The following is a 57350-nucleotide window of genomic DNA, read 5'->3' as shown; positions in this document are numbered from 1 at the left end:
CCACTCGGGTTAAACGACATCTTCAACATCGGTGTGAGCCAGGACCTCGAACTCGGCGACAAGCGCCTTGGTTCGCACGGATGGAACGGTTTCTATTCGATCCCGTGGGGCTATTGGACCGCGACGTTATCGGCCTACACGAACACGTACTACCAGCAAATTGCTGGCGTGAATCAAACATTCGTTGCAAGCGGGAATTCCAAGACGATCGATTTCAAACTGGCACGAGTGCTTGCCCGTAGCCAGAACGACGTATTCGGCGGCTATGTCCGCTTGTCGCGCCGCTTCGGCCAGAGCTTCATCGAAGATACGGAAATCCCGCAGCAGCGGCGCAACAACACGTTCGTTGAATTCGGCCTGACCGACCGTCACTACTTCGATGGGGCGCAGTTCGACGGCACGCTGGCGTACCGACAGGGTGTCGGCGGCTTGGGTGCCCAGGACGACATTCCTTCTGCTGGTGACGGTTCGACTTACCGCTTCAAGATGGCGGTACTCGACGCGAATCTGTCGGTGCCGTTTGCGATCGCGCAGCAGCCGTTCCGGTACGTGACGAGCATCCACGGCCAATACACCGGGAACTCGCTGCACTACATCGACGACTTGACGATCGGAAGCCGCTATACGGTACGCGGTTTTGACGGCGAAACGATGCTGGCTGCGGCGCGCGGTTTGTACTGGCGCAACGAACTGCAGATGCCGATCGGACAGACCGGACAAGCGATTTATGCAGGGTTGGATTACGGCCGTGTATGGGGGGCGCAACCGGTTGCGCTGGTCGGCACGCAGTTGGCCGGAGCAGTGATTGGCATCAAGGGCAGTGTAGCGACACGTTTCGGCGGCTATGGGTACGACCTGTTCGCAGGAACCCCGATCTACAAGCCGTCCGGATTCCCGACAGCGCGCGTGACGGTCGGATTTCAGGTGACGGCTCAGTTTTGAGCGGGATCGTGAGGCCCGTTGTTGTATTTTGCATATTGGCACCAACCTCCACTTTCACCCGCCGCGATTTCCCCAAAAATCGCCTGGCATGAAACCGCCAATCCTCCCTATAATCCCGCCTGCATATTGCGTGCGCGAAATTGCGCACATTCGACGCGCGTTCGTTCGCGCCGAAAGCGATGAATCCCGTTGCCGCTCGTCACGCGCACAGCCGCGTCGCGCGGGCCGCTCGGGGGTATTCGGTGAAAGGCTCGATCCGTTTTTCCGGATTGTTCCGGAAAGGTCGGATAATCCGCAGCAATTCCAACCGGATTGACGCGGTATCCGTGTCGTTTCTTATTCGGAAATCGACAGCGGCGATTATTTCGTTTTCGGCTGCCACAATCGGCATGAACGGGCGCGCATGGTCATCGACACAATGACGGCGGCCCGCTCGCGGCTGCCAAGGAGACGGATTTGAAACAACCAGAAGACCAGCTGCACCGCGGGCTGGAAGAGCGGCACATCAACCTGATGGCGCTCGGCGCGACGATCGGCGTCGGCCTGTTCCTCGGCTCGGCCACCGCGATCCGCACGGCCGGGCCGGCCATCCTGCTGACCTACCTGCTGGGCGGCCTCGCGATCTTCCTGATCATGCGCGCGCTCGGCGAGATGGCGATCACCAACCCGGTCGCCGGCGCCTTCAGCCGCTATGCGCGCGACTACCTCGGCCCGCTCGCCGGTTACCTGACCGGCTGGACCTACTGGTTCGTGTGGATCGTCACCTGCATGGCGGAAATCACGGCGGTCGGCGTCTACATGCACATGTGGTTCCCCGGCGTGCCGAACTGGATCTGGGCGCTCGCGGCGCTGCTGGCGATGGGCTCGGTGAACTTCATTGCGGTCAAACTGTATGGCGAATTCGAATTCTGGTTCGCGCTGATCAAGATCGTCACGATCGTGCTGATGATCATCGGCGGCGGGCTGATGATCGCGTTCGGTATCGGCAACGGCGGGGTCGCGACCGGCATCTCGAACCTCTGGTCGCACGGCGGCTTCATGCCGAACGGGATCAACGGCGTGATCGCCGCGCTCCCGATCGTGATGTTCGCGTATCTCGGCGTCGAGATGCTCGGCCTCACGGCCGGCGAGGCGCGCAACCCGGAGAAGTCGCTGACGAAGGCGGTGAACTCGGTGTTCTGGCGCGTGCTGATTTTCTACATCGGTGCGCTGTTCGTGATCATGTCGCTCTATCCGTGGGACCAGATCGGCACGCAGGGCAGCCCGTTCGTGATGACGTTCTCGCGGCTCGGCATTCCGGCCGCCGCCGGCATCATCAACTTCGTCGTGCTGACCGCGGCGCTGTCGTCGTGCAACAGCGGCCTGTTCAGCACCGCGCGGATGCTCTACAACCTCGCGCAGCAGGGCCAGGCGCCGGCCGCGCTCGGTCGCGTGAACCGCAGCGGCGTGCCCGTGTACGGCGTGGCCGTGTCGGTCGCGTTGCTGCTGATCGGCGTGTTGCTCAACTATCTCGCGCCGCAGCACGTGTTCACGTGGCTCACGTCGGTGTCGACGTTCGGCGCGATCTGGACGTGGTGCGTGATCCTGATCGCGCAGATGCGGTTTCGCCGCACGCTGTCGGCCGACAAGATCGCGCGCCTGCCGATTCGCGTGCCGTTCTATCCGCTCGGTTCGTTCGTCGCGCTCGGCTTTCTCGTGCTGGTCGTCGTGTTGATGGCGTTCACGCCCGATACGCGCGTCGCGCTCGTGATCGGGCCGGTGTGGATCGTGCTGCTCGGCATCGCGTACGCGCTGTTCTACGCGAACCGTTCGACCGCGTCGATGCCGACGAAGTCGTAAACGGAGGGAGCGGGCAGGGTGCCGCACGATCGTTGATCGCGATCATGCATGCGCGGGCCGGACGGCCTATGCTGAACGAACGCATTGCTTGTCCGCGCTTCGCGTGGCATCCCCCGATCCCCGCGACCGCGGCGGCTGTCCGGCCGCCGCGCGCCGCTGCCGCGCGAAGCTTCCGTCGTCGCTCAGCGACGACGCGCACGCACGGAGATCTTCGCCATGCAGCCTGCCCAGTCCATTCCGACGCTCGCGCGGATCGCGCTGGCCGTCGACCCGACGCCCGAATCGCTGACCGCCGCGCGCTATGTGCGCACGCTGCTGCGTCCCGGCATGCGATTGCGCATCATTTGCGCGATCGACAATCCGCGCCTCGTGTTGCCGGACATTCCGCGCATCGACGCGCTGCTGACGTCCGCGCGCGAGGACATGATGCGCGAAGCGCAAGCCACTTGCACGCGGATCGCGGCGCTGTTCGCCGACAGCGGCAGCGAAGTCGAACAGGCGGTCGTCGATACGTCGGTCACGGGCGGCTCGGTCGCGGACGCACTGGTGAACGATACGTCGACGTGGCACGCGGACGTGCTGGCGATCGGCGCAAATCCGCATCACGGGCTGTTGCGGCTCGTCGAAGGCGCGATGTCGGACACGCTGACGAAACGCGCGCGCTGCGCGCTGCTGATCGTGCCCGGCACCTACGCACGGCCGACGGACGGCACGCTGCAGCGGCTGATGTTCGCGGTCGACGGCAGCGAGCCGTCGCTGCATGCGGTGCGCGTCGGCCTCGGCTTCGCCGCGCCGGGGACGTTGCTGTATGCGGCGTACGTGATCGACCGTGCGGTTCGTCTGACCGATGTCGTGCCGGTGCGCGCGCTCGAGGATGCGTATCGCGCGGAGGGCGAGGACGCGCTCGCGAAGATCGGCCCGTTGTTCCACGCGACGGGCAATCCGACCAAGCGCGGCATCGTCGAAACGCATCCGACCAGCGACGACGTGGCCCATGCGCTGATGCGCGATGCCGTGCACTGGCGGGCAGAGTTGCTGGTGGTCGGCACGCATGGCCGTCGCGGCATCGCCGCCTGGCTGATCGGCAGCGTCGCACGACGCGTGGCACACCTCGCGCAGGTGCCCGTGCTGCTGGTGCGTGGGGCGGAATGAATCGCGCGTCGTTGCGATCGATGCGGCTCAGGATTGACCTGCATCAGAAACGCGACGCGCATCGCGTGAGACAGTGATGGAACGTCCGGTGACGCGGCGGGTCTGTCGTGCTTGCACACGATCCCGCGCCTGCATGCGGGTAGCCATTTCCGCCGCATTCGCTTCCGTCACATCATTTCAGGAGCCGCGCCACGGTTTATACGGCGCGTCATCCGACCGGGAACTCTCTGGCACGAGGGTAGGCAACCGACGGTTGCCTTGGAGGACGGGCGGGGTGCAAGTCACCCCGTCCGCTTTCCGCCTGGCCCCCGTCGAATCCACTTCCCGCAGCAAAGGGTGTTGAATGCAGCCGCGTCGAGCGGCGCATCATCGCGCGCGTTCGCTTCGATATGGATCGAGACGAACGTGAACGCGTGCACGGCAGCCCGGCATGGCAGCCGCGCCGTGGCGCGCGCAGCCATTGCACGGCACCGCACCGTATGTCGCTGAAGTATGGAGATCAAAGGGTACGAAGAATCGATCGCAGATCGTGCCGACGGCCCGCGCCGCGTCGTACCCGCACATGCGGACGCACGGCATGCAGCGGCGCGCACGCGCTGCACGTGCGGCTACGCAGACGATTCGCATGCGGCCAGCCGGGGCGCGCCTTGCGACGCAGCTCCGATCCGGCCGGTGCATCGGCCGCGTGTCGCGCGCAGAGCGCCGCGGCGAACCGCTGCAACGCGAGGACGGACCCCGCGACGCTCTGGTATTTTTCGCGGCCGATCTGCCCGTCGAGCGTGACGAGCAACCCGGCCTCGCGTGCGAGCGCGAGCAGGGTGTCGAGATCGTCGGACGGACGGTTGCCGGCCGACGCGGCCCGGGCGGGCAGGGCGCGCGCGTTGCCCGACGCGCGCCGCTGGCCGTCCCGGCCCGGTAAGTTGCGATGTGCCATGGTTGGTCTCCTGCGCCGGACCCCGCGTGCCGGCTCGACGGCCGACTGAGCGATGTTCCGGTATGAACGCCTGGTTCATGTGATCAGTATCGTGTGGCGAGGGCGCGCTGCCAAGCGGCGCGCGCTGAAGTCGCTGTCAGGAAATTGCGCGACGCGTATCGGAATCCGCTGACACGCGCGGCGGCCGGCCGGTCCGGCGCGTTCGTCCCCCATGAATGAACGGCACGCGGCGGGCGCCGCTTGACGCGTGATTTCGGCCGGTCTAAGTTCGCTTCTGCATCGGCGTCGCCCGGCGTTCCACCCGCCGCCCGTCGCCAGTGCCGCGCCCGGGTGGCGTGGCAGGGCTTTCAGTTTCGTTCGCGGGCCATGTGCATCGCGAACCCCGCGCGGCCGGTTCGGCACGGCCAATTTGGCAACGAATCGGCGCGGCGGCACGCAATGTGCCGTTGATCGCGCGCAAACACGCGTCGGCGCATCGTACGCCGCCCGTCTATCCAGTCTTTAAGCTTCCAGTACCGTCATCTTTTCGTTCCTCGACCGTCAGGAGTTCGTCGATGTCCAAGGACAATTTGCTCGATTCACTCAAGGAAGCCGCCGAACAGCGCGCGATCGGCGCGGATCAGCTGCGTGCGATGCTCGACGACGAAGTGCGCGCGCTGTCGTCCGGTGCGCGTGTGCACGACTACATCCACGTGTTCGCGATCCGGAATCTGCGCGAGCGGATGCGCCGGAAGGACGACTTCGACCGCGACACCCGGGCCGACGCAGCGCCTGCGGACGACGATCCGCGTCCGAGCCATCGGTTGTAGCGGAGGGGGGCCGGGCGCCGAGACCGGCGGGCGGCACGTCCATCGAACCCGGCCATCCTGACGATTCGCCGACAGGCATCGACGCGTTTCGTCATACGTTTCATTGAATTGTCACAACGACCTCAAGTAAGCGGTGCGATTTGCCGTTTACCCGGTGAATTCGTCCACCGGACGTTCCCGCTCCCTTACCGAGTCGTTGCCATGTTCTCGTCCATTCGCGCCCGCATCCTCGCCGCGTGCGTCGCCATCGTCGTATTCGCGCTGGTCGCGTCGACCCTGATCAACTATTTCATCGCACGCTCGTACAACGACGACGCGATCGACCGCAACCTGACCTCGGTCGCCAGCGGCCACGTAGTCGGGATCGCCGACTGGGTCGCCACCCGCAGCCGGATGATCGCGTCGCTGCAGGATGCCGCGCTGACGCCCGATCCGCTGCCGGTATTCAAGCAGATGGCCGCGGCCGGCGGCTTCACGAACGTCTATGCGGGCTACGCCGACAAGGCGTTCCACTTCTCCGACCCGACCGGCATCCCGCCCGATTACGACCCGACCGGCCGCCCGTGGTACAAGCAGGCCGCGCAGGCCGGCAAGCCGGTCGTCACGCCGCCGTACGTCGATGCCGGCACGGGCAACCTCGTCGTCACGTTCGCGGTGCCGATCCTGCGCGACGGCGCGCTGAAGGGGGTGGTCGCCGCGGACCTGTCGATGGACAGCGTGATCGCCAACGTGAAGTCGATCCGCCCGACGCCGGCGAGCTTCGGGATGCTGGTCGACAGCAGCGGCCACGTCGTCGCGCACCCGGACGCCAAGCTCACGCTGAAGCCGGTCGCCGACGTGTCGCCCGAACTCGGCTCGCTGGGCGTGGCCTCGATCGCGGCGGCGAATGCGCCGGTCGAGGTCGGCGTCGGCGGCGACGCGAAGCTGGTGCGCGCGAAACCCGTGCCGGGCACCGACTGGTACGCGCTGGTGCTGCTCGACAAGACCGAAGCGACGGCCGGGATGCGTTCGCTGTTGACCGCATCGCTGATCACGCTGATCGTGATCGTCGGCGTGGCGTCGCTGATCATCGGCGCGATCACCGCGACCGCGTTCCGCCGCCTGTCGCAGGTGCGCCAGGCGATGGCCGCGATCGGCTCGGGCGCCGGCGACCTGACGCGGCGCCTGCCGGCCGACGGCCGCGACGAAGTCGCCGATATCGCGCGCTCGTTCAACAGTTTCATCGACAAGCTGAACGACGTGATGCGCCAGATCCGCGACGCCAGCGAATCGGTGCGCACGGCCGCGAACGAGATCGCGGCGGGCAACCAGGACCTGTCGTCGCGTACCGAGTCGGCGGCGGCGAGCCTCGAGGAGACGGCCGCGTCGATGGAAGAGATCACCGCGACCGTCGGTCAGTCGGCGGCGGCCGCCGGCCAGGCCGACGAACGCGCGGCGGCCGCGTCGCGGATCGCGTCGCACGGCGGCGTGGTCGTGTCGGACGTGGTCGCGACGATGGGGAAGATCGAGGAAGCGTCGGGCCGGATCGGCGACATCATCGGCGTGATCGACGGGATCGCGTTCCAGACCAACATCCTCGCGCTGAACGCGGCCGTGGAAGCGGCCCGCGCGGGCGAACAGGGGCGCGGCTTCGCGGTCGTCGCGCAGGAAGTGCGCAGCCTCGCGCAGCGCAGCGCGCAGGCTGCACGCGAAGTGAAGGTGCTGGTCGAATCGACGGTCGCGAGCGTGTCGGCCGGGTCCGGGCAGGTGCGCCAGGCCGGCGACACGATGCGCGAGATCGTGTCCAACGTGTCGAACGTGACGACCATCATCTCCGAGATCACGCACGCGGCGAATGAGCAGACGCGCGGTATCCAGGAAGTGAACCGCGCGGTCAGCCAGCTCGACGAAATGGTGCAGCAGAATGCAGCGCTCGTCGAACAGTCGACCGCGGCGGCCACCGCGCTGCAGTCGCAGGCGAACGCGCTGGCGACGACGGTCGGGCAGTTCAAGGTCGCCTGACGCAACTGGCTGCTGGCGACTGTCGGCCCGCGGCATGCGGGCCGCGCCGCTCACGAATCGTCCTGGTCGCGCATCAGCGCGAGCCGGTTGTAGAGGGTCTTCAGGCTGATGCCGAGCGCCTTGGCCGCGCGCGGCTTGTTACCGTCGAAGTGACGCAGCGTCTCCGCGATGAAGCGTTGCTGCGCATGGTGCAGCGTCGCACCGACCGGCAGCGCCATCGCGCCTTCCGACGTGCTCTCGGCTGCCGGCAGCGCCTGCTTCGGCAGCGCGACGTCGATGCCTTCGTCCGCCAGGATGTACGCGCGCTCGATCGTGTTGTGCAGTTCGCGCACGTTGCCGGGCCACGAATACGCGCGCAATGCGGCGATTGCCGCGTCGGTCAGCCGCTTGTGCGCGCGATGGCGCGCATTCAGCGTATCGACGAATTCCTGCGCGATCGTCTCGACGTCGCCGTCGCGCTGGCGCAGCGGCGGCACGTAGATCGCGAACGCGGCGAGCCGGTAGAACAGGTCCTCGCGCAGCCGGCCGTCGCGCACCGCCTCGGCGGGATTGTGGCGAGTGGCCGAGACGAACCGCACGTCGAGCGGAATCGGCTCGGTGCCGCCCACGCGCACGATCGTGTTCGACTCGATCGCCCGCAGCAGCTTCACCTGCAGCGCCGCCGGCATTTCCGCGATTTCGTCGAGCAGCAGCGTGCCGCCGCGCGCGGCTTCGAAGAAACCTTCACGCTGCGTGATCGCGCCGGTAAAGCTGCCTTTTTCGTGGCCGAACAGTTGCGCCTCCGCAAGCTCGGCCGGGATCGCGCCGCAGTTCATCGGCACGAACGGGCCGTCGCGCCGCTCGCTCAGATCGTGGAGCCGACGCGCGACGATATCCTTGCCGACCCCGCTTTCGCCGGCAATCATCACGCTCGCGCGGGTCGGCGCGATTTTCTCGATACGGCCGAGCAGCGTGCGCATCGCGGCGGACCGGCCGGACAGCCGGCGACCGTCTGCGCGCTGCTTCGTCCGGTTGGCGGATTCACCCATAGGCGTTCGCGGGCCGTTTTGAAAAACGGCATCACACGTCCCGTTGATTGCAATATTTATCATCGACAGCGAAACGACCGCGAAGGTGCCGCTGAATAGAAATTTCCAATGTGCGCGGCGTGAACGAAAGAAATGGGCGATCACTTTTTTGCAGGCCGTGCCGTGACGCCACGTCCGCGTCAGAACCGGCGCTTTTTTACAGAAACCCGATGAAAAAAGCGGCCGGCCACACATTACGACGGCGTGCGACGGGGCGGGGCGAGGGAGACGACCCACCACGCAGCCAGTGCGGGCGCAGCGCCCAGCCGCCATTGCCGCGACCGTGAGGTCCGAGCGCCACCAGGTACGTTGTTTGCTGGCGTTTTCACGCTCGCCCGGCGCGTTCGACGGCACGCCGCATGGCCGACAGGGGCATGCCTCCGCACGACGGCAGCCGGCGCGATCCAAGGATGCAATGACGACTCTGACCCGTGAGGTGTTCCGGCAAGGTGCATGGGTCGTACTGGCCGTCGGGCTCGCGACCGCGCTGCAAGCGTGGGCGATTCGGGCTGTCGGCGAGCACGCGCCCTTTGCGCCGCTGCCTTTTTACGCAGGTGTGGCGGCCGCCGCATGGCTGACGTCGTTCGGCGGCGGCCTCGCCGCGACCGCCGCGAGTGTCGGCGTGATTGGCGCATTGTTGTGGCGCGACGCGCCGCTGGCGACGCTGTTGGCGCAAGCCGGCGCGTTCGTCGCGATCGGCTTCGTCGAATGCGTGCTGGTGGCGGCCGTGAAGCCACTGCTCGCGAACGATCGGTTGCGGGAGATCAGCGACGACGATAGCGATCCGTACCCGCCGCACCGCGAGCCGTCGTCCGTCGTGAGCCTCTCCGACGACGGGCTGCTGCGCCGGGTGGTCGATGCGTCGCCCGATGCAATCGTCGGGACCGATGCCGCGCGCAGGATCACCAGCTGGAATCCGGCCGCCGCCAGCATCTTCGGCATCGATACGGCCCAGGCGAACGGCCGCGATATCGTCACGATGATCGCGCCGCGCTGGTTGCGCCGGCACGCGGTGCCCGCGTCGTTCGCGGACCTGCGCGCGCCGGTCGGGCCGCTCGACGTACTGTGCGTGCGCTCCAACGGCGGCCGTTTTCGCGCCACCTTCGCCGCGTCGCCGATCATCGACGCGCAGGGCCACTGCGCGGGCCTGTCATTGACGCTGCGCGACGCGGGCGAACGCCGCCGCAACGAACGCCACCACCTTCGCTCGCTGCGCGGCGCCCGCGACGCGCGCGTGCAGGCCGACGCGTCGAATCGGCTGAAGGACGAGCTGCTGGCGACGGTGTCGCACGAACTGCGCACGCCGCTGAACGTGATCTACGGCTGGGTCGAGGTACTGCGCAACGCCGACGGGCAGGGCTTCGCGCAGCAGGCGGTCGACGCGATCGATCGCAGCGCGCGGTCGCTGTCGCACATGGTCGCCGACCTGCTCGACGCCTCGTCCCTCGCGACCGGCCGGCTGCGTCTCGAACGCGTGCCGGTCGACCTCGTGCGGATCGTGCGCGACGCCGCACGTGAACTCGACGCGACCGCCCAGGCGAACGGGCTCGTGCTGTCGACGGAATACGCGATGCCGGCCTGCGTGATTCCGGCGGACGGCGAACGGCTGCGCCAGCTCCTGTCGAACCTGCTGTCGAACGCGATCAAGTTCACGCCGCCGGGCGGCCGCATCAACGTGTCGCTGACGCGCGCCGGCGAGCGCGTGCGGCTGTCCGTCTCCGACACCGGGCAAGGGATTGCGCCGGAGTACCTGCCGCACCTGTTCGACACGTTCAGTCGGCCGGAAGGCGCGTTCACGTCGCCGAAGCGCGGTTTAGGGCTCGGCCTGTCGATCGTGCGCAACATCGCGCAGCTGCACGGCGGCGAGGTGGTCGCGACGAGCGCGGGCGCCGGGCGCGGCATGACCGTCACGGTGACGCTGCCGGCCGGCTGGGACGCCGACGATCCGACGGAGCAGCCGTCGCGGACGAAGGGCGCGTCCGACACGGTCGCGCTCGACGGCCAGCGCGTGCTGGTGGTCGACGACGACGCAACGTCCCGGACCAGCCTCGCGGCAGCGCTCGAAACGATGGGCGCACAGGTATCGACCGCGCGGTCGGGGCACGATGCACTCGAAGCGGTGGAGCGGCAGCCGCCGAGCGTCGTGCTGTCGGATCTCGCGATGCCGGACGGCGACGGTTACTGGCTGCTGGACCGAATCCGGCGCTTGCCGAACGGCGGAGGACATCTGCCGGTCGTCGCGGTGACCGCGCACGCCGGCAAGGCCGACCGGCGCCGGGTGATGGCCGCGGGGTTCGATGCGTATCTGTGCAAGCCGGTCGACATGCCGACGCTCGCGAGCGTGATCGTCGACGTCGTACCGGATGACGCGGGTGATACGGGAGACACGGCAGACGGGAAGCCGCGCGAGCGGTAGCCAGCCGTATCCATACGGCGCGGCGGCGGGTCGATCGCATACGAAAAAGGAGGCACGATGGACGCAACGGAACACACGCGGCACGACCGCACCGGCGGCAAGCCGGCGCGCACGCGACGCAGAACGCCGGTCGTGCCGATCGCGAGCATACTGATGCTGTCGTGTGCATGGATCGCGACACCCCGCTACGCATCGGCCGAGGAGGGCACGCGTGCGAAGCTCGCGAGCCAGGCGTCGGCCGTCGGGGGCCAGATCCGCGATGCGACGCTCGCGTCCCGTGTCAGGGCCGCGCTCGTCGCCGAACGCGGTCTGGCCTCCGGCGACATCGACGTGCAGGTGCGTGACCGCGTGGCCGAGCTCACGGGCAACGTGCCCGACGAGCGGCAACGCGCGACCGCGGTCCGCGTCGCGCACGACGTCAGCGGCGTGAGCGGCGTGCGCGACAAGCTGCAGATCCGCCGGAAGTAACGTGATGCGCGGGCCAGCGCCGGGCCGATCGGGCGTCGCGCGCCCGCGACCCTGCGCGTCACCGGGCAGGAGGTTCGACATGGACACCATCATCGCGGGCCGTTTCTCGCGGCTCGAGCAGGCGGAACGCTGCGCGGAGCAATTGCGCGGGCACGCCATGCACCGGGACGACGTGAAGGTCTTCTTTCTCAATCCGCCCGGACAGCACGCGCTGTTCTGGCTCGGCGGCGACGTCTATGCGGACTCCGCCGCGCGGCCGGGCGGCCTCGGTGCACTGGAAGGCGTGGCCATCGGCGCGATCGTCGGGCTCGCCGGGGCCGCGCTGCTGTATCTGGGCGGGCTGCATTCCCCGCTCGCGTGGATCGGCGTGCCGCTCGTGGGTGGCTATGTCGGCGCGTTGTGCGGCGCGCTCAGCCGGATGCGCGGCGATGCGCCGGAGGGGCACGGCGCGCTGAAACAATGCGAAAACGGCGTGGTGCTGGCGGCGCACGTGACGCGACGCACGATCACGTTCGCGGAGCGGACGATGCTCGCCGCCGGCGCGCTGTCGGTGGAGCGCACCGAGGGCGCTTGGGACAACGGCGCGTGGCCCGATTTCTTCACGTCGGCCCATCGTCCCGCATGACGGCAAGCCGCACCGAGGACCCGCTCCGTCGCACGACACGGAGGCCCGGATGAGCACAAACCGAACAATCCGGAGGATGAAGCGGGGCGGGCGTCGGCCAGTGGCGGTCGTCACGCTGACTGCCGCCGCCGGCGTCCTGACGTTCGCGCTCTCGCACGCGCAAGCGCCGCCCGCTTCGTCCGCGCAGGTCGCGCCGGGCGTCATCCGTCCGGGCCCCACCGCCGACGAGCCCGGCCTGACGCAGCGGCCGATCGGCATCGACGCCGAGTTCGTCGACAAGGCGGGCATGCTCGGCAAGGTGGAGCGACAGGCCAGCCAACTCGCGCTCGACCGTTCGTCGAACGCGGACGTGAAGGCCTTCGCGCGCCGGATGCTCGACGATCACGCGCGTATCGCGGACGAATTGCGCCACATCGGTGCGCAGAAAGGCGTGCCGGTCCAGACGCGGATGCTCGTCGATCCGGCGGTCACGGCATTGCGAGCAAAGGAGGGGCGCGCGTTCGATACGGCGTACGTGGCGCTGGCCGGTCCGCCCGCGCACGAAGCGGCGATCCGGCTTTACGAAACCGAGGCGAAAGACGGCCGCGACCCGCAGCTTCGCGCGTTCGCGGCCCGCACGCTGCCGGTGTTGAACGCACACCTGAACGCCGCGCGGCAACTCGCGAAGACGGTGGCCGGCGCGCAGTGACCGGCTTTGCGGCAGGCTGGCGTCAGTGCTGCCGCGTGCCGTCTTCGGGGCCGCCCGGCGACGCCTCGTACGGCGGCGAGTCCAGCGCCGTTTCGCCTTCCTCGATCAGCCAGTACGGCGAACGGCCGTAGTACGCATGCAGTGCTTCGGCCCATTCGGGGTCGGCCATTGCGGGCCAGCGGCTCTTGTCGAAGCCGGGCGCTTCGCGCACACGGGCGGTGTCGACGGGCAGCACGAAGCATTGGCGCTCGGCATCGAGCACGAGCGCATTCCACGGCACCGCGAGCAGCTTGTCGCCGATTCCCAGCAGGCCGCCGGACGACACGACCGCATACGCGATCCGCCCGGCGCGCACGTCCAGCATGATGTTGGCGATCTTGCCGATATCGTCGCCATCGATCGTCAGCACGCGATCGCCTTCGAACGTGCTGGCGGCCATCACGTCGGGCCCCGGCCCGCCTCCGGCCGTGCGCGGAGTCGCGCCGACGATGCGCGCGGCGTCGCGCGACGGTTTGTCCGTTGTCATCGAAAACCTCCTGGTCGAAGCGGCAACCCGGTACGCGCGCAAATTCATTGCGCGCGTATTTCGTCGGGGCAACAGGCCGCGCGGGATGATGGGGGGACGCCAATCGGTCAGCGGCGGCGCGGCAGCGATACGTCCTCGAGCGTATTGGCCAGCTCGTCGCGCGCCGGGCCACCCGCGCGCGTCGCGATGTCGCCGAGCGACACCATGCCGACGAGCTTCAGACTGCGATCGAGCACCGGCAAGCGGTGCAACTGTACGTCGGCCATCCGCTGCTGGACGTCGCCGACGCCGTCGTCCTCGACGCACCACTGCACGGGCCTGGACGCGACCGCCTGCACGGGCGTATCGGGCGAGTGGCCGTGCGACAGCGCCCGCACCGCGAGGTCGCGATCGGTCACGATCGCGACGAGCTCGGTGCCGTCGCACACGGGCAGCACGCCGATATCGAAGCGCTGCATCAATTCGGCCGCATGGCGAATCGTGTCGGTCGGCGCGACGCACACTACGTCGCGCGACATGATCTCGTTGACGCGATACATGAACGCCTCCTTCGTGATCGGGACGATACGGGAGCAGGCCGCGTGCCGCGCGCGATGCGCACACGCCGAGCCTGAGTTGCCGAGCGACGGAGAAATTTGCCAGCCCGCTTGTACATCTTCCACGGCGGCAGCTGCGGCGTCGACGCGGGACGTCAGTGGCCGATGCCCGTCATCGTGACGATCGCCAGCACCACCGCGCTTTCGATCGCGGCCAGCGCAGCGACGCCGGCAGCGCCGCTGATTTCATGCCATCTGCGTTCAAGGACCTTCATCGGATTGCCTCCTGATCTGGCCGGCGCGCGCACTGCCATTGCACCGCGCGCCGGGTGCCGCCGTCAGCCGTGATCGCGGGGCGGGGAAGGGACGTGCGGCGCGCGACGTTCGTGCTCGCCGGACGGCTTGGCGGGGTCGATACGCGTCGCACCGCCGACGGCGGGCGGGTCGCTGGCCGGGAACGTCTCCTCGAGCCCTTCGTCGATGCGCTCCTCCGTCTTGTCTTCGGACGGCGGACGCGACGTGGCGAGCCGGAGCAGGCCGGCAGCCGCTGACACGGCGTCGCGGCGACCGGGGGCGTGAGCGGTCATGATCGAACCTCCTTGTCGATGAGAAGGCGCAAGCGGCGTACCCGCGGCATCCGCGGCACGACGCTTGCAAGCCGGCGGGACCGGCCGGGCATGCGGATACGACGCACACGCGTCCGGTATGGACGAGAGGACATCGCGATGAATGCAGCCAGGGAAAGGATACGTTACGACGCGAACGTCTGCGGCGGCGACTTCGGCCACGTACGCGAGCGTTTCGCCACATGGAAGCGCGAATCGCTGGTCTATCGACCGGAGCGGCGCATGTTCGACGGTAAGGACGAGGTGCGCGCACTGAACGACACCGTCTACGACGGTCCCGAACGTGCGCAGCAGGCGCTCGTCGCGCGATGCGAACCGTCCGATCCGTTCGCGCTCGCCGTGCAACTGAGCGCCGAGGGACGCACGATGTGGCTCGTCATGGCGGCTTACGACGCCTGAACCGGGCGACCGCGGTTCACGGCGCGGGAGCAGGCACGGCGCTTGCGGGGGCTCGCTTCGCCATCGAGATGCGCGCGCCGTCGCGCAGGAGTGACATGAACACGCCATCCATGCTGCACCGCCCCGAACCGACGACACCCGACGTCGACCCCGATCCGCCGGCGCCCGGCCATGACGACCCAGTCGATCCGCCCGTGCCCGACGGCTTGCCGCAGGGCGACCCGCCGTCGAACCCGCCGCCGATGCGGATGCCGGGCGGGGGCAGTGTGCCGCCACCGGCCGCGCGAACACTGAAAAGGAGGACCGTCATGGACATTCACGTGCAATCGCCAGACAAGCGCGCGATCGCTCAGGTACTGGGCCGCTATTTCGAATCGCGTTCGCTGCACTATCACATCGAGGAGTTGCCGGGCGGCGTGCTGCAGATCGGTTTTCGCGCCAGCGGCCGCCCGGTCGCCGTCACCGTTTCGTTCGACGATGCCGCGTACGACACTTACACGCACTGGGACGCGAGCCAGAAGCAGCTCGCGCTCGGCCGGCTCGCCGACGGCTTCTCGCGAATGATGTCGACGCGCAGTCCGGCCGCGCTCGCCGGCGACTATCACGTCGAGCGTTTCTGATTCCGCAATCATCCCCCGGCTCATGCCGGATTCCGGCAAAGTGCCCGTACACAACGGGCGCTTTGCGTCTGTGCGCGCGTCGCGTAGGATGTCCGTTAATTCAGCGCATGCTACGTTCGCGCCGCTGGCTGCCTGCCGTTGCAGCCGGTGAAGCGCGACGCGCTTTCCCTCAGGTTCGTTTCGTGCAGCCGACGGAGATCGCCTTGACCACTGTTGCTCGCCTGTTGCAGTCACCCGGCGCACGCCGGTTCGTATCCAGCCTCTCGGCATTCGCGGCGCTCGCCGCCGCTGGCGCCCGCGACGCGTCGGCCCAGACGCCTTCGCCGCTCGGCGAATGGCAGTACACGGCGGGCGTCCCGCTCCAGAAACTCTTCGATCCGAACATCCCCACCTGGCAGGTGAGCGTCGGCGCCGCGATGACGCTGCAGCCGCGCTATGCGGGCTCCGACCGCTATCGCGTGATGGGCGGCCCGAATTTCGACATCCGCTATCGCGACCTGTTCTTCCTGTCGACCGGCGAGGGACTCGGCGCGAACGTGCTGCGCGGGCCGAACTGGCGCGTGAGTTTGTCGGTCGGCTATGACCTCGGACGTCGTTCGGCCGACGATCTCGGCCACCTGAACGGTCTCGACAACATCAACGCGGCGCCCGTGATGAAGCTCGCGGCCGACTATGTGGTCTCGAAGGATTTCCCGCTCGTGCTGCGCGCGGACGTCCGGCGCAGCATCGGCGGGTCGAACGGCTGGGCCGGCGATTTCTCCGCGTACATGCCGATGCCCGGCAGCAACGAGCACTTCTTCTGGTTCGCGGGGCCGACCGTGACGTTCGCCGACTCCCGCTACATGAACAGCTGGTTCGGCGTGAACCCGGGCGCCGCCGCGCGCTCGGGGCTGCCGGCCTATTCGTCGGGGGCCGGGATCAAGTCGGCCGGCGTGGGCATGACGATGGTGTGGTTCGTGAACAAGCACTGGTTCGTCACGGTGGACGGCGCGCTCGAGCAGCTCGTCGGCCGCGCCGCGCGCAGCCCGATCACCCAGCAGTCGACCAACGGCGTGTTCGACATGTCGGTAAATTACCAGTTCTGACCGGGGCCGGGCGGCGGAAGGGCGATGCCGCGCGCGGCATGGCCCGTCATATTTGATATGATTCCGACCTGTACAAACGTACAGTGATCGATCCCGTGACGCCTGCCTCGCCGACGCCTCCGGCGTTTTACTACCTGACCAATTTCGAACGCGCGCTGGCCTGGCTCGGCGAGCGTTACGACGACCTGTTCGACGCGCACGAGCACGCATTCGTCCGGCAGTTCGCGACGCTGCCGCAGGCGTCGCGCGCGCTGCTCGTGCGGATGCTGATGCGCAACGGGTCCGATTTCCGCGCGAGCAAGCTCGTGTACGACGAGATCGGCTGCACGCTCGATGCCGCCGCACCGCTCGTCGCGCTCGGCTGGGTCGATCCGGCGCCTGCGCTCACGCTCGACGCGCTGTTCGCGCTGTCGACCAAGGCCGAGCTGCTGCGCATCTTTCCGGCGCTCGCCGCGCATGCGGGCGAGCGCAAGGCCGACTGGCTCGAGCGGCTGCGGCCCACGCACGACGTCGCGCAACCGCTCGACGCCTGGTGCGCGCAGCCCGACGACCGCGTGCTGCGCGTGACGGTCGGCGCGCTGTGCGACCGGCTGCGGCTGATGTTCTTCGGCAATCTGCATCAGGACTGGAGCGAATTCGTGCTCGCCGATCTCGGCGTGTTCCAGTACGAAAGCGTGCCGATCGCGCCATCGTCGCGTGCGTTTCAGCAGCGCGGCGACGTCGACGCGTATCTGGCGCTGCAGATGTGCCGCGACGCGCTCGAAGCGTGGCCCGACGATCTGCCGTTCGACGACCTGATCCGCGCGCTGGACGCAGTCGACTGCGCGCAGCCATGGCTCGCGACGCGCCGCGCGAAGCTGCTGTTCGCGCTCGGCCAAGCGTGCGAGCGCCGTGCCGACTGGTGCGCCGCGCTCGACGCATACACGCGCAGCGCGTGGCCCGGCAGCCGCCACCGGCGCATCCGCGTGCTCGAACGCTGCGGGCGCGACGACGACGCGCTCGCGCTGGCGCTCGACGCGCGCGGCGGCTTCGAGAGCGACGAGGAACGCCAGCGGGTCGAGCGCATGCTGCCGCGCCTGCAGCGCCGCGCCGGCCAGCGGGTCGAACGCGCGGCCGCTGCAGCGGCCGTGCCGCGCGAGACGCTCGTGCTCGCCCGCCCCGACGTGTCCGTCAGCGTCGAATTCGCGGTACGCGACCATCTCGCGCAGCCGGCGTCACCGGTTCACTACGTCGAAAACACGCTGATCAATTCGCTGTTCGGGTTGCTGTGCTGGGAGCCCGTGTTCGCGGCCGTACCCGGCGCATTCTTCCACCCGTTCCAGCGCGGCCCGGCTGACCTGCACGCGCCCGATTTCGCGGTGCGCCGCGCGGCGGCCTTCGACACCTGCTTCGCGCAGCTCGATTCGGGCGCATACCGCGACACGATCCGCCGGCATTTCGCGACGAAAACCGGGCTGCAGTCGCCGTTCGTGTTCTGGGGCGTGCTGACCGACGCACTGCTCGACGAAGCGCTCGCGTGCCTGCCGCCCGAGCACTTGCGGCTGTGGTTCACACGCCTGCTCGCGGATATCCGCAGCAACCGCTCCGGCTTGCCCGATCTCGTCCGCTTCTGGCCCGACGAGCACCGCTACGAGCTGATCGAGGTGAAGGGCCCCGGCGACCGGCTGCAGGACAATCAGACGCGCTGGCTCGCCTATTGCCTCGCCCACCGCATGCCGGTGCGCGTCGTCGACGTCGAGTGGGCTGGCGACAGCATCGCGCATGCCGAAGCGGCGGGGCTGTCCGCATGAGCTACGTCGTCGCGGTGCGGGCGATGTGCGAGTTCACCGCGCGGCGCGGCGATCTCGATCTGCGCTTCACGCCCGCGCCGACCGCGCTCGAAGGCATCGCCGGCCACGGCGCGGTCACGTCGAAGCGCGGTGCACGCTACGAAACCGAGATCGCGCTGACGGGCACGTGGGGCACGCTCACCGTGCGCGGCCGCGCGGACGGCTACGATCCCGTGGCGAACCGGCTCGAGGAAATCAAGACCTATCGCGGCAGCCTCGACGCGATGCCGGCCAACCATCGCGCGCTGCACTGGGCGCAGGCGAAGGTCTATGCGCACCTGATGTGCGATGCGCGCGACCTCAAGGAAATCGACGTCGCGCTCGTGTATTTCGACATCGTGTCCGAGCGCGAGACCGTGCTGACGGAAACGCTCGATGCCGCCACGCTAGCGACGTTCTTCGCCGAGCAGTGCGCGTGCTTCGTCGGCTGGGCCGAACGCGAGACGGCCCATCGCGCCGCCCGCGACGCGGCGCTGCGTGCGCTCGCGTTTCCGCACGGGCAGTTCCGCAGCGGCCAGCGCGAGCTGGCGGTGGCCGTCTATCGCGCGGCGCGCGACGAGCAGTGCCTGATGGCGCAGGCGCCGACCGGCATCGGCAAGACGCTCGGCACCGTGTTCCCGCTGCTGAAGGCATGCGGCGAGGGCGAGCTCGACCATGTGTTCTTCCTCACCGCGAAAACGCCTGGCCGCGCGCTCGCGCTCGAAGCGGCGACGACCCTCGGCGCCGGCACGCCCGCGCTGCCGCTGCGCGTGCTGGAACTCGTCGCGCGCGACAAGGCGTGCGAGCATCCGGACCTCGCGTGCCACGGCGAATCGTGCCCGCTCGCGAAAGGCTTCTACGACCGGCTACCGGCCGCGCGCGATGCGGCGATCGAGGCCGGGCTGCTCGATCGCGATACCGTGCGCACCGCGGCGCTCGCGCACGACGTCTGTCCGTATTACCTGGCGCAGGAGCTTGCACGCTGGTCGGACATGATGATCGGTGACTACAACTACTACTACGACGGCAGCGCGATGCTGCACACGCTCGCGCAGCAGAATCAGTGGCGGGTCGGCGTGCTCGTCGACGAAGCGCACAACCTGCTCGACCGCGCGCGCAAGATGTACAGCGCGTCGCTCGATCCGTTCGCGTTCGCGGCTGCGCGCGAAGCCGCGCCTGCCGCGCTGCGCAAGGCGTTCGACCGGCTCGCCCGCGCGTGGGGCACGCTCAATCGTACGCAGGCCGAGCGCTATGCGGCCTATCCCGACGTGCCGGGCCCGATCGTGTCGGCCGTGCAAAACCTCGTCGCAGCGATCGGCGAACACCTGACCGACGCACCGCGCGCGAACGGCGACGCGCTGCTGCGCTTTCATTTCGAGGCGATCCAGTTCGGCGTGCTGGCCGAAGCGTTCGACAGTGCGTCGATCTTCGACGCGACGCTGCATGGCGAACCGATGCCGCGCCAGCCAGGACTCGACGGCGTCGCGACGGCCGGCCGCCGGCGCCGCGCCCAGTCGACGCTGTGCGTGCGCAACGTGATCCCGGCCGGCTTCCTCGCGCCGCGCTACGAAGCCGCGCGGGCGACCGTGCTGTTCTCGGGCACGCTGAGCCCGTTCCATTTCTACCGCGACACGCTGGGGCTGCCCGGCGACACGGGCTGGCTCGACGTCGACGGGCCGTTTCGCGCCGAGCAACTGACGGTGCGCGTGGCAAGCCACGTGTCGACACGCTGGCGCGACCGCGATCGCTCGCTCGAGCCGATCGCCGACCTGATCGCCGCGCAATACGCGGCCCGGCCCGGCAACTATCTCGGCTTTCTGAGCAGCTTCGACTACCTCGGGCGCGTGGTCGCGCTGATGCAGACGCGCCATCCGGACGTTCCCGTGTGGGCGCAGGCGCCCGGCATGGCCGAAAGCGAGCGCGACGCGTTTCTCGCGCGCTTCGACGCCGGTGGACGCGGCGTGGGCTTCGCGGTGCTGGGCGGGGCCTTCTCGGAAGGCGTCGATCTGGTGGGCGAGCGGCTGATCGGCGCGTTCATCGCGACGCTCGGGCTGCCGCAGGTCAACGACATCAACGAGCAGATGCGGCGCGCGATGGACGCGCGCTTCGGCAACGGTTACGACTACATGTACCTGTATCCGGGGCTGCAGAAGGTCGTGCAGGCGGCGGGGCGCGTGATCCGCACCGAGCACGACGAAGGCGTCGTGCATCTGATCGACGACCGTTACCGACGGCGCGAAGTGCGCAATCTGCTGCCGCGGTGGTGGCGGATCGGGTGACGCCGACGCCGGTCGCTACAGCACGTTGAGCATCGCGAGCGCGGCTTCCTGCAGATGCGGCAGCACGCGCCGCACGGCCGCGTCGGTCGTCTCCGCGCCGATCGGCATGTTCGTGCTGAGCGCGGCGACGACTTCGCCGTGACGGTTCTTCAGCGGCACCGCGATCCCGCGTACGCCGACCTGCAATTGCTGCTCGATCGCCGCGTAGCCGGCGTCGCGCGCCTGGTCGACCTGTTCGAGCAGCCGCGCCTTGTTGGTGATCGTGTGCGGCGTGAACGGCGGCAGCTCGGTCTCGTCGAGCCACGCGCGCACGGCTTCGCGATCGGGATGATGGGCGAGCAGCACGACGCCGGGCGACGTCAATGGCGCCGGCACGCGCGCGCCGAGCACGAAGCCCGTCGTCATCACGCGCGACACGCCGTTGCGGGCGATGAACACGAGCTCCCAGCCGTCGAGCACGCTGACGTACGCCGATTCGTTCAGCGATGCGCTCAGTTGCTGCAGATAAGGCTGGACCGTGCGCGGCAGCCGCGCCGAATCGAAGTACGACCAGCCGACCCGCAGCACGCGCGGCGTGAGGCCATACAGCTTGCCGTCGGTGTACACGTAGCCGAGCGATTCCAGCGTCAGCAGGTAGCGCCGCGCGGCCGTGCGCGTGAGACCGGTGCGCGCGGCGGCCTGGGTGGGCGTCATGCGCGCGTGCTGGCTGTCGAACGCCTCCAGGATCATCAGGCCTTTTTCGAGGCCGGCAATCCAGTCGCGTCGGTCGAGGTCGGGCTTTTTCGTCATCAGGGGCGGGCGGGAGGTGCGCGATGTTCGCGCGGGAGTGGGCGATTATCGCGCGAGTGGTGGGGGAACGGGAAATCGGTCGATCCGCCATCCTTGTCCGCTGGATAGCGGCAGATATAGAGTCGACGACATCTATTCAAGGAGGTCGTATGCGGGTTGCGAAGTGGGGGAATAGTCTGGCCGTGCGCCTTCCGGCCGGTCTGGTCGATGAGTAGGGGCTGCGTGAAGGCGACGAAGTCGAAATCGTCGTTTACCTATGGCCGGGCTCATGCTTGGGCAATTGGACAGGTCTGAATCTGGTTGTGCCGTGAGCGGGAAAATGCCGGCGGGGCGCGGGAGTAGACGTCCCGATGACGCATCGTCAGGCTGGCGCTGACTGCGGGGAAGAGGCGTGAAGCAGTACGCAGTGTGCTGCCGTAAACAGATGACAACCGATGGCAGAACGCTGCGCGGCCGCGCATGGAAGCGGCCGATACGGCATGAAAAGCCGAGGAACCGGATGCGACGCGACCGTTACGCGCGCCGCATCCATCAGGGATTTACTCGCTGCTCGTCCACTCGACGTTCGCGCCGACCGAACGCAGGTTCTCGACGAAATGCGGATGCGCGCGGCGAATCGGCAGTGCGTTCATGATTTCCGAGCGACCTTCGATGCTCGCGGCCACCATCAGCAGCGCGATCGCGACGCGAATGATGTACGGGCTCTCGACGCGCGCCGGCGTCAGTTGCAACCCGCCGAACGTGATCAGCCGGTGCGGGTCGGACAGCAGCACGTGTGCGCCGAACTTCGACAGTTCGCCGGACCAGCCGAGCGCGCCGTCGTAGACCTTGTTCCAGAACATCGCGCTGCCTTCCGCGCGCACGCCGAGCGCGATGAAGATCGGCAGCAGGTCGACCGGCAGGTACGGCCACGGTGCGGCTTCGACCTTGGTCAGGATGTTCTGCGTGAACGGCCGGCGCACGCGCAGCGGGCCATCGCGTTCCGCACGCGACCAGCCGTCGCGGTGCGTGACGGTCACGCCGAATTTCGCGAACGTGCGGTCGATCAGCGGGAAATGCTCGGGCGACGAGTTGCGCACCGTGATGTCGCCGCCGGTGATCGCGCCGAGCGCGAGGAACGTCGCGATCTCGTGGAAATCCTCGGCGAAGCGGAACTCGCCGCCACCGAGCTTGCCGCCGCCCGTCACGCACAGCCGCGACGTGCCGATGCCCTCGATCGCGACGCCGATCATCGCGAGGAACTGGGAGAACTCCTGCACGTGCGGCTCGGAGGCCGCGTTCATCAGCGTCGACGTGCCGTTCGCGGCCGTCGCGCACAGCGCGAAGTTCTCGGTGGTCGTCACCGACGCGTAGTCGAGCCAGTGATCGTTGGCCGTCAGCGGGCCGTCGGTACGGACGATCAGCGAATCGGGCGTGCGTTCGATGTGAGCGCCGAAACGTTCGAACACCTCGACGTGCGGATCGATCTCGCGCACGCCGAGCGTGCAGCCTTTCACGTCGTTCTCGAGGCGCGCGACGCCGAAGCGTGCGAGCAGCGGCGGAATCAGCATGATCGACGAACGCATCGCCTCGGGCAGCCGATGGACCGCCGGATCGAACTTGGTGTTGCGATGGTGAAGCTCGAGCAGACCCGTCGTGAAATCGACCGAGACGTCGCTGCCGAGCGTGCGGAAGATGTCGAGGATCTTGCGCACGTCGGTGATGTCCGGCACGCCGACGAGGCGCAGCGGCTGATCGGTCAACAGGGTGGCGCACAGAATCGGCAGGACGGCGTTCTTGTTCGCGGACGGCTTGATGTCCCCGCGCAGCGGAGTGCCGCCGTGGACGATGAGATTCGACATGATATGGGGGCGTATCGGTGACTGACGTAGGCCCATATGATGCCATTGGTCGGCACGCGGCGTGGCATGTTCCGACGGGAAAAGGGGGAATCGGCGCGCGTAACTGACAGTGTTTGACGTCGCGCCCGAGAGGCGACCGGTCGAATGTCATCCGGCATGGCGAAATGGCCGGCCGCGAATCGGACCGGCCATCCGCTCAGGCCGTCATCGCGCCGCCCGCATCCGCGCGGCGACCACCAGCGAGATCAGGCAGCCGACGGCCAGGTAGCCGGCGACGAGGTGCCACGAACCGCCGGCCACGCTGACGAGGCCGACCGCGATGAACGGCGTGAACCCGCCGCCGACGACGCTCGCGAACTGGTAGCCCACGCCCGCGCCGCTGTAACGGTATTCGGCGCCGAACAGCTCGGTGAACAGCGGCTGCTGGACGCTCACGACCATGTCGTGCGCGGCGTTCGCCAACAGGATCGAGAAGATCACGATCCACGCGATCGACCGCGCTTCCAGTGCGACGAAGAACGGCACCGCCGACGCAAGACCGATCAGCGCGCCGATCAGGTAGATACGGCGCAGGCCGTAGCGATCGGCCAGCCACGCGAAGCAGGGGATCGTCACGCAGCTCACCGCGCCCACCAGCAGGCCGATGTTCAGGAACAGGTCGCGCGACATGCCGAGGTTCGTCGTCGAATAGCTGAGCGCGAACGCGGTAACGATGTACATCGTGAACAGCTCGGCAAGCCGCAGCGCGACGATCAGCAGGAACGCCTTCGGGTGGCGCGTCAGCGCTTCCAGCACCGGCAGGCGGAGCTTGCGATTGCCGTGCTCGACCTTCTCGACGAACTCCTGCGATTCGTCCATGTTCTTGCGCACCCACAGCCCGATCAGCACCAGCACGATGCTGAACACGAACGGCAGGCGCCAGCCCCACGACTTGAACGCGGCCTCGCCGAGCGTATGGCTCAAGATCGAGACGATGCCGGTGGCCAGCACGAGCCCGACGCCGTAGCCGACCTGCACGCCGCTGCTGTAGAACGCCTTCTTCTGCTTCGGCGCGCTCTCGACCGCCATCAGCGCCGCGCCGCCCCATTCGCCGCCGACCGCGAAACCCTGGATCGCGCGCATCAGCACCAGCAGCACGGGCGCCCACCAGCCGATCGTCGAGAACGCCGGCAGCAGGCCGATCGCGACCGTCGACAGCCCCATCAGCATCACGGTCAGCACGAGCATCCGCTTGCGGCCGAGCCGGTCGCCGTAGTGACCGAACACGATGCCGCCGAGCGGCCGGAACAGGAAGCCGACGCCGAAGGTGGCGAACGCCGCGAGCGTGCCCATCGTCGGACTGACTTTCGGGAAAAACTCGGAATTGAACACCAGCGCGGCGACGATCCCGTACAGCAGGAAGTCGTACCAGTCGACGACGGCGCCGACGAAGCTGCCGATCGCGGCCTTGCGGGCCTGGCTGCGCGCACGGGCGCCGGCGGCGGCGTCGAGGGTGTCGAAGGTGGGGGTCATGGCGATGTCTCCTGGCACGGCGCATCGTGGATCGTGGCGGCGCCGCGTCCGATGCTGCATTGAAGTCGATGGGTGAACGGAGAATAGGGCGCGGACCGCGCGGCGGCAATTGGCCAATCGGATAAAGTGCGCGATTATCGTTCAAATCCGTGCGATTATCGAACGCTTTCCGGGTTTGCACTAGGCGGTGCGACGATATCCCGTTCGGCCGGGGTGTGCCGCCGTGAACGATCTGGTTAAAATCTGCAGCATCGACAACTCGCCCGTTCGGGGCGGAGGCAAGGCCGCCACATCGGCCGTGCATGCCGCACGCGACAGGCCCGATTCCCCATCGACCGCATGCCCCCGGAGACTGGAATGCCCGGCAATTCCCACCCCTTGTCCAGCGATACGCCGCCCGTCGCCGATCCGGCCGCCAATCCGCTCGGGATGGCCGGTCTCGAATTCGTCGAATTCGCGGCGCCCGTGCCGGACGCGCTCGCGCAACGCTTCGAGCAGCTTGGGTTCAAGGCGATCGCGCGGCACGTCAGCAAGAACGTCACGTTGTACCGGCAGGGGCAGATGCATTTCCTGATCAACGCCGAGCCCGATTCGTTCGCCGCGCGCTATGCGGAGGAGTACGGGATGGGCGTCTGCGCGATCGGGCTGCGCGTGGCGAATGCGCGGCGCGCGTTCGAACGCGCGATCCAGCTCGGAGCGTGGGCGTTCGAAGGCGAAAAGGTCGGCGTCGGCGAGTTGAAGATCCCCGCGATCCAGGGCATCGGCGATTCGCACCTGTATTTCGTCGACCGCTGGCGCGGGCGGGACGGCCAGCGCGGCGGCGTCGGCGACATCTCCATCTTCGACATCGATTTCCGGCCGATCGACATCGCGACCGCGCATACCGATCTCGACTGCGCGGGCGTCGGCCTGCAGCAGGTCGACCACTTCACGCAAACGGTCGGCGCGGGACGGATGCAGGAGTGGCTGGATTTCTACCACGACCTGCTGCATTTTCGCGAGATCCACCAGATCGACGCGCACTGGCATGTGTCGGAGGAATCGCGCGTAATGGTGTCGCCGTGCGGCGCGGTCCGGATTCCGGTCTACGAGGAAGGCACGCGGCGTACCGACCTGATGCATGCGTACCTGCCCGACCATCCGGGCGAGGGCGTGCAGCACGTCGCATTGGCCACCGACGACATCCTGTCGTGCGTCGATGCCCTGCGCGCGAACGGCGTCGAGTTCATCGAGCCGCCGGCACGCTATTACGACGACGTCGATGCGCGGCTGCCCGCGCATGGTGTCGATCTCGACGCGCTGCGCCGCCGCGCGGTGCTGGTCGACGGCGAGATCGGCAGCGACGGCGTGCCGAGGCTGTTCTTCCAGACCTTCGTCAAACGCCGTCCCGGCGAGATCTTCTTCGAGATCGTGCAGCGCAAGGGGCACCACGGGTTCGGCGAGGGCAACCTCGCGGCACTCGCCCGCGCGCGCGACGCCGGGTGAACGATCTGCGCCGGCGGCCGGCAAGCGGTTCGGCGCGGGGCATTCGATGTCCGTATCTGCGACGACGTAACTGCTTCGATCCTGTCAGGGCTACCCGTCGACCGAGGGCCGAAGTACTGCAGCGAAGACCGACAGCCCGTCGCGGCCGGTCGATTCGTCACGCCGGATCGGCCGCCGCGAGTTTGCGGCTTTGCCGACGCATGCCCGCGAAGATCGCGTCTGCCACGTCCGCGGGAAAGTCCGGCGGGATCTGCGCGGCGGCTTCGGCAATCGCGGGCTCCGTCCGTGCTGCGACGGCCGCCATCGCGGCCCGCACGTCGTCTTCGGTCAGGCCGACACGGCGGCCCTGTGCGATCCAGTGGCGCGGCTGGATTTCACCCATCACGTAGTGCCGGTTCTTCCCGCAGACGGCCATCGCCAGGCGGGCGCGGCGCGGCGGGATCTGGTTGCGGCGCGTACCGATGATCGGATGCGCGGACAGCACGTCGTACAGCGGCGTGCTGCGATACGCATTACCGGGCAGGTGCGCGATGCTGAAGTTCTTCGCGTGGCCGTCGATCGCCGCCAACACCCAGAATACAAGCTGTGCGACAAAGAAATTCATCCGGTCGCGCGAAGCGTCGGCCGAATTCGCGAGGATGCCCATGATCGTCTCGATGCCGGGGCCGCCGTCCGTTTCGTATTTCGCCCCCGACGGCGTGCCGGTCGCCTGACACATGTCCTCCTGCGGCAGCCGCAGGATCCACGAGCCGTCGCGCGACGGGCGACGGTCGAAGCGCTCGACGATGAGTGCCTTCTGATCGTCGAACCGGCCGATTTCGCACGGCGCGACCGACAGGCCGTACGCGGCGACGAGCTTCGAGCACAACCATTCGTTTTCGACGGACGTGCGCATGTCGGCCTGCATGTTGCCGACGCGCCCGAGCGGCAGCTTGAAGATGTGGGTCGTCGGCGTGCTGCCCGACGGCCGCAGCCAGCGGTTACGCTGACGCAGCAGCGCGGTCTTTTCCTGAGCGCCGGCAATCGACAGGCGCAGGTCGCCGTCCGGTTCTCCGCTGCCGGGCAGTGGCGTGGCGGTCGCGTGGCGCAGCACATCGGCAACGGCTGCGTCGTCGAGCGGCGCGCCTTCGATTGCCTCGAGATCGACCGGGGTCTCGTCGGGCGGCAGCATTTGGATCGCGCCGACGCAATCGCGGCCGATCGACGCGAGCAATTCGAACGGCGCTGTCGATCGGAGCCGGTAACGCTGCGCGATGCGGCGGCGGATCGGCTCGCTGTCCGGCAGCAGGTTGTCGAAGTAGTCGGCCACGATCGCGCCCTGGTGCGGCTGGTTGCCGGGCGTGAAGGGGAGCGACAATGACAGTGGCCGGCCCTGGGGATCGTCGAGCCAGTCCGGCAGGTAGACGAGACGTTCGACCCCGCGCCGGATTTCCCAGTAGCCGACAGGAATGCCGTTCATCCACAGGTCGAGCCGGTCGCTGCGGGCGCGTGCGACCATCGTCACCAGTCCTCCCGCTTCGAGACGCGTGGCGTGGTCCGAGTCGTCGCTGTCGGGCGCCTCCGCGCAGCGCCGACGGCGGTGCCGGTCGGGGTTTTGGCGGCCGTGGTGCCGCGCTTGCTCGCGACCGGCTTGCGGCGCGCCACCAGTTCGGCAGCGGAAGCCGAATCGGCCGCTTCCGCCGGTGCATCCCGCTCGTCGAGGCTGAGCGTCATGCGAACGCCAAGCACGTTCATCACCTTGAAAAGCCGTTCGATGCTGACCGCCGACGGGTTGGCTTCGAACTGAGCATAAGATTGCTGGGTGATGCCGAGGCGAGCGGCCAGTTGCGCCTGCGTGAGCCCCGCGGATTTGCGGAAGCCGACGAGGATCGGACGCAACTGGGTCAGGGTCTGGACAGGAAAGGCCATCGGGCACTCCGCGAGATGACAGGTGATCGTTTGTAATCGGAAAATACAGTCTATGACATGTATCGCCAAAATACAAACCATAGGCTGTATTAACAAAAAACAAACAATAGCCTGTTACGCGGAACCCGATCGATCATCCCGCTTGCGGTTGTCGCGCACGACGCCCGCAAAGCATACGTGTGCGTCGTGGCACGCCATGCAAGACGTCCCCATACTCGATCGCGCGAAACTGTCCCATGCTGTATGCCATGGCCGTTGCTCGGCGGCGCTCGTGTGGATTCTGCTCGGGAGTGTCGCGTCGTTCGGAGAGGTAGCAGCATCGATGCGTCACGCACTACATGGCGATGGCGACATCACGCAAAAGAGGCTCGCGGGATGCGAGCCTCTTCTTTATTTCCGTGCCGTCGATCAGACGTCTCGGAGCATCAACGAGCGGCTCGGCTCCCCCCGTTCACGACCCGCGCGTCGAGCGATTCGCCCAATCGGCCCGTGCCGGCCACTGCGCACAGCCGCGCCGGATGAATCCGACACCCGTGCGAATCACGAGCGCGCCGATCGCGAGCGCGGCCAGGTCGTCCAGCCGGCCGAAGCCGACCAGCGCCGCACTCATCGCGAGCGCCGCGAGCAACGACGACAGCGCATCGGTCCGCACGTGCCAGCCGCTTGCCTCGAGCAGCGCGGAGCCGGTCTCGCGTGCCTTGCGCAGCATCCAGTACGACAGCATGGCCTTGCCGGCGAGTGTGACGGCAACCAGCGCGAGCGCGGTCGCGCCCGGCTGCACGCTGGGTGGCGTATCGAACCGGGTCAGTGCATGCCAGATCATCTGCGCGCCGGTTACGGCCAGCAACGCACCGAGGCCCGCGAGCGCGAGCGGCTCGTAGGTCGGCCGACGTGCCGGCGGCAGGCGCGCGTCGAGCCGGCAGGCGACGAGGATCAGCGCATCGGCCGCCAAGTCGATCGCGGCGTGCGCGACGTCCGCGAGCAGCCCCGACGAATGCGCGGACCATGCCGCCGCCGTCTCGACGGCGAGCAGCAGCAGGTTGATCGCGAGGCTGACGGCGAGGGCGCGGGACGTGGCTGCGTAAACGTGGGGCGTGGCGCGCGACGGGCGCTGCATGGTGGATCGCTTGTCGGAATCGGGGACGAGTTCGGACCTTACCGGCCGACGGTGGCACGCAAATGACAGACGAAACCACGGCGCCGGGGCAGGATTCGGCGCACGACGATCCGCCGGCCGGTAACCCGCCGCGCTCACCGCTTTCGATCGCGCTGAAAAAATTACAGCGCACGTTCGTTCGATAGCGAATTCAGCGGCATCGCATGACGCTGCGGCCCCATCGACGCAAGCCTCTCAATGGAGCATGGAGTACCAGCGCGATGAGCGACGCTGCCGGCGTGCGGCCAGGACCGTGGTTTGCTTTCGCGACAGCCCGGCAGGTTCGCCCAGACGGCGTATCGAGGGAGTTCCTCGACCATCGGACACCGCCAGGCGACGCAACGCATTGCCCACTCGCTTCAGCAGCCGATGCACGACAGCCAACGCCTTTCCCCGTCCGGCACGATGCGTGAGTCAAGCACGATCGTCGTCAGTCGCGTCGTTCATCCGGGGCGGGAAAGGCAATTCGATCACTGGGCGCGCGAGATCGACGCGGCGGCGCGGCGTTACCCGGGGCACCTCGGAAACGTTCGCCTGAGCGATTCGAGCGGCATCAACTACCTGATTTACCGCTTCGACTCGCCGGCGCACCTGCATGCGTGGGTGTCCTCCGGGGAACGGCGAAAGCTGATTGCGAAGGGCGACGAGATATCGGACGAACATCGCGATGCCGCGGTCGGCATGGATGCGTGGTTCGCGATCGCCGGCAAGCCCGCTACACCGAAGTGGAAGACGTTTCTCGTGACGTGGCTGGCCGTCTACCCGGTCCTGCTGTCGATCACGTACCTACTGAATGCGCTCCTGCCAGCGTTGGAGCGTCCTGTCCAACTCGCGCTCAGCTCTGCGCTGCTGACCTCATCGCTGACCTGGATCATCATGCCGCTCCTCACGAGGCAACTTCGGCCATGGCTGCTCCGGGGCGTGAAACAGGTCGAGAGCCTGAGCGACCGACACAGCAACGGATGACGACCCATGCAGAATGAACCATCGATGTCAGGGATGCCGGCGCCCGGCCTGCCGGCCGGTTTCGATCGACGCTTCAGCCGACGCTACGCGCAGGTCGATGACGTCCGCCTCCATTACGTGACCGGCGGCCCGGACGACGGCGAGCTGGTGATCCTGCTGCACGGCTGGCCGCAAACCTGGTACACGTGGCGTCACGTGATGCCGGTGCTGGCGCAAGAGGGATATCGGGTCGTCGCGGTCGACTACCGCGGCGCGGGCGAATCCGACAAGCCGCTCGGCGGCTACGACAAAGCCTCGATGGCGGGCGACATCCGCGCACTCGTTCGCCAGCTCGGCGCGACGCGCATCCACCTCGTCGGCCGCGACATCGGCGTGATGGTGGCGTACGCATACGCCGCGCAATGGCCTGCCGAGATCGTGAAGCTTGCGATGCTCGACGTTCCGGTGCCGGGCACGCGCATCTGGGACGAAGCGAAGGCCCGTGCCGATCCGCAGATCTGGCATTTCGGATTGCATCAGCAGCGCGATATCGCCGAACTGCTGATTGCGGGCAAGGAGCACGCCTACATTCTCGATTTCTACAAGAAGAGGGCCCATGTCGCGTTGTCGAACGACGATATCGCCGTCTACGCCGACGCTTATGCGGCGCCGGGCGCGCTACGCGCCGGGTTCGAACTCTATCGCGCGTTCCCGCAGGACGAGATGCAGTTCAAGGCGTTCATGAAGCACAAGCTCCCGATGCCGGTGCTCGCGCTCGCGGGCGACAAGAGCAACGGCGCCAAGGAACTCGACATGGCGAAGGAACTGGCGCTGGATGTGCGCGGAGCCGTTGCGCCGAATACGGGCCATTGGCTGCCGGACGAGAATCCGGCCTTCCTGACGCGCCAGTTGCTCGATTTCTTCAGGGAACCCGCGCCAAACCGTTGAAGGCCGCTGCCGTGACCCGTCGCGCTTCTGGCCGCCAGCGCGCGCGCTGGTTTGGTCGGTCTCGCATGGTGCTCCGCGTCCGGTGCGACCGTGCAGCTTCGCCGGCGAGTGTCGCGGCGCGCAGTACAGCGCGGCCATAACCGGCGTCGGACGCATCGTCCGGGATCACGTCGAATTCCGCGTGCGGCCGAATTCCGCGTGCTTCGTACGATACGCCGGCCGCATCGCGCGTCACGTGATTCGCGATGCCCATCATCCAGCCGTTATCCCACCGTTCGGCAATCCCGTCGCCAAAGCCGCCGCGGGCAACGCACCCTGCGTGATCTGGCCGGCCGCGTCGCATGCGGCGGCGTGCGCATCACCCGCACCACCAGGTATTCGCCAGCGCCGGCCATCCGTTTTTCCATCGTTGCCCCGGCCAAGCAAAGCAAAGTGGCCCGCTTCGAATCGCGCAATGTTGACGTCTTTCGAGGCGGTTGCAGCGGCATTGTTGCTCGGCACCAAGCTGGGCGAAGGCGGGGCGGCCAACAGCACAGCGCGAAGGCGCCGATATCAGACCGGGAATCTTTTATCTCGACATTATAGAAATAATGTCAAATTCAATTATTCGATTGATTGGATATTTGACGGTTTACGTTATATTATTTACGAAATTCCCTCCGAGCCCACCATGTCCGATCTCGCCGCCGACGAATCCCGCCTGACCGCCGAAATCGAGCGTCTCAAGGCCGACTTCCCGAAAACGCGCGAGCTGTACCGCGAAGCCTGCGCGCTGCTGTTCTTCCGCTTCGGCATCACACCGACGGCGAACCGCCTGTACCAGCTCGTTCGCAAGGGCAGCATGAGCACGCCGACGGCTGTCCTCGGCGAGTTCTGGGCCGAGCTGCGGGAAAAGAGCCGGGTGCGCATCGAGCATCCGGACCTGCCGGCCGATCTGCAGGCAGCGGCCGGCGAACTGGTCGCGGCGTTGTGGAACCGATCGAGCAGCGACGCGGCGGCCGCGCTCGATGCGCTGCGTGCGGAGGTCGAGGCCGAGCGGGCGGCGGCGCAAGCGGAAGTCGCGACGCTGCAGGCCGAACTGGCCCGCACCGAAACCGCGCTGGAGCAACGCACGGCCGCGCTGCTGGCCGCGCAGGTCCGCATTCAGGAACTCGAGCAGGCGAGGGCGGCGGACGATGCCTCTCACCAAGCGCTAAAAGCGGAGATCGAACGCCTGAAGGCCGACAACGCGGAGGGCGACCGCGCCCTCGCCGAGGCTCGCGCGGATTTCACCACCCAGCTCGACCGGTTGCGCGACGATGCCAGTCGCGCCGAGGAGCGCCTGCGCGCATCGGAGAAGCGGGCGCTTCAGGAAATCGATCGCGAGCGGCTCGCGGCCGCGCGCTTGCAAAAGGAACTCGACGCAGCGACATCGCGTGCGGAACAGCGCGATGCGCAGCAGCGGAAGGACACGGCCGCGCTACAGGCCCAACTCGGCGACGCGCTGCATCGCTGCGGCGTGCTCCAGGGGCAGCTCGACGGCGCACTGGCGACCAACGCGGCGCGCAGCCGCGAACTCGAGGCGTTGAGGCGCGAGATGGCGGCGCTCATGCGCCGGCCACCGTTGCGCGGCGTCAAAAGACCGTCCCGGCCGCCGAACGCAGCGAGCGGCGGGCGCGGACGCGAAAACGCGTCGACGAAGCGCCGCGCTGACAACGAAACCGAGTCGCCGATATGACGCGCGGCGCGCAGCCGGCACGAGCAGGCGAGAGCCGCGCCGAGCAGGCATTGGGCGCGCGACCGGGATCGGGTAAAGTGCCGCTCAACATGCCGGTTCGACGTCACTAGACGACCGGTCTAATCGTTGCTACCATACGCCATCATGAATGCATCTTCAGGCGCCGAAGTCCGCCAGCACATCCTGAACATCGCGAAGCCGATCATGCTCCACAAGGGGTTTTCGGCGGTCGGTCTGAACGAGATTCTCGCCGCGGCGGGCATCCCGAAGGGCTCGTTCTATCATTACTTCGGCTCGAAAGAGGCATTCGGCGAAGCGCTGCTCGAATCGTATTTCGAAGGCTATCTCGCGCATCTCGACAACCTGCTCAAGCAGCAGGCCGGCACGGGCGCCGAGCGCCTGATGACGTACTGGGGCAACTGGCTGCACACGCAATGCGCGGACGATCCGGAAGGCAAGTGCCTCGCGGTGAAGCTCGGCGCGGAAGTGTCGGATCTGTCGGAAGCGATGCGCGCGGTACTGCGGCGCGGCACCAGCCAGATCATCGAGCGGCTCGCCGGCGGCATCGAGGCGGGGCTCGCCGACGGTTCGCTAAGCGGCGTCGACGATCCGTCGTACACCGCCGCGATCCTGTACGAGCTGTGGCTGGGCGCGACGCTGCTGGAGAAGATTCACCGCGACCGCAAACCGCTCGAAAGGGCGATGGCCGAAACGCGGCGCATGCTGAACCTGCCGCCGGCCGCGCATGACGGAGCACAGTCGTAAGTCGGGCGCGCAGGGGCGCGCCTTGTTTTTACCCCAACTCTAGACGACTGGTCTACTCAATCATTCATGACGAACGCTTCAAGCCGAACGCTTCACACCGCGTTACGCTGTCCCGATCGTTCCAACCGCCTGCCTGCGACCGCGTCGGCCCAACCGCCGATGCCGCCGCGGGCACGCACTTCCTGCTGGTCCATCCCTGATCCGATCGTGCCCACGACGCACGTCCATTCCTGTTGACGGAGGCTCATATGCCGCAAAGCAAGACCGCAAACCGCCAGATCATCCTGAATTCGCGCCCGGTCGGCGCACCGACGCCGGACAACTTCCGCGCCGAAACCGCTGACGTGCCGGTGCCCGGTCCCGGTCAGGTGCTGCTGCGCACCGTCTGGTTGTCGCTCGACCCGTACATGCGCGGCCGGATGAGCGACGCGCCGTCCTATGCGCCGCCGGCCGAACTGGGGCAGCCGATGGTCGGCGGCACGGTCAGCCGCGTGGTGTCGTCGAACCTGCCGGCGTTTCGCGAAGGCGATCTCGTCGTCGCCGGGGCCGGCTGGCAGGACTACGCACTGTCCGACGGACGCGACCTGATCCCGCTCGGCCGCGACTTCGCGCACCCGTCGTACGCGCTCGGCGTGCTCGGCATGCCGGGCTTCACCGCGTACACGGGACTGCTGAAGATCGGCGAACCGAAGGCCGGTGAAACCGTGGTCGTCGCGGCCGCGAGCGGCGCGGTCGGCGCGGTGGTCGGCCAGATCGCCAAGCTGAAGGGTTGCCGTGTGGTCGGCGTCGCGGGCGGCGCCGACAAGTGCGCGTACGTGACCGGCACGCTCGGCTTCGACGCATGCGTCGACCACCACGATCCGGCGTTTGCCGCGAAGCTGAAGGACGCGTGCCCGAACGGCATCGACGTCTATTTCGAGAACGTCGGCGGCGCCGTGTTCGACGCGGTATGGCCGCTGCTGAACGACCATGCGCGCGTGCCCGTCTGCGGCATCATTGCGCATTACAACGACGCGGCCTACGACGACAAGGCGCTGTCGACCGGCCGTGACCGCGTGCCGGCGTTGATGGGCGCGATCCTGCGCAAGCGCATCCGCGTGCAGGGTTTCATCATCCTCGATCACTATGCAACCGGCTATGCGCCGTTCCTGAAGGACATGAGCGAGTGGGTCGCGCAGGGCAAGGTGAAGACGCGCGAAGACATCGTTCCCGATCTCGCCGACGCGCCGCAAGCGCTGATCGGCTTGCTCGCCGGCAAGAATTTCGGCAAGGTCGTCGTGCGTGTCGGCCCGGACGAGCTGGCCTGATCCCGCCGCTCGACGACATACGACCGTTGCACGCTGGCGTCGCACGACGCCGGCTTGTGGCATGCTCGTTTCCGTTTTCAAAGGAGTGAAAAATGGCGCTTCACGTGATTGCTTCGCTGTTCCTGAAACCCGAACACGCGCAGGCTGCCGAGGCCGAGCTGCGCAGCATGGTCGCGAAGACGCGCACCGAACCGGGCAATCGGCGCTACGACCTGTTCCGCGAGCAGGACGGTTCGCCGAACCTGCATCTGTACGAGATCTACGACGACCAGGCGGCGTTCGACGCGCACCTCGCGAGCCCGTATTTCGGCGAGTTCCGCACGAAGTCGGCCGACTGGTTCACCGCACCGCCTGTCATCAAGGTGCTGGCGGGCATCGACGTGGCCGAGTAACGACGCAGCACGCAACACCACCGCCGCGGCCCGCCCGCACCCGGACCGCGCGGCACCCGTTGCGCACGACGCAACGGCGATGACGACGACCCCATGACGCAGCGCGCGTCGTTCGCGCCGCTCCCCCAATACAACGGCCCCGGAGGCTGAATGATCACCCTCAACATCAACGGCGAAACCCGCTCGGTCGACGCCCCCGACGACATGCCCTTGCTCTGGGTGCTGCGCGACGTCGTCGGCCTGACCGGCACCAAATTCGGCTGCGGGATCGCGCAATGCGGCGCGTGCACCGTGCATCTCGACGGCGTGGCCGCGCGTTCGTGCGTGCTGCCGGTCGCCGCTGTCGCGGGCCGCAAGATCACGACGATCGAAGCCGTCGGCGCGACGCCGGCCGGCCACAAGGTCCAGCAGGCGTGGCGCGAGCTCGACGTCGTCCAGTGCGGCTACTGCCAGTCGGGGCAGGTGATGGCCGCCACCGCGCTGATCGCGTCGAACCCGAACCCGAGCGACGCCGACATCGACGCGGCCATGGCCGGCAACATCTGTCGCTGCGGCACGTACCACCGGATTCGCGCGGCCGTCAAACAAGCCGCGAAGGAGGCCTGACATGTCGCGAGGACTGATCGAAGCAGGTCGGGCCGGCGCGGGCGTATCGCGCCGTTCGTTTCTGAAACTCGGCATGTCGCTCGGCGCGGCCGCCGGCGGCGGCTTGCTGCTCGGCTTCAGCCTGCCGGCGGCGGGTGACGATGCGCGCCGCTCGGTGATCGGCGGTGACGCAGCCGAACCCGCGCAGCCCGGCGTGTTCGCGCCGAATGCGTTCGTGCAGATCGACCGCGCCGGCAAGGTCACGCTGGTGATGCCGAAGGTCGAGATGGGGCAGGGTGTCTATACGGCGCTGCCGATGCTGATCGCGGAAGAACTCGAAGTGCCGCTGTCGAGCGTGACGCTCGATCATGCGCCGCCGAACGAGAAGCTGTTCCTCGATCCGCTGCTCGGCGGCCAGCTCACCGGCGGCTCGACGTCGGTACGCTACGCGTGGGACCCGCTGCGCCAGGCGGGCGCCACCGCGCGCACGCTGCTGGTCTCGGCGGCCGCGAAGCAATGGAACGTCGATCCGGCGAGCTGCCGCGCGGCGAACGGCGAAGTGCAGCATCCGCCGAGCGGCCGGCGCGCATCGTATGGCCAGCTGGCCGACGCCGCGGCGAAGCTGCCGGTGCCGAAGGACGTCGTGCTGAAGAAGCCGGCGGATTTCAAGCTGATCGGCACGCCCGCGAAGCGCCTCGATTCGCCGGAGAAGGTCGACGGCACCGCGCAGTTCGGGCTCGACGTGCGCCTGCCCGGCATGCTGTACGCGGTGATCGTGAACAGCCCGGTGTTCGGCGGCACGGTCGCGAGCGTCGACGACACGGCCGCGAGGAAGATCCCTGGCGTGCGCCAGGTCGTGCGCGTCGACAACGCGGTCGCGGTGGTCGGCGATCACACGTGGGCCGCGAAGCGCGGCGCGTCGGCGCTCGTCGTGAAGTGGAACGAAGGCGCGGGCGCGAAGGTGTCGACCAAGGACCTGTTCGCGGATCTCGCGCAGGCGGCGGCGAACGGCAAGGGTGCGGTCGCACGCAAGGAAGGCGACGTCGGCAAGGCATTCGCGAACGCGAAGACGCGCGTCGACGCCGTCTACGAACAGCCGCTGCTCGCCCACGCGACGATGGAGCCGGTGAACTGCACGGTGCACGTGCGTGGCGACGGCTGCGAGATCTGGGTCGGCACGCAAGTACCGACCCGCGCACGCGACACGGCGCAGCAATTGACCGGGCTGTCGCCGGACAAGATCGTCGTGCACAACCATCTGCTCGGCGGCGGATTCGGCCGACGGCTCGAAACCGACATGATCGGCCAGGCCGTGAAGGTCGGCAAACAGGTCAACGCACCGGTGAAGGTGATCTGGACGCGCGAGGAAGACGTCCAGCACGACATGTACCGGCCGTGCTACTACGACGCGATCTCGGCCGGCCTCGACGCGAACGGCAAGCCGGTCGCGTGGCAGCACCGGATCGTCGGCTCGTCGATCCTCGCGCGCTTCGCGCCGCCCGCGGTCAAGGACGGCGTCGATCCCGACGCGGTCGAGGTCGCGGCCGAACTGCCGTACGACCTGCCGAACCAGCTGGTCGACTACGTGCGCCAGGAGCCGCGCCACGTGCCCACCGCGTTCTGGCGCGGCGTCGGGCCGACGCGCAGCACGTTCGTCGTCGAAAGCTTCATCGACGAACTGGCCGCGCAGACCAAGACCGACCCGGTGCAGTACCGCCGCGCGCTGCTCGACAAGACGCCGCGCGCCCGCAACGTGCTCGACGTCGCGACGAAGGCGGCCGGCTGGGGCGCATCGCTGCCGAAGGGGCAAGGGCGCGGCGTGTCGGTGATGCACGCGTTCGGCAGCTTCTTCTCGATCGTCATCGACGTCGCGGTGGACGGCGGCGAGGTGCAGGTCAAGCGCGCCGTGTGCGCGGTCGATTGCGGGATGTACGTCAATCCGAACACGATCGAGGCGCAGGTGCAGGGCGGCATCATCTTCGGGATCACGGGCGCGCTGTACGGCGAGATCACGATCGAGGACGGCCGCGTCGTGCAGACCAACTTCAACGACTACCGGATGATGCGAATCAACGAGGTGCCGCCGATCGAAGTCCATCTGGTGAAGAGCGGCGAGGCGCCGGGCGGGATCGGCGAGCCGGGCACGGCCGCGACCGCGGCGGCACTGTCGAACGCGATCTTCGCGGCCACCGGCACGCGGCTGCGCAAGCTGCCGGTCGGCAACCAGCTGAAAACGGCCTGAGGGGAGGGGACGACCATGCGATATCTCACCCTGAACCTGAACACGCTCCGCGCGTCGCTGTTCGCGCTATCCGCACTGGTGATCGGCACGGCTGCGCATGCCGCGCAGACGGCGCCCGCCGACAGCGCGCTCGTCGCCCGCGGCGCCTATCTGGCGAAAGCCGGCGACTGCGTCGCGTGCCACACCGCGCCGCGCGGCACGCCGTTCGCGGGCGGCCTGAAGATGGTCACGCCGATGGGCGCGATCTACACGACCAACATCACGCCCGACCCGGAGACGGGCATCGGCGGCTATACCGAAGCGGATTTCGCCGGCGCGTTGCGCAAGGGCGTCGCGAAGGACGGTCACAACCTGTATCCGGCGATGCCGTATCCGTCGTACGCGAAGCTGAAGGACGACGACGTGAAGGCGCTGTATGCATACTTCATGCACGGCGTCGAACCGGTGAAGCAGGCGAACCGGCCGTCCGACATCCCGTGGCCGCTCAACATGCGCTGGCCGCTCGCGTTGTGGAACGCGGTGTTCCTCGACACGACGCCGTACGCGGACAAGCCGGCCAAGGACGCGATGTGGAACCGCGGCGCGTATCTCGTGCAGGGGCTCGGGCACTGCGGGTCGTGCCACACGCCGCGCGGTGTCGGCTTCCAGGAGAAGGCGCTCGACGAAAGCGGGGCGGCGTTCCTGTCCGGCGCCGCGATCGACAACTGGTTCGCGTCGAACCTGACCGGCGAGCACAACACCGGGCTCGGGCGCTGGAACGAGGCAGACGTCACGCAGTTCCTGAAGACCGGCGCGAATCAGCACGCGACCGCGTTCGGCTCGATGGTGAGCGTGATCAACCACAGCACGCAGGAACTGACCGACGACGATCTGGCCTCCATCTCGCGCTACCTGAAGTCGCTGCCGGCGGCAGGCGGCACCGGCGCGCCGCCGTACCGCTATGATCCGAAGGCAACGCAGGTCGCGCTGGGCCGGCCGGCAGCCGATCCGGGCGCGAAGGTGTATAACGCTTACTGCCTGCATTGCCACGGGGTGGACGGGCGCGGTTATGCGCCGCTGCTCGCGCCGCTCGCCGGCAATCCGAACGTGCTCGAAGCCGATGCGTCGTCGCTGATCAACGTGACGTTGAACGGCAGCGACACGCTCGTGATCGGTGGCGTGCCGTCCGCGTATCCGATGCCGGCGTTCTCGAACCAGTTGAACGACCAGCAGGTCGCCGACGTGCTGACGTTCATGCGCGCCGGCTGGAACAACGGCGCGCCGGCCGTGCAGGCGGCGGACGTCGCGAAACTCCGCAAGGCGACGGCGGCCGCGCGCTGAGCGCGGTGCGCTGCAAAACGACAGCGGGCCGGCGTGCCTGCCGTCGACGCCGCCGGGCGCGTGCCTGCCCCGGCGGCGTGGCTTTTTCTGTTTCTGTCAACCGGCGCGCGACCGTTCGCGGCAGCGCGCGTTTTATCGACGCAATGTAGGGGTGTCTGGATGGCTAACGTGACTTATACGGATACGCAACTGCTGATCGACGGCGAGTGGGTCGACGCCGCGAGCGGCAAGACGATCGACGTCGTGAACCCGGCGACCGGCAAGCCGATCGGCAAGGTGGCCCACGCGGGCATCGCCGATCTCGACCGTGCGCTCGCCGCCGCGCAACGCGGCTTCGAGGCATGGCGCAAGGTGCCCGCGCACGAACGCGCGGCGACGATGCGCAAGGCGGCCGCGCTGGTGCGCGAACGCGCCGACGCGATCGCGCAGCTGATGACGCAGGAGCAGGGCAAGCCGCTCACCGAAGCGCGCGTCGAAGTGCTGTCGGCGGCCGACATCATCGAATGGTTCGCGGACGAAGGCCGCCGCGTATACGGCCGGATCGTGCCGCCGCGCAACCTCAATGCGCAACAGACGGTCGTGAAGGAGCCGGTCGGCCCGGTCGCGGCGTTCACGCCGTGGAATTTCCCGGTCAACCAGGTCGTGCGCAAGCTGAGCGCCGCGCTCGCGACCGGCTGTTCGTTCCTCGTGAAGGCGCCGGAAGAAACGCCCGCATCGCCGGCCGCGCTGCTGCGCGCGTTCGTCGACGCAGGCGTGCCGGCCGGCGTGATCGGCCTCGTGTTCGGCGATCCGGCTGAAATCTCGTCGTACCTGATTCCGCACCCGGTGATCCGCAAGGTCACGTTCACGGGTTCGACGCCGGTCGGCAAGCAACTGGCCGCGCTCGCGGGCCAGCACATGAAGCGCGCGACGATGGAACTGGGCGGCCACGCGCCCGTGATCGTCGCCGAGGATGCGGACGTCGCGCTCGCGGTGAAGGCCGCCGGCGGGGCGAAATTCCGCAACGCGGGGCAGGTCTGCATTTCGCCGACGCGCTTTCTCGTGCACAACAGCATCCGCGACGAATTCACCCGCGCGCTCGTCAAGCATGCCGAAGGGCTGAAGGTCGGCAACGGCCTCGAGGAAGGCACGACGCTCGGCGCGCTCGCGAACCCGCGGCGCCTGACCGCGATGGCGTCGGTCGTCGACAACGCGCGCAAGGTCGGCGCGAGCATCGAGACCGGCGGCGAGCGGATCGGCGCGGAAGGCAACTTCTTCGCGCCGACCGTGATCGCGAACGTGCCGCTCGAAGCGGACGTGTTCAACAACGAGCCGTTCGGCCCGGTCGCGGCGATTCGCGGCTTCGACAAGCTCGAGGATGCGATCGCCGAGGCGAACCGTCTGCCGTTCGGTCTGGCCGGCTACGCGTTCACGCGTTCGTTCGCGAACGTGCATCTGCTGACGCAGCGCCTCGAAGTCGGGATGCTGTGGATCAACCAGCCGGCCACGCCGTGGCCGGAAATGCCGTTCGGCGGCGTGAAGGATTCGGGCTACGGGTCGGAAGGCGGCCCGGAAGCGCTGGAGCCGTATCTCGTCACGAAGTCGGTGACGGTGATGGCCGTCTGAGGGTGGCCTGATGGCCGGTTGGCCGCGTGCGTGCCGCCATTTGCGCGGTACGCACGCGGCTGGCGTTGCCGAGCGCCGGGCGTTCTGCCCGGCCTCGTTGTTTCCGATTCGTTCGCCGTCGGCACCTGCAGCGCCTGCTGCTCACGAAAGCCCGGCTATCGACGTTGCGATCAGCGCCAGAATTGCTCTACCCACTGGCAAACACGTTGCCACTCGGCGGTCCTCATGTACGCCTGGGTTTCCTTCTCCAGTTCCGGCACCTTGCGCCAGTCGTCCAGTGCGATGGATTGACCGAGCACGAAATTTCCGCGCTGGTAATTGGCGTTCAGTATCTGCCCGGCCTGTTGTGCGGCGATCGCCGCCGTCGTATCCATCGTCAGCCCGAGCAGGGCTGCTGCCGGTACGCGCCCGCTTTCGAGCGGCCACAGCCATTTCGAAACGCCCCAGGTCAACGGGTTGCCGACGGCGTCCGGGGCAATGCCCACGGGGCTGGTGCCGGTGCCAAGCGACAACAGGCGCACATCGTCCAGGCTGCCTGCGCGACGGCTCGCCAGCGCCTCGGCAATGGCGGACACGGAAGGATTGTTCGCAAACACGCCGCCATCGGCGAAATAGCCAAGCCCGGCGATTTCGTACGGCGGGAAATACGTCGGCGCAGCCGACGTGGCAAGTGCGGCGTCGAACAGGCTGACGTTACGGTAGGCGTTGCCGTTTCCGTTGGAGAAGGTGCACGGAGCCCAGCTCTTGGTGGGCGGATCCCACAGGCGCGCCGAGTTGATTGCGACGAAGCGGGGCAGATCGGCCAGCTTGCCGTTGCCGACCAGCGACTTGGCGATTTCCTGTAGCCCGGTGTTGACATACTGGCATTGGAACACGCCCGGGCCAGCCAGGACCGTGCCTTGTTCGAGTGCTTGCGGGTGCTGTTCGAGCGCTTGCTTTTGCGCCAGCCACGCCCCGTTTTCCCGAAAGATCACCGGGCCCTTCGTCCTGTAGATATCGACGATCTCGGAAATGGATACGCCGCGGGCGAGCCCCAGGGCGATCAGGCCGCCCGTGGATGTGCCGGCAAAGCCGTCGGCGCTCGCGATGATCCGGCTGCGCCGGTCGAGGTCCTGGATGAGCAGGGCGGTGATCAATCCCCGGATACCGCCGCCATCGCAACTGAGAATCTTGAAGGTCATTGCGTTTCCCTTTTTGATCGTGGGATGAATGCGAATGGCGCAACCCGGCGGGCATCCCGCCCGTGTCGCCGGGGGATGCTCCACTTCCTGCGCCGTGTCGCCGCCGGAAATTCAAGCCGGCGGGCGAAGCGTCGTGCGTTATTGCTCGTCGAACCTCACATCGAGCACGGTGTAGGCATCCCACGCATACAAATACGCGTTGTCCTTGGAATAGAGCGACAGTTTCTGGTGGTTGAAATCGGAAATCAAAATCGAGCCCTGACGCGTCCATCCGCGCGCGCCTATCCAGTTATAGAAACCCACGTAGGCGTTATTGCTGACGGACATATATCGGCTGGTGCCGAGGATCCGGTAATACGTCACGCCGTTATAAGGGTACTGTTCGAGCGTCAATGCTTTCGCGGCGGAATCGACGAGAACGGCCCATTCGCCGCTGTTTTGGCCAAGCCAGCCCAATTGCACACCGTCGTGATAGAGCGCCATTTTGAATGTATCGACCTCGATGGCAGAAACAGGGGCAGTGTTGGCGAATTCCGCAAAGGTCCCGTGTGGCTGATTTTCAATCGGATTGAGACTCATTTTTTTTCACCTTGAAGAGGTTGGATGCTTCCCCGTGCCTTCGAGAACAGCGCCATGCGCTTCGGACGCATGGCGCGCCGGCATCGTCAAAGGCCGCGATTCCGGCGAATTCGGTGGTGCTCCAATCCGGCTGGACGATGGCAGATCGACCATGGTGGCGCCGGATAACGCCAGCGGTCACGGCCGAGACGGCGGGACATGCCGGAGCATTGGCATTATCGAATGCCAGGCATTCAATTTCCTTCTATTGGGGTGATTGTCTCGAGTGTCGCCGCTGTATTTTCGATTGACTTGGCACCAGTGATTTATAGGAAATGAAATGACGGATGACAAGGTTGGCGGAAGAGGGGGATTTAATCGAAATTAAAACAATGCCGATCGAATTGCATATATTTGAAACATTCGAACATGTCCGGCCCCATGAATGGTTTCGCATGCGTCGGATGGCAGGGATGGCGGCAGAGGCGGTGATGCATTTCCGCTTTAACGAGTGTGAGCCGACGTGGGGCGTTTGCTCGTTCCCTCAGCCGCGCGGGAATGACCCGACGGGGAAACGAAACACGAAATCAACGGCCAGATATGTCGCGGCCATTTGGTACGCCGTGTGGAAGCCTGTGTAGGTGCTCAGGTGCGCGGCGATCGTACGCCGCCGCCGGACGCGTTGCGATCGAGCGTCTGCGTGCGCCCTTTGGAACGACGCTGGCGATCCGTGAATCCGGAGTGCCCGCTTATTTTGTTGGCCTTGCCAAATTCGTTTAACGTTAGCCAAACGGCCGGCAGGCGACAAATTCATTCAACTTTTGCGGGTTTGCTACGAATGTCTGAAGAATACGAAGTTCATGGCCCTCACGACCATGCGGTGAAACATCACGAGTCTCATGGTGGCGATCCAGGTACGTCGCGCATTGCAGTGCTGACGGCCGTGCTTGCGTGCTTCGGTGCAATATCTGCCTATCAGAGCGGTGCCGACGAGAGCCTCGCGCTGCTCTACAAGAATGACGCCGCAATCCGGAAAACCGAGGCTGCGAACCAGTGGGCCTACTACCAGGCAAAGGGTGACAAGCAGAATCTCGCCGAACTCGGTGCGGCGTTGAGCCCGGAGGCATCGCCGCAGCGAAAGCGGTTCGAGACGGATGCCGCGAGATACCGCGCCGACAAGGAATCGATCCGGGCACGCGCCGAGGCGCTCGAAAAGGAAGTCGAGAAGAACAACGCGGCGAGCGAGGAGCGGATGCACCGACACCATCGATGGTCGCAGGCGACGACCGTCATCCAGATCTCGATCGCGCTGGCCGCTATCACGATCCTCACGCGGCGATCATGGATGCAGGGGCTGTCGATCGGCGTGGCCGCGATCGGCATCGTGGTGGCGGGGTTGGCGTTCTTTGGGGTTTGATGGGCTGAGAGGCCGTCAGGGTTCAGTCGTATCGATACAGACTAGTGGCTATAATTTTACATAACGTGAATTATCGACATTTTTGTTTGTAGCAGCCATATCCTAATGTCGTGTTCTGGCTATTTACAGATGTCGTGGTTTAGCCTGTAGGTTGATCGTCTGCACCCTTGGGCGCGCCGGGACGATCACCATGACGTCCAGGTCATATCAGATCGCCTCCCGTCGATCGCACCGTTTCAACACGGAACCCGACCACCCACGCCATTGCCCATCATCGTGCACCAGCGCTGCGTGTCTTGTTGCGGTGCCGGATACGGTAACCCGGTCCGCGGATCGATCGAGTCCAGCGGATTCAGTCCCGGGGGATGGTTTGCCGCGTGCATCGCGGCGTTCTCCGCCATCTGTCTCGCGGTCGCCGCGTTCTGTCGAGCGAGGTCCGCCTTCTGCGCGTCGTCCACCTTCTTCGTCATGGTCACCAGCCGCGCGAACCGCGGATCGCGAACATCCTGCAGCGGCGGCAAAGGCGGTGCGAACGGCATGAAAAGCAATGGCCCGTCATATCGCGGCACCGCCAGTTTCGACGGCTTGCCGAAATCCGCGGCCATGCTGATCTCCCACATGCCGGCGTTCATGCCGAGCGCGTGTTCGTAGCGTCGGTTCACGTCCGCCAGGCTGGGCGGCCCGGACGACGCAGGCAACGGTTGCAGGGATGGCGGCAGCGTCTGCCGGGCGGCAGGATAGATCGTGCGAACCCAACTGACCGCGGCGAGCGAGTATTGATAGAGCACCGCGTCGTACTTTTCCAGCACCTCCGCTCGACCATAGTTGCCGGGATTCTGGAAAATGGGCTTGTACGCCGCGAGGGTCTGGTAGTACCGCTCGTTCGCATTTCGCTGCTCCGCAACGAACTGCTGCTGGGGATCGATCGGCGCAGATGAAGACATCGCAGCGCAGCCGGACAGCAGACTGACGACGAAGGCAATGCCGGCCGTCGTTCGGGATACCGACCGGATGGGACGCAAGATAGGGGGCATCGGAAACGCCATGGAGACTCGACAGGTTTTCATGAGTCGGCACGCGGCCGACAACGCCGCGGCATGCGCCGCGCTCGCCCTATTCTGCCCCGCTCCATATCGCGGCAGGTGGAGTTGCGTCTGATCGTGGTGGATTCCAGTCTCGGGATTTCGTCCCATCGCAGTGCGTGCCGCGTACCCCCGCCGGGAGTCGCCGACCGACTTGCGCGCCGATCACCGATGCCCGTAGGTCGAAACCGGCCGTGCGCCCGCCCCCTGATTCGTTCGTAGAATCGGCGTGTTCGCTGTTCATGATTGGCTGATCGGGCATACGATCGAAACGGTCGAACCCGACGAAATGCAGCGACGTTACACGGCGCAGGTGTCCGGCCATCAGTAAATAATGTGGACGACGTACCCCGATCGATCACGCCGCTATTCGCGACACGCTGAACCCCGGCCCGCCCCCCTCCCGACCGCCTCCCAGCCATCGACACCCCCGCGATTCCGACCGATTCCGCAGAGGACCTTTCCTGTGCAACGCCTTAATCGACCGCCGCACGATCTCCAATAATGGCCGCTCGATCCATCGGCCGCCAGGCCGGACCAACAACAACAAAACTCCTATGCATTCCTGCCAAATGAACCAGCATGCCGGCGCACGCGTCGCGGGGACCGTCATTGCCGCCTGCCTGAGCAGCTTCGTGCCGGATGTCGCGCACGCCCAGAGCAGCGTGACGCTGTACGGCCTGATCGACACGTCGATCACCTACTCCACCAACCAGCGCACGCGCGGTGCCGGCTCGCCCGGCGGCGGCAGCGTCGCGATGACGAGCGGCGCACTGAACGCGTCGCGCTGGGGGCTGCGCGGCCGCGAGGATCTGGGCGGCGGAATGGCCGCGGTCTTCGCGCTCGAAAACGGCTTCTCGGGCACCACCGGCAAGCTGTCGCAGAAAGGCGTCGACCTGTTCGGCCGCCAGGCGTGGGTCGGCGTGAGTTCGCAGACGGCCGGCACGCTGTCCTTCGGACGCCAGTACGACCTGATCCTCGATTACGTGACGCCGCTCGGCGCGTCCGGCCCCGGCTGGGGCGGCAATCTCGCGGTCCACCCGTACGACAACGACGATTCGAACCGCAACCTGCGCATCAACAATGCCGTGAAGTACGCGAGCCCGACGGTTCGCGGGTTGAGATTCGGCGCGATGGTCGGCTTCTCGAACGCGGCCGGCCAGTTCTCCAACAATGCGGTGTGGAGCACGGGGGTGTCGTACGAGAACGGGCCGGTGAAGCTCGGCGCCGGCTACCTGAAGATCAACCGCGACCGCAACGCGCCGAACCCGGACGGCGCGCTGAGCACGGTCGACGGCTCGGCGACGATCACGGGCGGCAACCAGCAGATCTGGGCGATGGCCGGCCGTTATGCGTTCGGCCCGCACTCGGTCGGCGCCGCGTGGTCGCATTCCACCACCGACGGCGTGACGGGCGTGCTCCAGGGCGGCAACATCGCGCCGCTGAAGGGCGAATCGCTGGTGTTCGACAACTTCTCGATCGACGGACGCTACTTCGTCACGCGCGCGCTGAGCGTCGCCGCCGCGTACACGTACACGATGGGCCGCTTCGACACCCGCACGGGCCAGACGCGCCCGAAATGGAACCAGGTCGTCGCGCAGGCCGGCTACGTGCTGTCGAAGCGCACGGACGCGTATCTCGAAGGCACTTACCAGAGCGTGAGCGGCGGCAACGGCAATCCGGCGTTCAACGCGACCGTCTGGACCTTGACGCCTTCCGCGAACAGCAACCAGGTCGTCGTCGCACTGGGGCTGCGGCACAAGTTCTGACGATACGGCGTGCGCCGCGGCGTCATGCGGTCGACCGACTGTATCCGGCGAATGCTTCCCGCATCACCCGATCGCCATGACCGGCAACGACAAGGCCGCGCCCCGTGCGCGGCCTTTTTCGCTGTGGCAGGCGTCGCTTGCCGCGCACCGTCGGCGCAAGCAAGAATGCCTCCCGACTGTCGCGTTTGCGCAAAAAATGCGGAGAAACTGGGCACGTTGTGACATTTTTCCTAATCTGTTTGCAGCGACGCCTCGATCCGGCGTTCCGGTCGCAACATTCTTTCATTTGGCGCACCACCGGCTTACGAGCCTGCATCACGGCAACGGAGCCGGACCTTTCGCGCCATGGCGGCCGGACGGTTGCGTGCGAATGGCACGCGCCCCGCTTTCAACGCAGTCAACCGCTGGAGAAGAACGATGAGCAAAATGAACCGAATCGCGGTCCTGGCAACTTTCGTCCTGCTGGCCGGTTGCCACAACGCGGCGAAAACGCCCGAGAATGCCGCCGCAGCGCCGGAGCCTTCGAGCGAAACCGTCGCGACGGTGACGGCCGACGATCTGAACAATCCGAACAGCCCGCTCGCCAAGCGCAGCATCTACTTCGACTTCGACCAGTACTCGGTGAAGCCCGAATTCCAGTCGCTGCTGCAGGCGCACGCCGACTACCTGCGCAGCCATCCCGCGCGGCGCGTGCTGATCCAGGGCAACACCGACGAGCGCGGCACGTCCGAATACAACCTCGCGCTCGGCCAGCGCCGCTCGCAGGCCGTGGCGAGCGCACTGGAAACGCTCGGCGTGCCGGCGACGCAACTCGAGGCCGTCAGTCTCGGCAAGGAAAAGCCCGTCGCGCTCGGTCACGACGAGGACGCGTGGGCGCAGAACCGTCGCGCCGATCTCGTCTATCGTTGATCCAGGCGCTGCCGCGGCGATACGCAAAAAGCATGGAATAAACGCCCCGCCGAAACGTCTTCTCATCGCGCAGACGCGCGGTTCACGCGAACCGCCTTTCCTGTCGCCTGCGCGCTGCAAGGAGATCGCAATGAAATCGGCAACGTTGGTTGCGGCGCTGATCGCGGCGCTGGTGCTCGTGCTGTCGGCGGGCTGTACGTCGTCGGGCAGCGGTACGTCGCAAGGACCGGGCATGAGCCGGTATGGCGGCTCCGGAGGCAGCGGAGGTGGAGGGGGCGGCGGCGGCTACTGACGCGCCGCCGCGAGGAAAGTGAGGCGACGAAATCGCGCGCGAGCACCGGAAGCCGGCCGCTCGCGCGCGACGCTCTACCCCACGGCACGACTCAACGCATCGCCTTCACGTCGGCCGGCGTGACGCTCGCGGGCTGGCCGCCCCACGTCGCGCGCAGGTAGTTCGCGAGTTGCGCGAGTTCGTCATCGCTCAACGTCTTCGCGAAACCCGGCATCGGCTGCAGGTTTTCGAAACCGGCGAACTTCTGCTCGTCGATACCGTCGAGCATCGCGACCAGCAGGTTGCGCGGATCGCCCTGGCGCAGTGTCGAGTTGCCGTTCATCGGCACCGCCACGTGCGGCTTGCCTTCGCCGTTGAAGCCGTGACAGCCCGCACACACCGCGAGATACACCGAGCGGCCGGCGGCCAGTTGCGCGGCGTCGGCCGACACCGGCTTCACCGGTTGCGGCGCGGGCGGCGTATCGCCGAGCAGGTACGTCGACAGCCCGCGCAGGTCGTCCTTCGTCAGGTACTGCGTGCTCAGGTGCACGACCGGATACATCTCGCCGAACGCGGAGCCTTGCGGTGCGATGCCGACGCCGAAGAACGTCTGCAGATCGGTGCCCGTCCAGCCGCGCGCGGCCAGGCCGGCCGGCGTGATGTCGGGCGCGGCCACGCGGCCGAGCGCGGCTCCCGCGAACGGCTTCGCGCCATCGAGCTGGCCCGTGAACGCGCGCGGCGTGTGGCATTCCGCGCAGTGGCCGAGCGCGCCGGCGAGATAGCGGCCGCGCTGCCAGTCCGCGGATTGTCCGGTCGACGCATCCGGCAGGCTGTCCTTCAGGAACAGCATGTCCCAGAAGACCATGCCGAAGCGCAGGTTGTACGGGAACTTCAGGTCGTGCGCGCGGTTTTCCTGCGCGACCGGCCTGACCGTCATCAGGTACGCGTACATCGCGTCGGCGTCGGCGCGCGTGAGCTGCCGGTACGACGTGTACGGCATCGACGGATACAGGCGCTTGCCCGGCGCCTTGCCGTCGTGCAGCGCGGCGTAGAAGTCGTCCGCGCTCCAGTTGCCGATCCCGTGATCCTTGTCGGGCGTGATGTTCGAGCCGTAGAACGTGCCGAACGGCGATTCGAGCGCCGCGCCGCCGGCGAACGGCGCGCCGTCCTTCGCGGTGTGGCACGCCGCGCAGTCGGCGGCCTTGACGAGATAGCGGCCGCGCGCGATCGGGTCGGCGCCGGGCGCGCCGGACGCCGCATTCGACGCCGACGTGTCGTGGCCGCCGCAGGCGGCGAGCAGCAGCGCGCAGGCCGCCGCGAGCGCGGGCAGGGCCGCGGCCCGCGCGACACGATGAGCGAGTGTGCGTTTCATGCTGCGTCCTTCACGAGTCCCGGCGTCGTCAGCACCACGTCCTTGACGGCTTCGTAGTAGCGCACATAGCCCGTACAGCGGCAGAGGTGCGCGTCGAGCGCATCGGTGATCGTGCGTTCCACGTCGGCCTTCGCGACCGGCTCGCGCTTCAGGCGTTCGATCAGCACGGTCGCCGCGTTGACGAAGCCCGGCGTGCAATAGCCGCACTGGAAGCTGAAATGCTCGAGGAATTTCTGCTGGATCGGCGACAGCTCGACCACCTCGCCGGCTTCGTTGCGCGTCGCGTGGCCTTCGATCGTGCGGATCGAACGACCGTGGAAGAAGTGCGCGCCGGTGATGCAGGTGCGCATTTCCTCGCTCGTGCCGTCCGGCTGGTCGACGATCACGACGCACGCGTGGCAGATGCCCTGCCCGCAGCCGAGCCGCGAGCCGGTGAGGCCTGCGTACTCGTGCAGGAACTCGATCATCATCAGCCCTTCCGGCACCTGCATCGGGCCGACGGCCTTGCCGTTGATCTTGACCGACAGCGGCTTCTGCTGGAACCGGACGAGCGGACGCTCGACGGCAGCCGATGCCGATGCCGGCGCAGCCGGAGCGGACGCCGGGGCGGCCGAAGCCGCGGTCGGTGCGGAAGCGGCGGTCGCAGCCGCGCTGGCGCTCGCGGCCGAAGCCGCGGTTTGGGCGGTCGTCATGCGAGCACCTCCTGAATCTTTTGCGGGGTCACCGGCAGGTCGGTGAAACGATGGCCGATCGCGTGCGCGATGCCGTTCACGATCGCACCGACGACGGGGATCATCACCACTTCGGCGACACCCTTCGGCGGATCGGTCTCGGACAGCGGCGGCAGCACGTCGCCCGTTTGGGTCCAGACGGCGACGTCGGACGCGCGCGGCAACTGGTAACGGTTGAAGTTCCACGTGCCATTGCCGGGGCCGTCCTCGTAGAGCGGCAGGTACTCGTGCAGCGCATGCCCGATGCCCATCGCGAGACCGCCCTGCAACTGGCCCGACACGAGCTGCGGCGAGATCTGGTTGCCGCATTCCATGATCGAGTGGTGCGTGAGCAGTTCGACCTTGCCGGTCGCTTCGTGCACGGCCAGCTCGACGAGCGTGCCGACCGCCGTGTAGTACGTGACGGCCGCGTTGTTGCGGCTCGTCGGCGGGATGAACACGCGCTTGCGGTCCAGCACGCGATAGCCGTTCGCGGTCGGCGGCAGCGTGCCGCGCAGCGCGGTCGCGCCGGCCGGCGCGGCGGTGCCCGGCACCGGGCCGTCGTCTGCGCCCGTCTTCGGCGCGCCGACACGCAGCGACAGCCCGTCGATCGGCAGACGCTCGACCGCGCCGCCTACCTCGAATTCGGCGTCGGTCCATTGCCAGCGGTTGAACACGTGCACGACGGCGCCGGTCGGCAAGCCGAGCGCATGCGCCTGCTTCGCGAGCTGTTCGAACGTCAGCGGCTCGAGGCCGTCGGCGGTCAGCTTGCCGTCGACCCAGCGTGCATCCTCGATGCGGATCGTGTACGGCGCGGCCTGGCCGCCGCCGAGGCCGCGCGTCCAGATCGACATCGCGGCCGGCCACAGCCCGTAGCGGAACACGGCGCGCGCGGCTTCGCGCGTGCTGTGCGTGAAGTAGTACGCGGAGTTCGTCGCGCTCGACGGCGACGCATAGCCCGGCGACCAGCGCGGGTTCGCGCTCAGGCGATCCTGGTCGGCCTGCGACATCAGGTACGGGTCGCCGCTCGTCTCGACCGGCAGGTCCGGCCATTCGGTCACGGCCACGCGCACGTCGGTCGCCGGACGGCCGAGCCATTTCGCGACCGCGACGGCCTGCGACGTCGACATCCCGGTGCCGATCTCGGCCGCCGTGTGCTGCAGCGACACCTTGCCGTGCGCGTCGAACTCGACCTTCGCGAACGACGCTTCCGCGCCCGTGCCGAAATCCTTCTGCACGCACGCGAAGCCGACGCCGTAGCGCTTGCCCGGATGCGCGGCCTCGAACTCCGCCTTGCGCGCGGCACGGCGCGTCCATAGCGGATGCTGCTTCGCCCGCTCGAGCACTTCGTCGACGCGCAGCGCGCCGGCGGGAATCGCCCCCTGCGTGTTCTTCATCCCCGAACGCAGCGCGTTGCGCAGACGGAACTCGATCGGGTCGATGTTCAGTTGCGCGGCGATCTCGTCGACCGCCATCTCGGTCGCGGCCATGCTCTGCAGCGTGCCGTAGCCGCGCGCGGAACCGGCGTCGATCGCACGCGATGCGATCGCGACGGCCGCGAGGTCGCTCTTCGGGAAGTAGTAGATCGATTGCGCGGCGGTGGCGCCGACCATCGCGACCGACGGCGAGAAGTTCGAGCGACCGCCGCCGTTCGCCTCGAAGTCGCCCTTGAACGACTGCAGCAGGCCCGTATTGCGATCGACCGCGATCCGGTAGTGCATCTTGAACGCGTGACGCTTCAGCGACGTCTGGAACTGCTCGTAGCGGTCGTTCGCGAAACGCACCGGGCGGCCGTCCGCGTACAGCGCGCAGACGAGGCCGTAGAACGGCACGTTGAAGTGATCCTTCGAGCCGTAGCCGACCGTGTAGCACGGATGCACGAACAGCTTCTTCACCGGGAAGCGGCATTTCGCGACCATCGCGGCCGCATTCTCCGACACTTCGAGCGGCGACTGGGTCGGCACGACGAGGTGCAGCGACTGCGTCGCGGCGTCGTACCAGCAGTTCGCGTTGTCGGGTTCGAGCGCGGCCGTATCGACCGACTGCGTGTTGTATTCGCGGTCGAACACGAGCCAGTCGGCCGAAGGATGGTCAAGCTCGCTCGCGATCTGCCCGGCGAGGAACATGCCCTGCTCGTCGAGCTTGCCGTGCTCCTTGCCGTCCGGCCAGACCGGCAGGTGCTTGCGCATCATGCTCGGGAAGATCGGCGCGTCCTTCAGGCTCGAATAGACGTCGTCGTCATAGGCCGTCTTACCGCCCACGCGCACGTAGCGGAAGGTGCCCCACGGATCACGCTCGAGCGGGCCCGTGACCGCGCCGTAGCGGATCACGTCGTCGCGGAACTTGAGCGCGTTCTTCGCGAAGCGAAAGCGCGCGAAGTCGTGATAGATGAGGATCGCGACCGCATGACCGAGATACGCGGGCGTCTTGCCGGCCGGCAGCAGCATGTCGTCGCCGTAGAACGCCGGGAATGCGACGCCGTCGCGTGCGAGATCGTCGGCCGTGACCACGCGGTCCGGCTTCAGTTCGTCGCCGAGCAGCGACAGGTCGAAGCCTTCGTAGGTGCGGTCGGCCTGCGTGACGCGCAGGATCAGCGCGTGCGACTGCTGCTGCGGCCAGTGCGGCATGTCGGCGGCGCGCACGTCGCGGGCGAACACTTTAGAGCCGGTGACCTTCGCGATGCCGTCGATGCGGAATTGGGGGATGCCGGTGACGCTATCCCATTTGACCGGGGTGAGGAGTTTTTCTTCGAAGAGCGCCGCGAACGCGCGGCTGCCGATGGGCGCGACATACACCGCGACGCCCGCCAGCACGCTGGCTTTCAGAAAACCCCGCCGTGACAGGCCGTGGTTTTTCATTGGGGGAGAACCTCCTGATGCGGCTCGGACGGCGATCGGGTGTCGCGGCGTTCGGAGCGGCGCGCATTCTGGCATTGTTTTTGATATATCGCCTATAGTATTTCCCGCATGAAATACTTATTAGATTTCTTATAACGGGTTTCAGCCGGGCTGCGGCGGGTGGTCGCGGGGCGATCCGTTGGCCGTTTGCGTGCGGCCGGATGCCGTCGTACATCGTTCCGTTCGCAACGACCCGGCCTTTGCGCCGCCGAATCCGCAAGCCGCTCGCAGCCGGGACTGACGACCGCGCACGACGCGATGCGCGGTGCCGCCGGGCGGCCCGCGCCGCCGTTTTTTCATCAGTTGCTCCGAGAAACCCCGTCCTTCAGGACGGGGAGGAAAGGAGCGCCGCTGTTTGACAGCGGCATTCCACCGTTAAAATGGCCGGCATGATCCTTGTCTACCGCTACCGGGTGAAATCGCTCAACGGACTGCTCAACAAGCAGAGCCGTGCGGTGAACTACGTCTGGAACTTCTGCAATGACACGCAGAAGCATGCGCTCAAGTGGAGCAAGAAGTGGCCGACGGGTTTCGACCTGAACGTGCTGACGACCGGTAGCAGCAAGGAACTCGACATCCACTCCGGCACGATTAACGCGACGTGCGAGCAATATGCGAAGTCGCGCAGTCAGCACCGTCGGCCCTACCTGCGCTATCGCGGCAGGAAATCGCTGGGCTGGGTGCCGCTGAAGGGCCGCGACCTGAAGCGCGAGGGGGACGCGTTCCGTTTCGCCGGCAACACGTTTCGCGTGTTCAACAGTCGACCGCTTCCCGAAGGCAAGATCAAGGATGGAACCAACTTTGCGCAGGATGCACGCGGCAACTGGTTTCTCAACATCGTGATCGAGATGCCGGATGTTCAGGCTCGCCCGATCCGTTCCGGCGTTGGCATCGATCTTGGCCTGAAAGACTTCGCCACACTTTCGACCGGCGAGAAGCTGCCCAATGATCGGTTCGGTCGACGCGCGGCGGAAAAGCTCGCGAAAGCGCAGCGGGCGCGAAAGCACAAGCGGCATATCGCGAAGCTGCACGCCAAGGTCGCCAATGCGCGTGCCGACTTCCAGCACAAGCTCGCGCTCGATCTGGTGCGGCGCTTCGATTACATCGCGGTTGGCAACGTATCTGCCGTCAAACTTGCCAGAACCAGGATGGCGAAAAGCGTCTACGACGCATCCTGGTCGTCCTTCCGAAACAAGCTCCGCTACAAAGCGATCGCGCACGGGGCCACGTTCGAGGAAGTCGACGAAAGGAGTTCCACCCAGTCCTGTTCGGCGTGCGGGTCGAAAGACAGCACGACGCGGCCGAAAGGTATCGCGGGACTGCGAGTAAGAGAGTGGGCCTGCAGTGACTGTGGTGCCGAGCATGATCGAGATACCAACGCTGCGCTGAACATTCTCCGATGCGGACGTGCATCGCCAAGTGTGGGAATTCTCTCCCTTTGGGGAGAGGAGGACGTCAAGGTAATGTCGTGCGCATCCGGCTCGGCCGGGCCTCCGCCACGTGCCGTGCGGGCGCCGCCAGCCATCGAGACATCGTGTCGAGGTCAATAATCATGGCAGTCAGGGCGTCTCTCCTGAACTCCGTTCTCGCCACTCCCCCCTCCGGCAACCACCGTGTGACGGCCGCGCTGCGTCCGTCGATGCTCGTGACGCTGTTCGAGGACGTGCGCCCGATGGCGCTGTCCGGGCTCGCGAGCGGCTTCGTCGCGGCCGTCGCGCTGATCCGGCTGCAGCAGCTGTGGTGCCTCGCGTGGCTCGTCGTCGACGTCGGCCTGCTCATTGCGCGCCTGTCGATCGCACGGGCCTACACGGTACGGCGCAACGCCGGCGACGATCGCGCCGAATACTGGGCGAGGCGCTATGCGCCGGTGTCGCTCGTCGCCTGCTTCGTGCTCGGCCTCGGCGTGATGGGCTGCGTGCAGGCCACCGACGTCGAACTCGGCACGCTGTCCGTGATGGTCGCGGGCGGCGTGTTCGGCGGGATCGCGTCGCGCAATTCGGCGCTGCCGCGGCTCGCGATGACGCAGGTCGTGCTCGGCGTGCTGCCGATCGGCGTCGGTGCGCTGCTGGCCCCTCGGCCGGGTGCCTGGCTGCTGGTGCCGCCGCTCGCGATCTATCTCGCGGCAATGCGCACGGTCGTCCAGCGCCACTACCGCGTGCTCGTCGCGCTGATCGCCGCGCGCCAGCGCAACGCCGAACTCGTCGCCCGCTTCGACGCCGCCCTCACCTACATGCCGCACGGCCTGTGCATGATCGACGGCGACAGCCGCGTGATCGTCGCGAACCGTCGGACCGCGCAACTGTTCGGCTCGCCGCGCGAGATCATGCTCGATACGCCGTTGCCCGCCGTGGTCGCCGCGCTCGGCACCGATGCCGTGATCGATCCCGGCGGCGCCGGCCTCGCCGCGCAGTGCGACAGCTGGCTGAGCCGCCACGAACCCGGGCCGCTCGACATCGCGCTCGCCGACGGCCGCCAGCTCGAACTGACGCGCCACCGCGTGCCTGACGGCAACGCGGTGATCATCGTCGAGGACGTCACCACCCGCCGTCAGACCGAACAGCACATCCGGCACCTCGCGCGACACGACGCGCTGACGGGTCTGCCGAATCGCCACGAACTGCACGCCGAGCTCAAGCGAATGCTCGCGCGCCGGCCGCGGCTGCCGAGCCCGGCATTCGCCGTCATGTATCTCGACCTCGACGGCTTCAAGTCGATCAACGACCGCTTCGGCCACCAGGCCGGCGACGAAGTGCTCACGCAAGTCGCCGAGCGGCTCGGCAAGACGCTACCGCCGGGCGAGCTCGCCGCGCGCATCGGCGGCGACGAATTCATCGTCGCGATCGACGACACGACGATGCAAGCGTGCTCGATTCTCGCCGCGCGGATCATCCGGCAGATTTCGGCGCCGTACGCGCTGTCGATCGGCGAAACCGTCTGCATCGGCATCAGCATCGGCATCGCGCTCGACGACGGGCACGGCTCGCCCGACGAGCTGATCCGGCAGGCCGACAGCGCGCTGTACGACGCGAAGTCGGCCGGCAAGGGCATCTACTGCTTCTACTCGAGCGGCAGCCGCCGCGTGGTGCCGGCCGCCGCCAGCTGAACCGGCGACGCGGCACTCCGCCGCGCGTTCGTCCGTTCCGTACGCGCCGCCCCCTCCCGACGATTCAATTCCGAAACACTTTGCCGGTTCGCACGTGGCGCCGCGCGTTCGCGTGTCACGTGACGTGTTCCGTAACATCGTCGTCCGCCACGCCGAAAGATGACTGCAGAAGCCCGCACGATCGAGGCCGAGTACGGCATTTCGCGGTTGGCACTCTTATTGCTCCTTGATGGGGAAAGAACGTTTCAGGGAGCCCAACATGAATACCGTCGACGTCCTCGCACGAACCGAAATCATCGACGAACAGGCCGTGATCGACGGCGCCTCGCTGATCCGCCGGCTCGTGTCCGACCGCCGGATGCCGGCCGCGTACGAAGCCGCATGCATCGACAATCCGCCGCTCACGCTGTACGGCGCGTTTCGCCAGGGCGTCGCCGATCACGCCGCTCGGCGTGCGAATCCGTATCGCGCCGGCAGCCGGTTCTGGGCGCTGTGGGAAGAAGGACGTCTCGAAGCTGAAACATCCGGCCGATAAGCGCGCCGTGCGCGCCGGCCCTGTCGCGACATGGGCTGGCGCGAAAGCCGGCGCATGAATGCAGCCGACCGGCGCGCTGGCATGGCTTCATCGCTGCAACATCGCGCGCGCTCGCGTATCGGCCCGGCAACGCACGGCAGTGCACCCGTCCGCAGTCACGCGCAGCCTCGCTGATCCCGCCCGCCGCGCCGCGCGGTGCCGGTTTCCCC

Annotated in this window: 50 protein-coding genes and 1 pseudogene (1 of these 51 running past the window's edge); 33 read left to right on the top strand and 18 right to left on the bottom strand. The window is 67.2% G+C overall.

Features of this window, described 5'->3' with window-relative positions; translation table 11 throughout:
* From BLS50_RS18725 to BLS50_RS18710, 3 genes are all read left to right on the top strand, one after another.
* On the top strand, positions 1-942 hold the 3' portion of the coding sequence (locus tag BLS50_RS18725) for a ShlB/FhaC/HecB family hemolysin secretion/activation protein (protein ID WP_249191712.1). It extends 726 nt beyond the left edge of the window; 942 of the gene's 1668 nt are visible here — the last part of the coding sequence; its start codon lies beyond the left edge, outside the window; it ends in the stop codon at positions 940-942.
* A 456-nt stretch (positions 943-1398) separates the two neighbouring features.
* Positions 1399-2781: an amino acid permease gene (locus BLS50_RS18715; RefSeq protein WP_023475731.1), complete on the top strand. Its 1383-nt coding sequence runs from the start codon at positions 1399-1401 to the stop codon at positions 2779-2781.
* A gap of 216 nt (positions 2782-2997) precedes the next feature.
* Positions 2998-3933 (top strand): universal stress protein, encoded by a 936-nt coding sequence (locus tag BLS50_RS18710; protein ID WP_053524386.1) that lies wholly within the window; start codon positions 2998-3000, stop codon positions 3931-3933.
* Positions 3934-4432: 499 nt separating this feature from the next.
* Here the strand turns inward: BLS50_RS18710 and BLS50_RS18705 are convergent, their stop codons facing one another.
* Positions 4433-4867, bottom strand: coding sequence for a hypothetical protein (locus BLS50_RS18705; RefSeq protein ID WP_027811499.1), 435 nt, complete (start codon positions 4865-4867; stop codon positions 4433-4435).
* Positions 4868-5421: 554 nt separating this feature from the next.
* Here BLS50_RS18705 and BLS50_RS18700 point away from each other — a divergent pair.
* Together BLS50_RS18700 and BLS50_RS18695 are read left to right on the top strand one after the other, a co-directional pair.
* Positions 5422-5676, top strand: coding sequence for a DUF3562 domain-containing protein (locus tag BLS50_RS18700; RefSeq protein WP_011694735.1), 255 nt, complete (start codon positions 5422-5424; stop codon positions 5674-5676).
* 201 nt (positions 5677-5877) lie between these two features.
* Complete coding sequence (locus BLS50_RS18695) at positions 5878-7677, top strand: methyl-accepting chemotaxis protein (protein ID WP_006479045.1); 1800 nt, start codon at positions 5878-5880, stop codon at positions 7675-7677.
* 50 nt (positions 7678-7727) lie between these two features.
* Here the strand turns inward: BLS50_RS18695 and BLS50_RS18690 are convergent, their stop codons facing one another.
* Positions 7728-8768, bottom strand: coding sequence for a sigma-54 interaction domain-containing protein (locus BLS50_RS18690; RefSeq protein WP_074803353.1), 1041 nt, complete (start codon positions 8766-8768; stop codon positions 7728-7730).
* Between the two features lie 391 nt (positions 8769-9159).
* Here BLS50_RS18690 and BLS50_RS18685 point away from each other — a divergent pair, with 391 nt between their 5' ends.
* The 4 genes from BLS50_RS18685 to BLS50_RS18670 all read left to right on the top strand — a co-directional run bounded on the left by BLS50_RS18685 (position 9160) and on the right by BLS50_RS18670 (position 12941).
* Positions 9160-11160: a hybrid sensor histidine kinase/response regulator gene (locus BLS50_RS18685; RefSeq protein WP_074803351.1), complete on the top strand. Its 2001-nt coding sequence runs from the start codon at positions 9160-9162 to the stop codon at positions 11158-11160.
* Positions 11161-11217: 57 nt separating this feature from the next.
* Entirely contained in the window at positions 11218-11628 is a 411-nt protein-coding gene (locus tag BLS50_RS18680) for a BON domain-containing protein (RefSeq protein ID WP_053524397.1), read from the top strand.
* 79 nt (positions 11629-11707) lie between these two features.
* Positions 11708-12253 (top strand): hypothetical protein, encoded by a 546-nt coding sequence (locus tag BLS50_RS18675; protein WP_074803348.1) that lies wholly within the window; start codon positions 11708-11710, stop codon positions 12251-12253.
* 49 nt (positions 12254-12302) lie between these two features.
* Positions 12303-12941, top strand: coding sequence for a DUF4142 domain-containing protein (locus BLS50_RS18670; RefSeq protein ID WP_074803345.1), 639 nt, complete (start codon positions 12303-12305; stop codon positions 12939-12941).
* Positions 12942-12963: 22 nt separating this feature from the next.
* Here BLS50_RS18670 and BLS50_RS18665 read toward each other — a convergent pair whose 3' ends face one another.
* The 3 genes from BLS50_RS18665 to BLS50_RS18655 all read right to left on the bottom strand — a co-directional run bounded on the left by BLS50_RS18665 (position 12964) and on the right by BLS50_RS18655 (position 14590).
* Positions 12964-13467 carry a PRC-barrel domain-containing protein gene (locus tag BLS50_RS18665; RefSeq protein WP_074803342.1) on the bottom strand — a complete coding sequence of 168 codons (504 nt, stop codon included), beginning with the start codon at positions 13465-13467 and terminating at the stop codon, positions 12964-12966.
* Between the two features lie 107 nt (positions 13468-13574).
* The gene (locus BLS50_RS18660) at positions 13575-14006 is read right to left on the bottom strand and encodes a CBS domain-containing protein (protein WP_006491217.1); all 432 of its coding nucleotides are present in this window, start codon (positions 14004-14006) and stop codon (positions 13575-13577) included.
* A gap of 335 nt (positions 14007-14341) precedes the next feature.
* Positions 14342-14590 carry a hypothetical protein gene (locus BLS50_RS18655; RefSeq protein ID WP_074803339.1) on the bottom strand — a complete coding sequence of 83 codons (249 nt, stop codon included), beginning with the start codon at positions 14588-14590 and terminating at the stop codon, positions 14342-14344.
* Between the two features lie 138 nt (positions 14591-14728).
* On the opposite strand from BLS50_RS18655, the gene BLS50_RS18650 reads away from it, so the two are divergent.
* The 5 genes from BLS50_RS18650 (at position 14729) to BLS50_RS18630 (ending at position 20820) form a co-directional block, all read left to right on the top strand.
* Positions 14729-15028, top strand: coding sequence for a hypothetical protein (locus BLS50_RS18650; protein ID WP_069231125.1), 300 nt, complete (start codon positions 14729-14731; stop codon positions 15026-15028).
* A gap of 308 nt (positions 15029-15336) precedes the next feature.
* Complete coding sequence (locus BLS50_RS18645) at positions 15337-15648, top strand: ATP-binding protein (protein WP_006479035.1); 312 nt, start codon at positions 15337-15339, stop codon at positions 15646-15648.
* Between the two features lie 203 nt (positions 15649-15851).
* Positions 15852-16733, top strand: coding sequence for a MipA/OmpV family protein (locus BLS50_RS18640; protein WP_074806510.1), 882 nt, complete (start codon positions 15852-15854; stop codon positions 16731-16733).
* 95 nt (positions 16734-16828) lie between these two features.
* Positions 16829-18523 carry a VRR-NUC domain-containing protein gene (locus tag BLS50_RS18635; protein WP_074806507.1) on the top strand — a complete coding sequence of 565 codons (1695 nt, stop codon included), beginning with the start codon at positions 16829-16831 and terminating at the stop codon, positions 18521-18523.
* A complete protein-coding gene (locus tag BLS50_RS18630; RefSeq protein WP_074803336.1) occupies positions 18520-20820 on the top strand; it encodes an ATP-dependent DNA helicase in 2301 nt (766 codons plus the stop codon). The genes BLS50_RS18635 and BLS50_RS18630 overlap by 4 nt, the downstream gene beginning before the upstream one ends.
* A gap of 15 nt (positions 20821-20835) precedes the next feature.
* On the opposite strand, the gene BLS50_RS18625 is transcribed toward BLS50_RS18630, so the two are convergent.
* Positions 20836-21609, bottom strand: coding sequence for an IclR family transcriptional regulator domain-containing protein (locus tag BLS50_RS18625; protein WP_006485222.1), 774 nt, complete (start codon positions 21607-21609; stop codon positions 20836-20838).
* Between the two features lie 149 nt (positions 21610-21758).
* Here BLS50_RS18625 and BLS50_RS36560 point away from each other — a divergent pair.
* Positions 21759-21821, top strand: a pseudogene (locus tag BLS50_RS36560) (AbrB/MazE/SpoVT family DNA-binding domain-containing protein); the annotation flags it as partial.
* A 327-nt stretch (positions 21822-22148) separates the two neighbouring features.
* On the opposite strand, the gene BLS50_RS18615 reads toward BLS50_RS36560, so the two are convergent.
* Complete coding sequence (locus BLS50_RS18615; RefSeq protein ID WP_023477875.1) at positions 22149-23450, bottom strand: UDP-N-acetylglucosamine 1-carboxyvinyltransferase; 1302 nt, start codon at positions 23448-23450, stop codon at positions 22149-22151.
* A gap of 204 nt (positions 23451-23654) precedes the next feature.
* The gene (shiA, locus tag BLS50_RS18610) at positions 23655-24962 is read right to left on the bottom strand and encodes a shikimate transporter (RefSeq protein WP_011547704.1); all 1308 of its coding nucleotides are present in this window, start codon (positions 24960-24962) and stop codon (positions 23655-23657) included.
* Positions 24963-25319: 357 nt separating this feature from the next.
* Here shiA and BLS50_RS18600 point away from each other — a divergent pair, with 357 nt between their 5' ends.
* Entirely contained in the window at positions 25320-26447 is a 1128-nt protein-coding gene (locus tag BLS50_RS18600) for a 4-hydroxyphenylpyruvate dioxygenase family protein (protein WP_011547703.1), read from the top strand.
* 157 nt (positions 26448-26604) lie between these two features.
* Here BLS50_RS18600 and BLS50_RS18595 read toward each other — a convergent pair whose 3' ends face one another.
* The 3 genes from BLS50_RS18595 to BLS50_RS18585 form a co-directional block, all read right to left on the bottom strand.
* A complete protein-coding gene (locus BLS50_RS18595; protein ID WP_074803330.1) occupies positions 26605-27945 on the bottom strand; it encodes a type II toxin-antitoxin system HipA family toxin in 1341 nt (446 codons plus the stop codon).
* A gap of 2 nt (positions 27946-27947) precedes the next feature.
* A complete protein-coding gene (locus tag BLS50_RS18590; protein WP_074803327.1) occupies positions 27948-28355 on the bottom strand; it encodes a helix-turn-helix domain-containing protein in 408 nt (135 codons plus the stop codon).
* 451 nt (positions 28356-28806) lie between these two features.
* Positions 28807-29472 carry a cation diffusion facilitator family transporter gene (locus BLS50_RS18585; protein WP_074803324.1) on the bottom strand — a complete coding sequence of 222 codons (666 nt, stop codon included), beginning with the start codon at positions 29470-29472 and terminating at the stop codon, positions 28807-28809.
* A 297-nt stretch (positions 29473-29769) separates the two neighbouring features.
* On the opposite strand from BLS50_RS18585, the gene BLS50_RS18580 reads away from it, so the two are divergent.
* On the top strand, positions 29770-30477 hold the full coding sequence (locus BLS50_RS18580; protein ID WP_256334083.1) for a hypothetical protein: 708 nt from the start codon (positions 29770-29772) through the stop codon (positions 30475-30477).
* Between the two features lie 6 nt (positions 30478-30483).
* On the top strand, positions 30484-31404 hold the full coding sequence (locus BLS50_RS18575; RefSeq protein WP_080486888.1) for an alpha/beta fold hydrolase: 921 nt from the start codon (positions 30484-30486) through the stop codon (positions 31402-31404).
* Here BLS50_RS18575 and BLS50_RS18570 read toward each other — a convergent pair.
* Positions 31379-31660 carry a hypothetical protein gene (locus BLS50_RS18570; RefSeq protein ID WP_074803315.1) on the bottom strand — a complete coding sequence of 94 codons (282 nt, stop codon included), beginning with the start codon at positions 31658-31660 and terminating at the stop codon, positions 31379-31381. The genes BLS50_RS18575 and BLS50_RS18570 overlap by 26 nt on opposite strands.
* Positions 31661-32074: 414 nt before the next feature.
* Between BLS50_RS18570 and BLS50_RS18565 the strand changes: the two genes are divergently transcribed.
* The 8 genes from BLS50_RS18565 to BLS50_RS18530 all read left to right on the top strand — a co-directional run bounded on the left by BLS50_RS18565 (position 32075) and on the right by BLS50_RS18530 (position 41337).
* Entirely contained in the window at positions 32075-33121 is a 1047-nt protein-coding gene (locus BLS50_RS18565) for a DNA-binding protein (RefSeq protein ID WP_244107465.1), read from the top strand.
* A 144-nt stretch (positions 33122-33265) separates the two neighbouring features.
* On the top strand, positions 33266-33886 hold the full coding sequence (locus tag BLS50_RS18560; RefSeq protein WP_011547695.1) for a TetR/AcrR family transcriptional regulator: 621 nt from the start codon (positions 33266-33268) through the stop codon (positions 33884-33886).
* A gap of 248 nt (positions 33887-34134) precedes the next feature.
* Positions 34135-35193, top strand: coding sequence for an NADP-dependent oxidoreductase (locus BLS50_RS18555; protein ID WP_074803312.1), 1059 nt, complete (start codon positions 34135-34137; stop codon positions 35191-35193).
* A 92-nt stretch (positions 35194-35285) separates the two neighbouring features.
* The gene (locus BLS50_RS18550; protein WP_006479020.1) at positions 35286-35585 is read left to right on the top strand and encodes a putative quinol monooxygenase; all 300 of its coding nucleotides are present in this window, start codon (positions 35286-35288) and stop codon (positions 35583-35585) included.
* Positions 35586-35735: 150 nt separating this feature from the next.
* Positions 35736-36191, top strand: coding sequence for a (2Fe-2S)-binding protein (locus BLS50_RS18545; protein WP_006479019.1), 456 nt, complete (start codon positions 35736-35738; stop codon positions 36189-36191).
* 1 nt (position 36192) lies between these two features.
* Positions 36193-38412, top strand: coding sequence for a xanthine dehydrogenase family protein molybdopterin-binding subunit (locus tag BLS50_RS18540; RefSeq protein WP_074803309.1), 2220 nt, complete (start codon positions 36193-36195; stop codon positions 38410-38412).
* 15 nt (positions 38413-38427) lie between these two features.
* Positions 38428-39732, top strand: coding sequence for a c-type cytochrome (locus BLS50_RS18535; protein WP_074803306.1), 1305 nt, complete (start codon positions 38428-38430; stop codon positions 39730-39732).
* Between the two features lie 159 nt (positions 39733-39891).
* The gene (locus tag BLS50_RS18530; RefSeq protein WP_043887440.1) at positions 39892-41337 is read left to right on the top strand and encodes an NAD-dependent succinate-semialdehyde dehydrogenase; all 1446 of its coding nucleotides are present in this window, start codon (positions 39892-39894) and stop codon (positions 41335-41337) included.
* Positions 41338-41507: 170 nt separating this feature from the next.
* Here BLS50_RS18530 and BLS50_RS18525 read toward each other — a convergent pair whose 3' ends face one another.
* Both BLS50_RS18525 and BLS50_RS18520 read right to left on the bottom strand, forming a co-directional pair.
* Positions 41508-42518, bottom strand: coding sequence for a patatin-like phospholipase family protein (locus tag BLS50_RS18525; protein ID WP_074803303.1), 1011 nt, complete (start codon positions 42516-42518; stop codon positions 41508-41510).
* Between the two features lie 138 nt (positions 42519-42656).
* Positions 42657-43097, bottom strand: coding sequence for a hypothetical protein (locus tag BLS50_RS18520; protein ID WP_012340013.1), 441 nt, complete (start codon positions 43095-43097; stop codon positions 42657-42659).
* Positions 43098-43914: 817 nt separating this feature from the next.
* Here BLS50_RS18520 and BLS50_RS18515 point away from each other — a divergent pair.
* On the top strand, positions 43915-44493 hold the full coding sequence (locus BLS50_RS18515) for a DUF4337 domain-containing protein (protein ID WP_074803300.1): 579 nt from the start codon (positions 43915-43917) through the stop codon (positions 44491-44493).
* A gap of 236 nt (positions 44494-44729) precedes the next feature.
* On the opposite strand, the gene BLS50_RS18510 is transcribed toward BLS50_RS18515, so the two are convergent.
* Complete coding sequence (locus BLS50_RS18510; RefSeq protein WP_256334081.1) at positions 44730-45539, bottom strand: hypothetical protein; 810 nt, start codon at positions 45537-45539, stop codon at positions 44730-44732.
* Between the two features lie 608 nt (positions 45540-46147).
* On the opposite strand from BLS50_RS18510, the gene BLS50_RS18500 reads away from it, so the two are divergent.
* From BLS50_RS18500 to BLS50_RS35985, 3 genes are all read left to right on the top strand, one after another.
* Positions 46148-47344: a porin gene (locus BLS50_RS18500; protein ID WP_143028354.1), complete on the top strand. Its 1197-nt coding sequence runs from the start codon at positions 46148-46150 to the stop codon at positions 47342-47344.
* Between the two features lie 417 nt (positions 47345-47761).
* A complete protein-coding gene (gene pal / locus BLS50_RS18490; protein WP_074803291.1) occupies positions 47762-48253 on the top strand; it encodes a peptidoglycan-associated lipoprotein Pal in 492 nt (163 codons plus the stop codon).
* A 130-nt stretch (positions 48254-48383) separates the two neighbouring features.
* Positions 48384-48545, top strand: coding sequence for a hypothetical protein (locus BLS50_RS35985; RefSeq protein WP_023475988.1), 162 nt, complete (start codon positions 48384-48386; stop codon positions 48543-48545).
* Positions 48546-48636: 91 nt separating this feature from the next.
* Here BLS50_RS35985 and BLS50_RS18485 read toward each other — a convergent pair whose 3' ends face one another.
* From BLS50_RS18485 to BLS50_RS18475, 3 genes are read right to left on the bottom strand one after another with little or no spacing between them, the layout of a single operon-like run.
* Positions 48637-49896 carry a cytochrome c gene (locus tag BLS50_RS18485; RefSeq protein ID WP_074803289.1) on the bottom strand — a complete coding sequence of 420 codons (1260 nt, stop codon included), beginning with the start codon at positions 49894-49896 and terminating at the stop codon, positions 48637-48639.
* Positions 49893-50588 carry a (2Fe-2S)-binding protein gene (locus tag BLS50_RS18480; RefSeq protein WP_074803286.1) on the bottom strand — a complete coding sequence of 232 codons (696 nt, stop codon included), beginning with the start codon at positions 50586-50588 and terminating at the stop codon, positions 49893-49895. Before BLS50_RS18480 ends, BLS50_RS18485 begins: the two co-directional genes overlap by 4 nt.
* Positions 50585-53464, bottom strand: coding sequence for a xanthine dehydrogenase family protein molybdopterin-binding subunit (locus BLS50_RS18475; protein ID WP_074803283.1), 2880 nt, complete (start codon positions 53462-53464; stop codon positions 50585-50587). The genes BLS50_RS18480 and BLS50_RS18475 overlap by 4 nt, the downstream gene beginning before the upstream one ends.
* A 428-nt stretch (positions 53465-53892) precedes the next feature.
* Between BLS50_RS18475 and BLS50_RS18465 the strand changes: the two genes are divergently transcribed.
* The 3 genes from BLS50_RS18465 (at position 53893) to BLS50_RS18455 (ending at position 57141) form a co-directional block, all read left to right on the top strand.
* On the top strand, positions 53893-55053 hold the full coding sequence (locus BLS50_RS18465) for an RNA-guided endonuclease InsQ/TnpB family protein (RefSeq protein WP_244107485.1): 1161 nt from the start codon (positions 53893-53895) through the stop codon (positions 55051-55053).
* A 2-nt stretch (positions 55054-55055) separates the two neighbouring features.
* On the top strand, positions 55056-56606 hold the full coding sequence (locus BLS50_RS18460) for a sensor domain-containing diguanylate cyclase (protein ID WP_027806020.1): 1551 nt from the start codon (positions 55056-55058) through the stop codon (positions 56604-56606).
* 259 nt (positions 56607-56865) lie between these two features.
* On the top strand, positions 56866-57141 hold the full coding sequence (locus BLS50_RS18455) for a hypothetical protein (RefSeq protein WP_011547674.1): 276 nt from the start codon (positions 56866-56868) through the stop codon (positions 57139-57141).
* The last annotated feature ends 209 nt before the right edge of the window (positions 57142-57350 follow it).

Source organism: Burkholderia orbicola, assembly GCF_900100915.1.
GTDB classification, from domain to species: Bacteria; Pseudomonadota; Gammaproteobacteria; order Burkholderiales; family Burkholderiaceae; genus Burkholderia; species Burkholderia orbicola.
The sequence above is the reverse complement of the archived record's forward strand: the minus strand, read 5'-3'. Positions and strand labels throughout refer to the sequence as shown.

Coding starts and splice junctions, on each gene's coding strand:
- BLS50_RS18515 (WP_074803300.1), top strand. CDS start 43,915: ATGTCTGAAGAATACGAAGTTCATGGCCCTCACGACCATGCGGTGAAA.
- BLS50_RS18705 (WP_027811499.1), bottom strand. CDS start 4,867: ATGGCACATCGCAACTTACCGGGCCGGGACGGCCAGCGGCGCGCGTCG.
- BLS50_RS18710 (WP_053524386.1), top strand. CDS start 2,998: ATGCAGCCTGCCCAGTCCATTCCGACGCTCGCGCGGATCGCGCTGGCC.
- BLS50_RS18460 (WP_027806020.1), top strand. CDS start 55,056: ATGGCAGTCAGGGCGTCTCTCCTGAACTCCGTTCTCGCCACTCCCCCC.
- BLS50_RS18520 (WP_012340013.1), bottom strand. CDS start 43,097: ATGAGTCTCAATCCGATTGAAAATCAGCCACACGGGACCTTTGCGGAA.
- BLS50_RS18625 (WP_006485222.1), bottom strand. CDS start 21,609: ATGACGAAAAAGCCCGACCTCGACCGACGCGACTGGATTGCCGGCCTC.
- BLS50_RS18600 (WP_011547703.1), top strand. CDS start 25,320: ATGCCCGGCAATTCCCACCCCTTGTCCAGCGATACGCCGCCCGTCGCC.
- BLS50_RS18560 (WP_011547695.1), top strand. CDS start 33,266: ATGAATGCATCTTCAGGCGCCGAAGTCCGCCAGCACATCCTGAACATC.
- BLS50_RS18525 (WP_074803303.1), bottom strand. CDS start 42,518: ATGACCTTCAAGATTCTCAGTTGCGATGGCGGCGGTATCCGGGGATTG.
- pal (WP_074803291.1), top strand. CDS start 47,762: ATGAGCAAAATGAACCGAATCGCGGTCCTGGCAACTTTCGTCCTGCTG.
- BLS50_RS18535 (WP_074803306.1), top strand. CDS start 38,428: ATGCGATATCTCACCCTGAACCTGAACACGCTCCGCGCGTCGCTGTTC.
- BLS50_RS18655 (WP_074803339.1), bottom strand. CDS start 14,590: ATGACCGCTCACGCCCCCGGTCGCCGCGACGCCGTGTCAGCGGCTGCC.
- BLS50_RS18555 (WP_074803312.1), top strand. CDS start 34,135: ATGCCGCAAAGCAAGACCGCAAACCGCCAGATCATCCTGAATTCGCGC.
- BLS50_RS18485 (WP_074803289.1), bottom strand. CDS start 49,896: ATGAAACGCACACTCGCTCATCGTGTCGCGCGGGCCGCGGCCCTGCCC.
- BLS50_RS18690 (WP_074803353.1), bottom strand. CDS start 8,768: ATGATAAATATTGCAATCAACGGGACGTGTGATGCCGTTTTTCAAAAC.
- BLS50_RS18680 (WP_053524397.1), top strand. CDS start 11,218: ATGGACGCAACGGAACACACGCGGCACGACCGCACCGGCGGCAAGCCG.
- BLS50_RS18615 (WP_023477875.1), bottom strand. CDS start 23,450: ATGTCGAATCTCATCGTCCACGGCGGCACTCCGCTGCGCGGGGACATC.
- BLS50_RS35985 (WP_023475988.1), top strand. CDS start 48,384: ATGAAATCGGCAACGTTGGTTGCGGCGCTGATCGCGGCGCTGGTGCTC.
- BLS50_RS18480 (WP_074803286.1), bottom strand. CDS start 50,588: ATGACGACCGCCCAAACCGCGGCTTCGGCCGCGAGCGCCAGCGCGGCT.
- BLS50_RS18550 (WP_006479020.1), top strand. CDS start 35,286: ATGGCGCTTCACGTGATTGCTTCGCTGTTCCTGAAACCCGAACACGCG.
- BLS50_RS18510 (WP_256334081.1), bottom strand. CDS start 45,539: ATGGCGTTTCCGATGCCCCCTATCTTGCGTCCCATCCGGTCGGTATCC.
- BLS50_RS18540 (WP_074803309.1), top strand. CDS start 36,193: ATGTCGCGAGGACTGATCGAAGCAGGTCGGGCCGGCGCGGGCGTATCG.
- BLS50_RS18565 (WP_244107465.1), top strand. CDS start 32,075: ATGTCCGATCTCGCCGCCGACGAATCCCGCCTGACCGCCGAAATCGAG.
- BLS50_RS18595 (WP_074803330.1), bottom strand. CDS start 27,945: ATGGTCGCACGCGCCCGCAGCGACCGGCTCGACCTGTGGATGAACGGC.
- BLS50_RS18660 (WP_006491217.1), bottom strand. CDS start 14,006: ATGTATCGCGTCAACGAGATCATGTCGCGCGACGTAGTGTGCGTCGCG.
- BLS50_RS18650 (WP_069231125.1), top strand. CDS start 14,729: ATGAATGCAGCCAGGGAAAGGATACGTTACGACGCGAACGTCTGCGGC.
- BLS50_RS18530 (WP_043887440.1), top strand. CDS start 39,892: ATGGCTAACGTGACTTATACGGATACGCAACTGCTGATCGACGGCGAG.
- BLS50_RS18475 (WP_074803283.1), bottom strand. CDS start 53,464: ATGAAAAACCACGGCCTGTCACGGCGGGGTTTTCTGAAAGCCAGCGTG.
- BLS50_RS18695 (WP_006479045.1), top strand. CDS start 5,878: ATGTTCTCGTCCATTCGCGCCCGCATCCTCGCCGCGTGCGTCGCCATC.
- BLS50_RS18700 (WP_011694735.1), top strand. CDS start 5,422: ATGTCCAAGGACAATTTGCTCGATTCACTCAAGGAAGCCGCCGAACAG.
- BLS50_RS18670 (WP_074803345.1), top strand. CDS start 12,303: ATGAGCACAAACCGAACAATCCGGAGGATGAAGCGGGGCGGGCGTCGG.
- BLS50_RS18570 (WP_074803315.1), bottom strand. CDS start 31,660: ATGATGGGCATCGCGAATCACGTGACGCGCGATGCGGCCGGCGTATCG.
- BLS50_RS18455 (WP_011547674.1), top strand. CDS start 56,866: ATGAATACCGTCGACGTCCTCGCACGAACCGAAATCATCGACGAACAG.
- BLS50_RS18575 (WP_080486888.1), top strand. CDS start 30,484: ATGCAGAATGAACCATCGATGTCAGGGATGCCGGCGCCCGGCCTGCCG.
- BLS50_RS18585 (WP_074803324.1), bottom strand. CDS start 29,472: ATGCAGCGCCCGTCGCGCGCCACGCCCCACGTTTACGCAGCCACGTCC.
- BLS50_RS18545 (WP_006479019.1), top strand. CDS start 35,736: ATGATCACCCTCAACATCAACGGCGAAACCCGCTCGGTCGACGCCCCC.
- BLS50_RS18500 (WP_143028354.1), top strand. CDS start 46,148: ATGAACCAGCATGCCGGCGCACGCGTCGCGGGGACCGTCATTGCCGCC.
- BLS50_RS18590 (WP_074803327.1), bottom strand. CDS start 28,355: ATGGCCTTTCCTGTCCAGACCCTGACCCAGTTGCGTCCGATCCTCGTC.
- BLS50_RS18465 (WP_244107485.1), top strand. CDS start 53,893: ATGATCCTTGTCTACCGCTACCGGGTGAAATCGCTCAACGGACTGCTC.
- BLS50_RS18630 (WP_074803336.1), top strand. CDS start 18,520: ATGAGCTACGTCGTCGCGGTGCGGGCGATGTGCGAGTTCACCGCGCGG.
- BLS50_RS18665 (WP_074803342.1), bottom strand. CDS start 13,467: ATGACAACGGACAAACCGTCGCGCGACGCCGCGCGCATCGTCGGCGCG.
- BLS50_RS18685 (WP_074803351.1), top strand. CDS start 9,160: ATGACGACTCTGACCCGTGAGGTGTTCCGGCAAGGTGCATGGGTCGTA.
- BLS50_RS18675 (WP_074803348.1), top strand. CDS start 11,708: ATGGACACCATCATCGCGGGCCGTTTCTCGCGGCTCGAGCAGGCGGAA.
- BLS50_RS18645 (WP_006479035.1), top strand. CDS start 15,337: ATGGACATTCACGTGCAATCGCCAGACAAGCGCGCGATCGCTCAGGTA.
- shiA (WP_011547704.1), bottom strand. CDS start 24,962: ATGACCCCCACCTTCGACACCCTCGACGCCGCCGCCGGCGCCCGTGCG.